This is a genomic window from Nonomuraea phyllanthi (assembly GCF_006334985.2).
GTDB lineage: Bacteria > Actinomycetota > Actinomycetes > Streptosporangiales > Streptosporangiaceae > Nonomuraea > Nonomuraea phyllanthi.
Genome location: NZ_VDLX02000030.1, coordinates 1 through 57671, shown reverse-complemented (window position 1 = coordinate 57671; position 57671 = coordinate 1). Strand labels below are relative to the sequence as shown.

Annotated in this window: 47 protein-coding genes and 1 pseudogene (1 of these 48 running past the window's edge); 21 read left to right on the top strand and 27 right to left on the bottom strand. The window is 71.4% G+C overall.

Annotated elements, in window-relative coordinates:
• Window positions 1-444 carry the 5' portion of a class I SAM-dependent methyltransferase gene (locus FH608_RS47405; RefSeq protein WP_139637782.1) on the bottom strand. It extends 324 nt beyond the left edge of the window, so only the first 444 of its 768 coding nucleotides appear in the window; it begins with the start codon at window positions 442-444; the stop codon falls past the left edge of the window.
• A 139-nt stretch (window positions 445-583) separates the two neighbouring features.
• Here FH608_RS47405 and FH608_RS47400 point away from each other — a divergent pair, with 139 nt between their 5' ends.
• Window positions 584-3655 (top strand): DEAD/DEAH box helicase, encoded by a 3072-nt coding sequence (locus tag FH608_RS47400; RefSeq protein WP_139637781.1) that lies wholly within the window; start codon window positions 584-586, stop codon window positions 3653-3655.
• Complete coding sequence (locus FH608_RS47395) at window positions 3655-4416, top strand: SWIM zinc finger family protein (RefSeq protein ID WP_139637780.1); 762 nt, start codon at window positions 3655-3657, stop codon at window positions 4414-4416. The genes FH608_RS47400 and FH608_RS47395 overlap by 1 nt, the downstream gene beginning before the upstream one ends.
• A 7-nt stretch (window positions 4417-4423) precedes the next feature.
• Here FH608_RS47395 and FH608_RS47390 read toward each other — a convergent pair whose 3' ends face one another.
• The 8 genes from FH608_RS47390 to ctaD form a co-directional block, all read right to left on the bottom strand.
• Window positions 4424-5362, bottom strand: coding sequence for a diacylglycerol/lipid kinase family protein (locus FH608_RS47390; protein ID WP_139637779.1), 939 nt, complete (start codon window positions 5360-5362; stop codon window positions 4424-4426).
• A 50-nt stretch (window positions 5363-5412) separates the two neighbouring features.
• Window positions 5413-8160, bottom strand: coding sequence for an immune inhibitor A domain-containing protein (locus FH608_RS47385; protein ID WP_226900524.1), 2748 nt, complete (start codon window positions 8158-8160; stop codon window positions 5413-5415).
• Window positions 8161-8306: 146 nt separating this feature from the next.
• Window positions 8307-8648 carry a fumarate reductase subunit FrdD gene (gene frdD, locus FH608_RS47380; protein ID WP_139637778.1) on the bottom strand — a complete coding sequence of 114 codons (342 nt, stop codon included), beginning with the start codon at window positions 8646-8648 and terminating at the stop codon, window positions 8307-8309.
• Window positions 8645-9034 carry a fumarate reductase subunit C gene (locus FH608_RS47375; RefSeq protein WP_139637777.1) on the bottom strand — a complete coding sequence of 130 codons (390 nt, stop codon included), beginning with the start codon at window positions 9032-9034 and terminating at the stop codon, window positions 8645-8647. Before FH608_RS47375 ends, frdD begins: the two co-directional genes overlap by 4 nt.
• On the bottom strand, window positions 9031-9777 hold the full coding sequence (gene sdhB / locus FH608_RS47370) for a succinate dehydrogenase iron-sulfur subunit (RefSeq protein WP_226900523.1): 747 nt from the start codon (window positions 9775-9777) through the stop codon (window positions 9031-9033). The genes FH608_RS47375 and sdhB overlap by 4 nt, the downstream gene beginning before the upstream one ends.
• The gene (frdA, locus tag FH608_RS47365; protein WP_226900522.1) at window positions 9770-11503 is read right to left on the bottom strand and encodes a fumarate reductase (quinol) flavoprotein subunit; all 1734 of its coding nucleotides are present in this window, start codon (window positions 11501-11503) and stop codon (window positions 9770-9772) included. Before frdA ends, sdhB begins: the two co-directional genes overlap by 8 nt.
• Before the next feature lie 5 nt (window positions 11504-11508).
• The gene (locus FH608_RS47360; protein WP_139637775.1) at window positions 11509-11742 is read right to left on the bottom strand and encodes a hypothetical protein; all 234 of its coding nucleotides are present in this window, start codon (window positions 11740-11742) and stop codon (window positions 11509-11511) included.
• A 33-nt stretch (window positions 11743-11775) separates the two neighbouring features.
• On the bottom strand, window positions 11776-13458 hold the full coding sequence (gene ctaD, locus FH608_RS47355) for an aa3-type cytochrome oxidase subunit I (RefSeq protein ID WP_139637774.1): 1683 nt from the start codon (window positions 13456-13458) through the stop codon (window positions 11776-11778).
• Window positions 13459-13642: 184 nt separating this feature from the next.
• On the opposite strand from ctaD, the gene FH608_RS47350 reads away from it, so the two are divergent.
• Window positions 13643-14848: an aminotransferase class I/II-fold pyridoxal phosphate-dependent enzyme gene (locus tag FH608_RS47350; protein WP_139637773.1), complete on the top strand. Its 1206-nt coding sequence runs from the start codon at window positions 13643-13645 to the stop codon at window positions 14846-14848.
• A gap of 32 nt (window positions 14849-14880) precedes the next feature.
• Here FH608_RS47350 and FH608_RS47345 read toward each other — a convergent pair whose 3' ends face one another.
• Window positions 14881-15435 (bottom strand): hypothetical protein, encoded by a 555-nt coding sequence (locus FH608_RS47345; RefSeq protein ID WP_139637772.1) that lies wholly within the window; start codon window positions 15433-15435, stop codon window positions 14881-14883.
• Window positions 15436-15532: 97 nt separating this feature from the next.
• Here FH608_RS47345 and FH608_RS47340 point away from each other — a divergent pair, with 97 nt between their 5' ends.
• From FH608_RS47340 to FH608_RS47320, 5 genes are all read left to right on the top strand, one after another.
• Window positions 15533-16894 (top strand): FAD-binding oxidoreductase, encoded by a 1362-nt coding sequence (locus FH608_RS47340; protein ID WP_226900521.1) that lies wholly within the window; start codon window positions 15533-15535, stop codon window positions 16892-16894.
• A 303-nt stretch (window positions 16895-17197) separates the two neighbouring features.
• Window positions 17198-19606 (top strand): serine/threonine protein kinase, encoded by a 2409-nt coding sequence (locus FH608_RS54060; protein ID WP_264372956.1) that lies wholly within the window; start codon window positions 17198-17200, stop codon window positions 19604-19606.
• A gap of 118 nt (window positions 19607-19724) precedes the next feature.
• Window positions 19725-20501 carry an enoyl-CoA hydratase-related protein gene (locus FH608_RS47330; RefSeq protein WP_139637813.1) on the top strand — a complete coding sequence of 259 codons (777 nt, stop codon included), beginning with the start codon at window positions 19725-19727 and terminating at the stop codon, window positions 20499-20501.
• 220 nt (window positions 20502-20721) lie between these two features.
• Window positions 20722-21225, top strand: a complete 504-nt coding sequence (locus tag FH608_RS47325) for an RNA polymerase sigma factor (protein ID WP_139637771.1) — start codon at window positions 20722-20724, stop codon at window positions 21223-21225.
• On the top strand, window positions 21222-21896 hold the full coding sequence (locus tag FH608_RS47320) for a permease-like cell division protein FtsX (RefSeq protein ID WP_139637770.1): 675 nt from the start codon (window positions 21222-21224) through the stop codon (window positions 21894-21896). The genes FH608_RS47325 and FH608_RS47320 overlap by 4 nt, the downstream gene beginning before the upstream one ends.
• Before the next feature lie 31 nt (window positions 21897-21927).
• On the opposite strand, the gene FH608_RS54615 is transcribed toward FH608_RS47320, so the two are convergent.
• Together FH608_RS54615 and FH608_RS47310 are read right to left on the bottom strand one after the other, a co-directional pair.
• The gene (locus FH608_RS54615) at window positions 21928-22281 is read right to left on the bottom strand and encodes a transposase (RefSeq protein ID WP_226900530.1); all 354 of its coding nucleotides are present in this window, start codon (window positions 22279-22281) and stop codon (window positions 21928-21930) included.
• 139 nt (window positions 22282-22420) lie between these two features.
• Window positions 22421-23034, bottom strand: a pseudogene (locus FH608_RS47310) (transposase); the annotation flags it as partial.
• Window positions 23035-23170: 136 nt separating this feature from the next.
• Between FH608_RS47310 and FH608_RS47305 the strand changes: the two are divergent.
• The 4 genes from FH608_RS47305 to FH608_RS47290 all read left to right on the top strand — a co-directional run bounded on the left by FH608_RS47305 (window position 23171) and on the right by FH608_RS47290 (window position 25772).
• A complete protein-coding gene (locus tag FH608_RS47305) occupies window positions 23171-24184 on the top strand; it encodes a phosphotransferase family protein (RefSeq protein ID WP_139637768.1) in 1014 nt (337 codons plus the stop codon).
• An 82-nt stretch (window positions 24185-24266) separates the two neighbouring features.
• On the top strand, window positions 24267-24527 hold the full coding sequence (locus FH608_RS47300) for a hypothetical protein (RefSeq protein WP_139637767.1): 261 nt from the start codon (window positions 24267-24269) through the stop codon (window positions 24525-24527).
• A gap of 57 nt (window positions 24528-24584) precedes the next feature.
• Entirely contained in the window at window positions 24585-25436 is an 852-nt protein-coding gene (locus tag FH608_RS47295; RefSeq protein WP_139637766.1) for a helix-turn-helix domain-containing protein, read from the top strand.
• Window positions 25437-25505: 69 nt separating this feature from the next.
• Window positions 25506-25772, top strand: coding sequence for a hypothetical protein (locus FH608_RS47290; RefSeq protein ID WP_139637765.1), 267 nt, complete (start codon window positions 25506-25508; stop codon window positions 25770-25772).
• 14 nt (window positions 25773-25786) lie between these two features.
• Here FH608_RS47290 and FH608_RS47285 read toward each other — a convergent pair whose 3' ends face one another.
• The 4 genes from FH608_RS47285 to FH608_RS47270 form a co-directional block, all read right to left on the bottom strand.
• Window positions 25787-26176, bottom strand: coding sequence for a substrate-binding domain-containing protein (locus tag FH608_RS47285; RefSeq protein ID WP_139637764.1), 390 nt, complete (start codon window positions 26174-26176; stop codon window positions 25787-25789).
• Between the two features lie 236 nt (window positions 26177-26412).
• Window positions 26413-27765, bottom strand: a complete 1353-nt coding sequence (locus FH608_RS47280) for a sensor histidine kinase (protein ID WP_139637763.1) — start codon at window positions 27763-27765, stop codon at window positions 26413-26415.
• Window positions 27762-28460 carry a response regulator transcription factor gene (locus FH608_RS47275; protein ID WP_139637762.1) on the bottom strand — a complete coding sequence of 233 codons (699 nt, stop codon included), beginning with the start codon at window positions 28458-28460 and terminating at the stop codon, window positions 27762-27764. Before FH608_RS47275 ends, FH608_RS47280 begins: the two co-directional genes overlap by 4 nt.
• Window positions 28461-28523: 63 nt before the next feature.
• Entirely contained in the window at window positions 28524-29726 is a 1203-nt protein-coding gene (locus FH608_RS47270; protein ID WP_139637761.1) for a cytochrome P450, read from the bottom strand.
• Between the two features lie 86 nt (window positions 29727-29812).
• Here FH608_RS47270 and FH608_RS47265 point away from each other — a divergent pair, with 86 nt between their 5' ends.
• Complete coding sequence (locus FH608_RS47265) at window positions 29813-30370, top strand: TetR/AcrR family transcriptional regulator (protein ID WP_139637760.1); 558 nt, start codon at window positions 29813-29815, stop codon at window positions 30368-30370.
• Here the strand turns inward: FH608_RS47265 and FH608_RS47260 are convergent.
• The gene (locus FH608_RS47260) at window positions 30367-31875 is read right to left on the bottom strand and encodes a phytoene desaturase family protein (RefSeq protein ID WP_139637759.1); all 1509 of its coding nucleotides are present in this window, start codon (window positions 31873-31875) and stop codon (window positions 30367-30369) included. The genes FH608_RS47265 and FH608_RS47260 overlap by 4 nt on opposite strands.
• 256 nt (window positions 31876-32131) lie before the next feature.
• Here FH608_RS47260 and FH608_RS47255 point away from each other — a divergent pair, with 256 nt between their 5' ends.
• The 3 genes from FH608_RS47255 (at window position 32132) to FH608_RS47245 (ending at window position 36622) form a co-directional block, all read left to right on the top strand.
• A complete protein-coding gene (locus FH608_RS47255) occupies window positions 32132-33058 on the top strand; it encodes a pseudouridine-5'-phosphate glycosidase (RefSeq protein WP_139637758.1) in 927 nt (308 codons plus the stop codon).
• Entirely contained in the window at window positions 33055-33984 is a 930-nt protein-coding gene (locus tag FH608_RS47250; RefSeq protein WP_139637757.1) for a carbohydrate kinase family protein, read from the top strand. The genes FH608_RS47255 and FH608_RS47250 overlap by 4 nt, the downstream gene beginning before the upstream one ends.
• A gap of 82 nt (window positions 33985-34066) precedes the next feature.
• Window positions 34067-36622, top strand: a complete 2556-nt coding sequence (locus FH608_RS47245; protein WP_139637756.1) for a hypothetical protein — start codon at window positions 34067-34069, stop codon at window positions 36620-36622.
• A gap of 381 nt (window positions 36623-37003) precedes the next feature.
• Here FH608_RS47245 and FH608_RS47235 read toward each other — a convergent pair whose 3' ends face one another.
• The 6 genes from FH608_RS47235 to FH608_RS47210 all read right to left on the bottom strand — a co-directional run bounded on the left by FH608_RS47235 (window position 37004) and on the right by FH608_RS47210 (window position 46368).
• Window positions 37004-40189 (bottom strand): AAA family ATPase, encoded by a 3186-nt coding sequence (locus FH608_RS47235; protein ID WP_226900520.1) that lies wholly within the window; start codon window positions 40187-40189, stop codon window positions 37004-37006.
• 78 nt (window positions 40190-40267) lie between these two features.
• A complete protein-coding gene (locus FH608_RS47230) occupies window positions 40268-40711 on the bottom strand; it encodes a GNAT family N-acetyltransferase (protein ID WP_139637755.1) in 444 nt (147 codons plus the stop codon).
• Window positions 40712-40772: 61 nt separating this feature from the next.
• Window positions 40773-41909: an acyl-CoA dehydrogenase family protein gene (locus tag FH608_RS47225; protein WP_139637754.1), complete on the bottom strand. Its 1137-nt coding sequence runs from the start codon at window positions 41907-41909 to the stop codon at window positions 40773-40775.
• A 2-nt stretch (window positions 41910-41911) separates the two neighbouring features.
• Window positions 41912-42817: a hydroxymethylglutaryl-CoA lyase gene (locus tag FH608_RS47220; protein WP_139637753.1), complete on the bottom strand. Its 906-nt coding sequence runs from the start codon at window positions 42815-42817 to the stop codon at window positions 41912-41914.
• Entirely contained in the window at window positions 42817-44796 is a 1980-nt protein-coding gene (locus FH608_RS47215; RefSeq protein WP_139637752.1) for an acetyl/propionyl/methylcrotonyl-CoA carboxylase subunit alpha, read from the bottom strand. Before FH608_RS47215 ends, FH608_RS47220 begins: the two co-directional genes overlap by 1 nt.
• A 3-nt stretch (window positions 44797-44799) precedes the next feature.
• Window positions 44800-46368: a carboxyl transferase domain-containing protein gene (locus tag FH608_RS47210; protein ID WP_139637751.1), complete on the bottom strand. Its 1569-nt coding sequence runs from the start codon at window positions 46366-46368 to the stop codon at window positions 44800-44802.
• Between the two features lie 62 nt (window positions 46369-46430).
• Here FH608_RS47210 and FH608_RS47205 point away from each other — a divergent pair, with 62 nt between their 5' ends.
• Window positions 46431-47027 (top strand): SACE_7040 family transcriptional regulator, encoded by a 597-nt coding sequence (locus FH608_RS47205; RefSeq protein WP_449866996.1) that lies wholly within the window; start codon window positions 46431-46433, stop codon window positions 47025-47027.
• Window positions 47028-47090: 63 nt separating this feature from the next.
• Here FH608_RS47205 and FH608_RS47200 read toward each other — a convergent pair whose 3' ends face one another.
• Window positions 47091-48443, bottom strand: a complete 1353-nt coding sequence (locus FH608_RS47200; protein WP_139637750.1) for a hypothetical protein — start codon at window positions 48441-48443, stop codon at window positions 47091-47093.
• 200 nt (window positions 48444-48643) lie between these two features.
• Here FH608_RS47200 and FH608_RS47195 point away from each other — a divergent pair, with 200 nt between their 5' ends.
• On the top strand, window positions 48644-50863 hold the full coding sequence (locus FH608_RS47195; RefSeq protein ID WP_139637749.1) for a thiamine pyrophosphate-dependent enzyme: 2220 nt from the start codon (window positions 48644-48646) through the stop codon (window positions 50861-50863).
• Here the strand turns inward: FH608_RS47195 and FH608_RS47190 are convergent.
• Window positions 50852-52594 (bottom strand): serine/threonine-protein kinase, encoded by a 1743-nt coding sequence (locus FH608_RS47190; protein ID WP_193319036.1) that lies wholly within the window; start codon window positions 52592-52594, stop codon window positions 50852-50854. The two genes, FH608_RS47195 and FH608_RS47190, sit on opposite strands and share 12 nt — an antisense overlap.
• Window positions 52595-52611: 17 nt before the next feature.
• Complete coding sequence (locus FH608_RS47185) at window positions 52612-53310, bottom strand: M50 family metallopeptidase (RefSeq protein ID WP_139637747.1); 699 nt, start codon at window positions 53308-53310, stop codon at window positions 52612-52614.
• Between the two features lie 250 nt (window positions 53311-53560).
• Here FH608_RS47185 and FH608_RS47180 point away from each other — a divergent pair, with 250 nt between their 5' ends.
• Both FH608_RS47180 and FH608_RS47175 read left to right on the top strand, forming a co-directional pair.
• The gene (locus FH608_RS47180) at window positions 53561-54028 is read left to right on the top strand and encodes a nuclear transport factor 2 family protein (RefSeq protein ID WP_139637746.1); all 468 of its coding nucleotides are present in this window, start codon (window positions 53561-53563) and stop codon (window positions 54026-54028) included.
• An 18-nt stretch (window positions 54029-54046) separates the two neighbouring features.
• On the top strand, window positions 54047-55165 hold the full coding sequence (locus FH608_RS47175; RefSeq protein ID WP_139637745.1) for a magnesium and cobalt transport protein CorA: 1119 nt from the start codon (window positions 54047-54049) through the stop codon (window positions 55163-55165).
• A 12-nt stretch (window positions 55166-55177) separates the two neighbouring features.
• Here the strand turns inward: FH608_RS47175 and FH608_RS47170 are convergent, their stop codons facing one another.
• On the bottom strand, window positions 55178-56227 hold the full coding sequence (locus FH608_RS47170; RefSeq protein WP_193319035.1) for a methyltransferase domain-containing protein: 1050 nt from the start codon (window positions 56225-56227) through the stop codon (window positions 55178-55180).
• 355 nt (window positions 56228-56582) lie between these two features.
• Here FH608_RS47170 and FH608_RS47165 point away from each other — a divergent pair, with 355 nt between their 5' ends.
• Complete coding sequence (locus FH608_RS47165) at window positions 56583-57311, top strand: neutral zinc metallopeptidase (protein WP_139637743.1); 729 nt, start codon at window positions 56583-56585, stop codon at window positions 57309-57311.
• The last annotated feature ends 360 nt before the right edge of the window (window positions 57312-57671 follow it).

The following is a 57671-nucleotide window of genomic DNA, read 5'->3' as shown; positions in this document are numbered from 1 at the left end:
CATGGCCAGGGCGTCGCCGTTGCGCACGAGCAGGGACAGGACGCCACCGGGGGCCAGCAGCCGGGCGAGGTCGGTGAGGAGCGGGCCGGGGTCGTCGGCGTACATCAGCACGCCGTGGCAGAGCACGACGTCGAACCTGCCCGGCTCGAACAGCTCCCCCAGCCGCTCGGCCCGGGCCAGGATCGTGCGCACCGTCATGCCCGGCTGGATCCCGGCCTCCAGGAGGCGGAGCAGGTCGCGGGAGGCGTCGAGCGCGGTGACGTGATGGCCCCTGGCGGCCAGCCTGAGCGCCTGGGTTCCCTGGCCGGCGCCGACGTCGAGGACGTGGCGGCGGGTGGCGGGGAGGTGTTCGGCGAGCTGGCGGGTGACGAGGTCCTGCCGGACGACCTCACGCAAGGTGCCCAGGCGCTCGCGCCACCTGTCCTCCGCCTCCGAGAAGCGCATGCCATGATCCTAAACGTCCCCGATTTCCCACCCACCACGGGCACCCGGTACCGGCCGCACCCGCCCCAGGGCGGCCGCGCGCGGGTGGGTGCCGTCGGGGGCGGGACCGATCTTCGGGACGCGGCGGTAATCTGCCGGGGTGCTGGTACATGGGGTCTGGTCGGCCGAAGGGCTCGCCTTCTGGGCGGAGAGTGCCGACGCCGTGTCCCCGGCGGGCCGGCGACGGTCCGGCGACGGGCAGGTGCACCCGTTCGCCGCGCCGGCGGGCGACATCGCGGCCGTGCTGGGCCTCGACGAGCCGCCGTCCCGCACCTTGGAGCTGCTCCTGCCCGGCTCGGCCAAGGAGCCGCTGCCCTCGCCGGAGACCGGGCGGCTGCCTGAGACGGCGCGCCCCCGGCTGCGGCTGTGGCGGGTCCCCGCCGTCGTGCCGTCCGCCGCGCAGGCGCTGCAGGTGCCGGCCGGGCACGGGAGCACCGCGACCATGCGCCACTGGGCCGCCGTCGCCGACTTCGCCCGCGACCTGGTACGCCGGGGCCGCGTCGTCCCCCACCTCGTCCCCGGCGCACCGCACACCGCCGCCTCAGACCCCGGCGCGCCGCACACCACTCCCTCTCACCTCGGCGCGCCGCGCACCGCCGCTTCGGGCGGAGGGGTCGCGGGTGCGCCGCTCGCCACCGGCCCGCACCCCGCCCAGGAGGGCGAGGCCGGGGACGTCATGGCGATGTGGGCGGTGCCGGTCGCCGATGCGCGGGCCGTGTGGCGGCCGGTCGTCACCGGGGCCGACGCCGCCTACTTCCGGGAGCTGGCGCTGGCCATGCCGCCCGCGTGCCGGACCTCGCGTACCGAGCGGCCCTCCGCGCGCGTCCTCCAGGAGGCGCTGGAGGCGTTCACCGACGCGCTCGTCCGGCAGGCGCTCACCGAGCCGCTGGTCGCACGGGCGAGGACCCCCCACGAGCGGTGGCTGGCCGCCCTGACCGGTGACGCGAACGCGTGTCCCGACGTGCCCGAGCTGCGCCAAGAACTGGAGAGGTGGCACAGGAGCGTCGCGGCGGCCGAGGGGGCGACGCGGGTGTGCTTCCGGTTGCTGGAGCCCGCCGCCGACGACGAGTGGCGGGTGGAGCTGGCGCTGCAGGCGGCCGACGACCCCAGCCTGTACGTCCCGGCCGCCCGGGTCTGGGACGGGGAGCCGGTGACCGGGCTGCCGGGCCGGCCCGAGCGGGAGCTGCTGGCCGGGCTGGGCCGCGCCGTCAGGCTCTATCCGGAGCTGGATCAGGCCCTGCGCGGCCCCAGGCCGAGCGAGCTGGCCCTGGACACGCACGGCGCGTTCGGGTTCCTGCGGCAGGCGGCGCCGTTGTTGCAGGCGGCCGGGTTCGGGGTGCAGCTGCCGCGCTGGGCCGGCCGCTCGAAGCTGGGGTTGAAGCTGACCACCAGGACGAAGGCGCAGTCGGCGGCCACGGGCCAGGGGCTCGGGATGCGGGAGCTGGTCGACTTCCGGGTGGACCTGGCGGTGGGCGGCGAGACGATCAGCGAGGCGGAGCTGGCCGAGCTGGCCAGGCTGAAGGTGCCGCTGGTCAGGGTGCGCGGCCAGTGGGTGGAGCTCGACGACCGGCAGCTGAAGGCCGCGCTGAGGGCCGTGGAGGGCGCCCGTACGGGCGAGGCGAGCGCCGAGGACATCCTGCGTCACGTCATCCAGGGCGACGACGAGCTGCCGCTGGTGGCGGTGGACGCCGACGGCGTGCTGGGCGACCTGCTGTCCGGGCAGGCCGAGCGGCGGCTCGTGCCGATCGGGACGCCGGCGGGCCTGGACGCCACGCTCCGGCCGTACCAGGAGCGGGGGCTGGCCTGGCTGAGCTTCCTGTCCGGGCTCGGCCTGGGCGGGGTGCTGGCCGACGACATGGGGCTGGGCAAGACCATCACCACGCTGGCGCTGCTCGTCCACGAGCGCGCCGCCGTGCCCACGCTGCTGGTCTGCCCGATGTCGCTCGTGGGCAACTGGCAGCGGGAGGCGGCGCGCTTCGCGCCGGGGCTGCGGGTGTACGTGCACCACGGCAGCGGGCGCGACGCCGCCAGGATCCCGGAGGCCGACCTGGTGATCACCACGTACGGCACCGCCCAGCGCGACCTGGAGACCCTGCGGGAGCACGAGTGGCGCAGGGTCGTGTGCGACGAGGCCCAGGCGATCAAGAACAGCGGCACGCTGCAGGCCAGGGCCGTGCGCTCGATTCCCACCGGCACGCGCCTCGCCCTGACCGGCACCCCGGTCGAGAACCACCTGGCCGAGCTCTGGTCGATCATGGAGTTCGCGAACCCGGGGCTGCTGGGGCCGCGTTCCCGGTTCAGGACGCGGTTCCAGGAGCCGATCGAGGCCCGCCAGGACGAGCAGGCGGCGCAGGCGCTGAAGCGGGCGACCGGGCCGTTCATCCTCCGGCGCGTCAAGACCGACAAATCCATTATTTCGGATCTGCCGGAGAAGCTGGAGGTCAAGGAGTGGTGCCCGCTCACCACGGAGCAGGCCACGCTCTACCAGGCGGTCGTGGACGACATGCTGGACAAGATCGACGGCAGCGAGGGCATCGAGCGGCGCGGCCTGGTGCTCGCCACGATGGCCAAGCTCAAGCAGGTCTGCAACCACCCGGCCCACCTGCTCAAAGACGGCTCCCGCCTATCCGGAAGGTCCGGCAAACTCACCCGCTTGGAGCAATTGTCCGAAGAAATCCTCGCAGAAGGTGAAAAAGCTCTACTTTTCACGCAATATGCGGAATTCGGGACGATGCTCCAGCCGTACCTCGCCCAACGGCTCGGCACCACCGTGCTCTGGCTGCACGGCGGCCTGCCCAAGAAGACCCGCGACCGCCTCGTCGAGCGCTTCCAGCAGGACGACGAGCCGATGCTGTTCGTGCTCTCGCTCAAGGCGGCCGGCGTCGGGCTCAACCTGACGGCCGCCAACCACGTCGTCCACGTCGACCGCTGGTGGAACCCGGCCGTCGAGGACCAGGCCACCGACCGGGCGTTCCGCATCGGGCAGCGCAAGAACGTGCAGGTGCGCAAGCTCATCTGCGCCGGCACCCTCGAGGAGCGCGTCGACCGGCTGATCGAGCGCAAGAAGGCGCTGGCCGAACGCGTGGTCGGCACCGGCGAGGACTGGCTGACGGACCTGTCGACCGAGGAGCTGCGCGAGGTGTTCCAGCTGACGGCCGAGGGGGTGGGCTGATGGCCTGGTTCGAGGCGGGGAGGCCGATCAGGGTCGAGGGCGGCATCAAGGCCCGCACGCAGCGCGGCAGCATCGGCTCGACCTGGTGGTCGCGGCGCTTCATCGACATCCTGGAGCGCGTCTGCGACAAGGGCCGTCTCTCCCGTGGCCGCGCGTACGCCCGCCAGGGCCAGGTGCTGTCCATCGAGCTGTCCCCCGGCGAGGTCACGGCGGCCGTCCAGGGCTCGCGGCACGACCCGTACGAGGTCGTGATCAGGATCGAGGCGTACGGCGAGCGCCGCTGGGCCGCGGTCGAGGAGTCGATCGCCGAGCAGGCCGTGCACCGGGCCAAGCTGCTGGCCGGCGAGATGCCCCCGGAGATCGAGGAGGTGTTCGCCGCGCTGGGGATCGACCTGTTCCCGCGCGAGCTCGACATGGACTGCTCGTGCCCCGACTGGGGGTTCCCGTGCAAGCACCTGTCGGCGGTGCTCTACCTGCTGGCCGAGTCGTTCGACGACGACCCGTTCCTGGTGCTGGCCTGGCGCGGGCGCACCCGCGAGCAGCTGCTCGGCTCGCTGGCGGAGGACGCGCCGGGCCTCGAGGTGGCGGACGTGCCGTTCGCCGACCGGCTGGCCGACTTCTACGCGCCGGGCGCGACGGCGCACCGGCCGGAGCGCCGTCCCACGGCCGCCGCCCCCGACCTGCTTTTGCGCGTCTTCCCGCCGCCCGCCGGGCTGGCCCGCCCGCTCGCCCCCGCCTACCGGGCGCTCGGGGATCTCTGAGGCGTGGTCAGCGGTCCTCGAACGAGTCGGGGACCATGACCCGCACGCCGTTGGGCACGACGCGCAGCCGGATGGGAGTGCGCAGGCGCACCTCGCCGTCCACGTCGGCGGCCATCGGCGGGTCGGTCTCCAGCAGCATCTCGCGCCCGACCACGAACGGCCCGCCGGCCAGGCTGCGCCAGCGCCCGGTGGTCGCCCTGATGAGGGTCTCGCCGAGCAGCCGCAGCCGCTTGCCGGAGCCGAGCTGGTAGGCGACCAGCATGCCGTTGTCGATGCTGATGTCCTTGGCGACCTGCCAGCCGCCGTGGAAGCGGCCGTTGGCGATGTTGAGCTGGTGGGTGAGCAGCTCGTGGCGCCTGCCCTCCACGGTGATGTACGCGCGGAACGGGGTGTGCCCGGGCAGGATGGTCAGGGCCGTCATCGGGTAGGCGGGCCGCCCGACGATGCGCTTGAGCCACGGCTTGACCTTGCCCGCCACCTCGACGGAGACGCCGAAGCTGGCCAGGTTGGCGAACGGCCGGTCGCCGGCCATGCCGAGGTCGATGTCGGCGACCTTGCCGGTGTCGAACACCTTGATCGCCCCGGCCAGGTCGAGCGGGAGGCCGAGGCTCCTGGCGAAGTTGTTGGTGGTGCCGAGGGGCAGCACGCCGAGCGCCACGTCGCGGTGTGCCACGTGGCGCACGGCGGAGGAGAGCGTGCCGTCGCCGCCGCCCACGACGAGCAGGTCGGGGTCGGTGGCGAGGGCCGTGTCGAGCAGCTCGCGCAGCCGCTTGGGGTTGTAGACCGACAGCTCCACCAGCGGCTCGAACCCGAGGTTGTGGATCTGCTCGATGACCTCGAAGTAGTGGCGGCGACCGCGGCGCGAGCGAGTGTTCACCACCACCGCCACCTTGCGATCGCGGCGGATCGCCTCGGTGTGCTCGTCCTTGGTGCGCAGTTCGCTCATGCTCACCAATGGTAGGGCCGCCAGGGAGGTCCTGGCGGCCCTGTTGATCACTACTTCTTGGGCGGGACGACCTGGACGAGAGCGCCCAGGTTGCCCGGCAGCGGGGCGAGCAGCTTGAACTGCACGCCGAGCGCCTTGCCCTCGTCACCGGGGTTGCCGGTGCCGAGCACCGAGCCGGCGGCCACCTGGCCGTACAGCTCCGTGGCGGGGGTGCCGTCCTGGTGCACCACGCGGGTGCTGTACGTCTGGTCACCCTTCGACGGCACGACCACCGAGGCGTCGAAGTCGCGGTAGTACAGGCCGCCGTCGATCAGTTCGAGGCCCGGGTACCAGGTCTTCGCGTCGGTGAAGGTGCGCACGCCCTTGAGCGCGGGCAGCTCCGTGCAGTACTCGCTGTACGGCTCGTTCGCGTCCTCGATGCACTCCGTGAACGGGTACGTCTTGCGGAACCCGAACGCGGCGTTGGACGACTGGACGCGGCCCTGCAGGTTCTTCTGCAGCGTCGGGTCCTTCTCGGCCGCGGTGCCGGAGCGGCGCAGCGGGTCGTAGTGCGAGTCCACGACCAGCAGGCTGCCCTTGGAGCCGATGCTCGGCGGGAGCTGCAGGGTGCTGCCCAGGTTGTTGTTGACGAACGTCGAGTCGCGGTACCACACCAGCAGGCCCGGCGCGTTGTACTTCACCTTGTGCACCTTCCACGCCCCGTCGCGGAGGTAGTCGGTGTCGTAGGTGTACCCGAGGCCCTTGTCGAAGCCGTCGAGGTTGCGCCACTCGGCCAGGTAGAACCGGGAGATCTCGCGCTCGCCGTTGTTGCGGGTCCAGCCCTGGCCGCTGGTGTTGGTGAACGTGCCGCCAACGGGCTTCCAGCCGTTGTCGCCGTTCTCGACGTCGTCGCTCCACACGGCCGTGCCGCCGTTGGTGAGCTCGAAGTCGTCGGCGAACCAGCCGCGCTCCTGGAAGGCCGCGTCGGAGTTGAACGTCAGCCGCAGCTTGATCGTCTGCCCGGCGAACGGCGTCAGGTTGGCGTAGTCGTGCCGCCAGCCGCCGCTGCTGCCCGTGAGGCCGTACTTCTTGTTGCCGAACGTCTTGAGGTTCTTGTTCGGGTCCGGGTAGTCGTCAGGCGTGGTGACCTCGTTGCCGGCCTCGTCGAACAGCTTCTGCTGGCTCCACGTCTGGCCGCCGTCGGTCGAGACCTCGACGAAGCCGAAGTCCCAGTCCTGCTCGATCACGTAGTTGTTCCACATCCAGAACCGGACGTCGGTCCCGGCGGGAACCTCCACGTCGCGGGTCAGGGTGAGGTTGGCCCAGTCCTGGTCCAGGCCGTTCCACCAGGCGTTCGAGCCGCTGTGCACGTCGATCATCTTGAGCGGCGTGGACGGCAGGTTCACCCGGATGCCGTCCTCGGTGAACTTCGGCGTGCGGGAGGACTGCCCGACCGTGACGATCCTGGAGCGGTCGCCGGGGTCGAACGTCTTCGGGTTCGCCCAGCCGAGCACCCACTTGTCCCACAGACCCATGTGGGACGGCATCGACTGGTAGACGGGGCCGGAGTGGGAGCCGCTGGACATCAGGTCCCAGAAGTCCACGGCCGAGCTGGCCTGGCCCGAGGTGTCGTACAGGTCGGGCAGGCCGAGGTCGTGGCCGTACTCGTGGGCGAAGACGCCGACGCCGGAGTCCTCGGGCTGCACGATGTAGTTGGAGATCTTCTTGTCGGTGCCGGGCACCTGGTAGCCGCCCGCGACCGCGCTGGAGTGCGCCCAGATCGCGTACGTGCCCTCGGCGCCGCCGTCGGAGGACTTGTCCTTGCCGGCGTGCACCAGCACCAGGTGGTCGATCACGCCGTCGGGCTCGTTGAAGTCGCCGTCGCCGTCGGCGTCGGAGACGTCCTCGACGTCGTAGTCGGCCCACGGGAAGTCGGGCTGCGCCTTGACGAGGGACTCGACCACGTCGATGGGCAGCTGCTGGGCGCCGAGCGGGTTGTCCGGGTGGCCGGACATGTCCTGCGGCGCGCCACCGCAGGCGGCGGCGCCGTACCAGGCCTCGGAGTGCGGGACCTTGATCCAGCCGACCGCCGAGCCGGTGACGGAGTAGGCGCCCTTGGACATCTCCTCGTACATCTTCTTCATCGTGAAGCCGGAGATGTCGATGCCCGCCTTGCCGTCGCGCGGGTCCTTCAGGTCAGGACGGACGCGCTCGGTGATGCCCTTGTCCGTGTAGAGCATCTTGTTGAAGTGCTCGGGGCTGAAGTCCTTGACCCAGAAGGAGTTGTTGTCCTTGTGCGGCAGCGTGGCCGGGTCGGGGATGTTGTTGTGCAGGGGGCCGTTCATGAGCGTGCCGGCCGGCTCGACCACGCAGTCGTCGGGGCCGCTGTTGACGCTCCGCAGGCGGTTGAAGCCCGAGAAGTCGTCGTTGGCCTGCTCGTTGAACTCGACGAGGATCGTCAGGAGCTTGGCCGTGCGGGTCTGCTTGGTCTTCTTGAACAGCCATTCGGCGGGGTTGCGGCCGGTCCTGATGGCCTCGTCCTCGCGCTTGGCGAGGACCCGGCCGGCCGCCGGATTTCCACTCGTGAACTTTCTGTCGATCTTCTCGGCCGGGGTCAGCGAGCGCCGGTTCCCCTGGTTGACAGAAGGCTCCTTCGGGTCCTTCCCGACCGCGGGAGGAGCGTAGTTGATGTAGTAATCGGCGGCCGTGGGCTCGTACGACGCGACGGACGACGCCTGAGCCGTGGGCGCGGACAGGGCGGCGCCCAGGAGGGCGACCGCCGGGAAGGCTGCTGCTAATAAGCGCTTCGTGCTGGGCACCAGGAACCCTCTCTGCCCGGGGTCTCCGGGCGCATGGCCATAGGGTGTGCAATGCCGGACGCTAGAGGGTAGGTCAACGAATCGTAAAGTACGTTGTTGAAACGTGATCAAAGGGGGACATTTGACCCATCGTTTAGGTGCGGCGCCTAGAACAGAATGAACCCGGCCGCAATCCCGCCCACGACCGCGCCCCCGTAACAGACCACCGCCACGAGCACGTCGTACCTGGCGATGCCGAGCAGCTCCTCGCTGGTGAACCTGACGCGGTGCGCGGCGTGGAAGAGACACAGCACGGCCACCACCAGCAGGGCCAGCCGCACCAGGACGCTTCCCGTCAGCGCGCTCAGGTGCCCGGCCGCGGGCCAGTCGACCACGCCGAGCGGCATGAGCACCCCGAACAGCAGCACGAGCACCGGCAGCACGAGCGCCGCCACCACTCCCCCGCCGCTGAACAGCAGCCACAGGTACGGCTCCAGCCTGCGTCTCATGGCGACCTCAGGACGAAGTAGGCGATCAGCACGGAGATCACCATCCAGGCCGAGTGGTTGCCGCCCTGGATCATCCAGGCGGGCACCCGCCAGCCGTCCAGGCGGACGACGGTGGCCTTGGGGGCGAGGTTGAGGAACGTGACCGCGTGGTAGACGGTCGCGGCCAGCGCGAGCACGTTGAGCGCGATCATCCACGGCCGCGCGGCCAGCGCGGCGAACTCCTGGAACGCGCCGCCGCGCAGCGCGTCCACGAGCATGCCGAGGAAGACGACCGACCAGGCCACCAGGACGCTGGTCAGCTCGCGCAGCACGAAGAGGGCGTAGCGGCGGCTGCGGGCGAACCACAGGCGGTCGCGCGGCGCCCGGTAGGCGCTCACCCCGGTCATCGCCTGCTCCACGGCAGGACGGAGCGCAGGGCCGCGGTCAGCTTGTAGCGCTGGATGGCCTCGGCCGGGTCCACGTGCTTGGGGCAGGCGCGCGTGCACTCGCCGACGAACGTGCACCCCCACACGGCGTCCTCCTGGTTGAGCACGTCGAACCGGTCGTCCATGTCGCGCGAGTCCAGGCCGTAACGCTGGGCGAGCGCGATGGCGGCCGGGCCGAGGAAGTCGGGGTCGAGCACGTAGACCGGGCAGGCCGAGTAGCACAGCAGGCAGTTGATGCACATGCTGTACTGCTTGTACGCCTCCAGCTGCTCCGGCGTCTGGGCGTACTCCGTCGTGAGGGGCGGCTCCTCGCCCTCCCTGACCAGCCAGGGCCGCACGGACGACAGCTTGGCCAGGAACCCGTCGATGTCCACGACCAGGTCCCTGATCACCGGGAAGCCCTTCAGCGGCTCGATCCTGATCGGGCCGTCGCCGTACTCGGTGAGGAAGGTGCCGCAGGTCAGCCGGGGCTCGCCGTTGACGGTCATGCCGCACGAGCCGCACACGCCCATCCGGCACGACCAGCGGTACGACAGGCTGCCGTCGAGCTGGTCCTTGATGTGGTTGAGCCCGTCGAGCACCGCCCAGTCGGGTTTGAGCGGCACGTCGTACCCCTGGACGACGGGTTCGTCGTCCTCGCCCGGCCGGTAGCGCGCGACCTCCATCCTGATCGTGCGCGTCCCGGCCTCGGTGGTGTCACTCACGGCCGTACACCCTTTCTCCCGGGGGCCAGCGGGTGATCGTCACGGGCAGCAGCCCGACCGACGGCGTGCCGTCGGGGGCGCGGTGCACCAGCGAGTGCGCGAGGTAGGCGGCGTCGTCCCTGGCGGTGAAGTCGGTGCGCTGGTGCGCGCCGCGCGACTCCTGCCGGTTGAGCGCGCAGGCCACGATCGTCCGCGCCACCTCCAGCATCGTGTGCAGCTCCAGCAGGTTGATCAGCTCGGTGTTGAAGGTGGCGCTCGCGTCGTCGACGCGGGCCTCCGCGGCGCGCTCGCCCAGCTCGGCGAGCGTGTCGACGGCCTTGGCGAGCGCGTCGCCCGTGCGGTAGATGCCGGCCGCGCCCTCCAGCGTGTGCTGCATCTCCTCGCGCAGGCCGGCGATGCGCTCGCCGGTCCCGCCGCCCTCGCGCGCGCGTTCCAGCCGCCGCCGCTCGTCGCCGCCCTGGCTGCGCACGGCGGGCGCCTCGCCGTCCCGGTGCGAGCGGGCGAACCCGGCCGCCGCGAGCCCCGCCCGGCGGCCGAAGACCAGGCACTCGGGCAGTGAGTTGGAGCCGAGCCGGTTGGCGCCGTTGATGCTCACGCAGGCCGTCTCCCCGGCCGCGAACAGCCCGGCGATCGGGGTGGCGCCGTCGAGGTCGGTGTGGACGCCGCCCATCATGTAGTGCACGACCGGGCGTACCGGGATGAGTTCGGTGGCGGGGTCGAGGTTCTGGTAGCTCCGGCACAGCTCGCGCACGAACGGGATGCGGGTGTCGATCTTCTCCTCGCCGAGGTGGCGCAGGTCCAGGTAGACGACCGGCCCGTACGGGGTGTCCACGGTGCGCCCCTTGTGCTGCTCGTGCACGAACGCCTGCGAGAGCCGGTCGCGCGGGCCCAGCTCCATGCTGCGCAGCCGCGGCGTGGGCGTGGGCCGGCCGAGGTCGTAGTCCTGAAGGTAGCGGTAGCCGTCCTTGTTGATCAGCCAGCCGCCCTCCGCCCTGGCCGCCTCGGTGATGAGGATGCCGGTGAACGGCAGGCCGGTCGGGTGGTACTGGACGAACTCCATGTCCTTCAGCGGCGCGCCCGCGCGGTAGGCGAGGGCCATGCCGTCGCCGGTCTTGATGGCGGCGTTGGTGGTGAAGGGGAAGACCCGGCCGCAGCCGCCGGTGGCCAGGATGACCGACCGGGCGGCGATGGTCTCGATCCGGCCGGTCCTGAGCTCGACGGCCACGACGCCGTGGACGCGGCCGTCGTCGACGACGAGCTTGGTGACGTACCACTCGTCATAGCGGATGAGGTCCTGATATTTCAGGCTTGTTTGGAACAGGGTGTGCAGGAGGTGGAAGCCCGTCTTGTCGGCGGCGTACCAGGTGCGCATCTTCTTCATGCCGCCGAACGGGCGGACCGCGACCCGGCCGTCGCCTTCCCTGCTCCACGGACAGCCCCAGTGTTCGAGCTGGATCAGCTCCTTCGGCGCCTCGGCCACGAACGCCTCGACCGCGTCCTGGTCGCAGAGCCAGTCACCGCCGGAGATCGTGTCGTAGCAGTGCTCGTCGAGCGTGTCGCCGACGCCGATCACCGCGGCGGCGCCGCCCTCGGCGGAGACGGTGTGGCTGCGCATCGGGTAGACCTTCGAGACGACCGCCACCTTCAGCTCCGGGTCGGCCTCGGCGACCGCGATGGCCGCCCGCAGGCCCGCCCCTCCCCCTCCGACGATGAGCACGTCGATCATCTGGGTCACTTCCCGTGGTCGGGTTGTATCGGGTCCTTCACGCGCTTGCCGTCGTGCCGGATGGCGGACAGGTTGATGCTGCCGTCGTGGTACTCGTGGCGGATGCTGCGGCAGCCGCAGTCGTAGAGCCGGTCGTGGATCACCAGGCCGTAGCCGTCGTCGTCGACGAGGCGCTCACCGCCGCACGTCTTCCCGCAGGGGGCCGTCTCGGGGGTGAAGGGGATTCGCGTGCCTGTCATCGCCGATCTCCCTAGATAGGCGAAATTTCATGATCAGTCGGGGTTCTCCGCGTGCGGGCGGCTCTCATCGGCGGGGCGGTTCGCCCGCTCGCGGGGATAGTGCAGATCGAAGGCCGGCCGCTCGGAGCGGATCGGAGGCATGCTGGTGAAGTTGTGGCGCGGGGGCGGGCAGGAGGTCGCCCATTCGAGGGAGTTGCCGTAGCCCCACGGGTCGTCGAGCGTGACCTTCGGCGCGCGCCTGGCCGTCCTCCAGACGTTGTAGAGGAACGGCAGGGTCGAGATCCCGAGCAGGAACGCCCCGGCGGAGGAGATCTCGTTGAGCGCCGTGAAGCCGTCGCCCGGGCTGTAGTCGGCGTAGCGCCGGGGCATGCCCAGCTGGCCGAGCCAGTGCTGCACCAGGAACGTCGTGTGGAACCCGATGAACAGCGTCCAGAAGTGCACCTTGCCCAGGCGGTCGTCGAGCATCCTGCCGGTCATCTTCGGCCACCAGAAGTAGAAGCCGGAGAACATGGCGAACACGACCGTGCCGAAGACGACGTAGTGGAAGTGGGCGACCACGAAGTACGTGTCGCTGATGTGGAAGTCGAGCGGGGGCGAGGCCAGGATGATGCCGGTGAGCCCGCCGAGCAGGAACGTCACCAGGAAGCCGACGGAGAAGAGCATCGGCGTCTCGAAGCTCAGATGGCCCCGCCACATGGTGCCGATCCAGTTGAAGAACTTCACCCCCGTCGGCACCGCGATGAGGAACGTCATGAACGAGAAGAACGGCAGCAGCACCTGGCCCGTGGCGAACATGTGGTGCGCCCACACGGTCATCGACAGGCCGGCGATGGCGATGGTCGCGCCGACCAGCCCCAGGTAGCCGAAGATCGGCTTGCGGCTGAAGACCGGGATCACCTCGGTCACGATCCCGAAGAACGGCAGCGCGATGATGTAGACCTCGGGATGGCCGAAGAACCAGAACAGGTGCTGCCAGAGCATCGGGCCGCCGTTCTCGGAGCTGAAGACCTGGGTGCCCAGCTTGCGGTCCGACTCCAGCACGAGCAGCGCGGCGGCCAGCACCGGGAACGCGAGCAGCACGAGCATGCTGGTCAGCAGCACGTTCCAGGTGAACAGCGGCATCCTGAACATCGTCATGCCGGGCGCCCGCATGCCGATGATCGTGGTGATGAAGTTGACCGCGCCGAGGATGGTGCCGAGCCCCGACAGGGCCAGACCCATGATCCACAGATCGGCGCCGATCTGCGGCGTGTGGGTCCCCGACGACAGCGGCGTGTACGCGAACCAGCCGAAGTCGGCCGCCCCGCCCGGCGTGAAGAAGCCCGAGATCACCATGAGCCCGCCGAACAGGAACAGCCAGTACGCCACCGCGTTCAGCCGGGGGAAGGCGACGTCGGGCGCGCCGATCTGCAGCGGCATGACCACGTTCGCGAACCCGGCGAACAGCGGCGTCGCGAACAGCAGCAGCATCACCGTGCCGTGGATGGTGAACAGCTGGTTGTACTGCTGCTGGGTGACCAGCTGCATGCCCGGCGAGGCGAGCTCGGCCCTGATGACCATGGCCATGACGCCCGCCACCAGGAAGAACCCGAACGAGGTGATCAGGTAGAGGTAGCCGATGACCTTGTGGTCGGTCGTCGACATCCAGGACGCGATGACGGTCCCGGTGCGGCGGCGTCTGACCTGCTCGATCGTGGTCTCTCGAACGGTCGTCACGGCTGCTCCCTCCTGGGCCGGCCCGATCTCTCCATTGCACGCCAAGGAGCGCCGCTCGGGAAGGGCCTGCGGGCAGGCATTCGGCCGGGAGCCCCGTCGCCGCCGTCCCAGATGGCGGATATCGACCGGCTCACCTGGCGGCGTCTTCTATCCTTCTAGCCGGACCGAATTCGGAGGAGATCTCGTGACCGCACAGGCTGACTACGCCGCCCTCGTCCAGCGAGGGCTCTCGCTCGACCTCACCAGGGGCAAGCCGTCGCCGCGCCAGCTCGACCTCTCCGACGACCTGCTCAGGCTGCCGAGCTCCTACCGCGCGGCCGACGGCACCGACGGCCGCAACTACGGCAACCTGCAAGGCCTCGCCGAGCTGCGCGAGCTGTTCGCGCCGCTGGTGCAGGTGCCCGCCGGGCAGCTGGTCGTCGGCGGCAACTCCAGCCTGGCCATGATGCACGACACGATCGTGCACGCGCTGCTCGACCCGGTGCCGGGCGCGGCGCGGCGGTGGGTGGAGGAGCCCGAGATCACGTTCCTGTGCCCGGTGCCCGGCTACGACCGGCACTTCACGATCACCGAGCGCTTCGGGGTCACGATGGTGCCCGTCCCGATGACCGCCGACGGCCCCGACATGGACGTGGTCGAGCGCCTGGTCGCCGCCGACCCGAAGGTCAAGGGCATGTGGTGCGTGCCGAAGTACAGCAACCCGTCCGGCGTCACCTACAGCGACGAGACGGTGCGCCGGCTGGCCGCCATGCCGGCGGCGGCGCCCGACTTCCGCATCTTCTGGGACAACGCGTACGCGGTGCACCACCTCACCGACACCCCCGACGAGCTGACCGACCTGCTCGCCCTGGCCGCCGAGCACGGCAACGCCGACCGCGTGTTCGTCTACGCCTCCACCTCCAAGGTGACGCTGGCGGGCTCCGGCGTGTCGTTCTTCGGCTCCTCCCCGGCGAACGTCGCGTGGTTCCTGCGCAACACCGCCAAGCAGTCCATCGGGCCCGACAAGATCAACCAGCTGCGGCACGTGGAGTTCCTGCGTGACCCGGCGGGCGTGGCCGCCCACATGCGGCGGCACGCGGAGCTGATCGGGCCGAAGTTCGAGATGGTCGACAAGGTGCTGACCGAGCGGCTGGGCGACCTCGCCACCTGGACGAGCCCCCGGGGCGGCTACTTCATCAGCCTGGAGGTGCCGCACGCCGCCGAGGTGGTGGCCAGGGCCAAGGCCGCGGGCATCGCGCTCACGCCCGCCGGCGCGACCCACCCGTACGGCAAGGACCCCGACGACCGCACGATCAGGATCGCCCCCACCTACCCCGAGCTGGACGAGCTGGAGCAGGCCATCGAGGGCCTGGCGATCTGCGTGCGCCTGGTGGCGGAGGAGCGGGGCTGAGCCCGAGGCCGTCGCCGCGGCCGCGGCGACGGCTAGCGGCCGTTGCCGCGGAAGCCGAAGATGTACTCGCGCGTCTCGCTCGGATGGAACGAGACGCCGACCCCCGGCTCGAACACGACGTTGTCGCGGGCGCAGTAACAGAGGCTCTCCCAGACGGCCAGGGCCTTCTCCCTGGCCGGCGCCTCGGCGGTGTCGCGCTTGCGGGCGCCGTACGAGCCGAGCACGTTGAGCAGCCCGAGCCCCCAGAACAAGCCGGTCAGGCAGAACGGCGCGAGCAGCACCTCGCCCCACCGGGCGTCCTGGCCCATCGCGATGACCAGCGACACCACCAGGTGCACCAGGGCCGCCACGCCGAGCAGGATGTAGCCCTGGTTCCTGGCCCACGGCGTGTAGTGGCGGCTGGGGAAGGAGAGCCAGACGGCGAGCTGCGTGCGGCTCATGACGTGCTTCGACACGCCCAGGGCCGCCCTGGAGGGCAGGTCGGCGACCTCGCGCTCGCCGGGTAACCGCACTCTGCCGATCTTGTACGTGGTCCCGGCGGCGACCGCGCCCGGGACCGCGACAATCTGGTCAGCCTCCGAACACACCGGGCACCTGACTTTCACCCGGGCAGTTTGGCCTTAAGTAACGACCTGCGCAAACCGCAGACCAAGCTGCGGGCGGTATGCGCCTAAGGTGCATATTGTGAGACCGATTGATGCCTTGGTTAACGCGCTGTCCGAAGCCCGCGTCGTGACCGACCCTGACGTGATCGACTCCTACGCCCGCGACCGCACGTTCGTGGAGCCCGGCAAGCCGCTCGGCGTCGTCCTCGCCGCCTCCCGCGAGGACGTGGTGACCACGATGAAGTGGGCCACGGAGCACCGGGTGCCGGTGGTGCCGCGCGGCGCGGGCACCGGGCTCGCGGGCGCCTCCGTCGCCGGCGACGGCTCGCTCATCCTGTCGCTGGCGAAGATGACCGCGATCAGGGAGCTCGCCCCCGCCGACGAGATCGCCGTCGTCGAGCCGGGCGTCATCACCGCCGACCTCGACAGGGCCGCCAGGGAGCACGGGCTCATGTACGCGCCCGATCCGTCGTCGTACGAGATCTCCACCATCGGCGGCAACCTCGCCACCAACGCGGGCGGGCTGCGGTGCGTGAAGTACGGCGTGACCAGGGACTCGGCGCTCGGCCTCGAGGTCGTGCTGGCCGACGGCCGCGTGCTCAACACCGGGCGGCGCACGATGAAGGGCGTCACCGGCTACGACCTGACCGGGCTCTTCGTCGGCTCCGAGGGCACGCTGGGCGTCATCACGGCCGCCACCGTGCGGCTGCGCCGCGCGCCCGCCGCGCCGCCGGCCACGTTCGCCGCCGAGTTCGGCTCGCTCAGGGACGCGGGCGCGGCCGTCTCGGCGATCATGGCGGCCGGCTGCCAGCCGTCGCTCATGGAGCTGCTGGACCGGGCCACCCTGCAGGCCATCGACGACTGGCGCAACATCGGCCTGGAGGCTTCCACGCAGGCCATGCTGATCGGCCAGTCCGACGCGGCCGACGGCCAGGACGTGGTGGCGCGCATGGAGCGGTTGTGCATGGACAACGGGGCGTCGTTCGTGGCCGTGGCCTCCAGCCCGCAGGAGGCCGAGGAGCTCGTCGGCGTGCGCCGGATGGCGTACCAGGCCAAGGAGCGGCTCGGGGCGTGCCTGGTGGAGGACGTGTGCGTGCCGCGCTCCGTCCTGGCCGAGATGATCACCGCCATCGAGGCGGCGGGCACCCGGCACGGCGTGCGGATCTGCACGGCCGCGCACGCCGGGGACGGCAACCTGCACCCCGTCTTCATCTTCGACCACGGCACGGTGGAGCCGCCGGCGGAGGTGTGGGCGGCGGCGGACGAGATCTTCACGCGCGCGCTGGAGCTCGGGGGCACGCTGACCGGGGAGCACGGGGTGGGGGTGCTGAAGCGGCGCTGGCTGGCGCTGGAGTCGGGGCCGGTGGTCACGGAGGTCCAGCAGGGCATCAAGGCGGTCTTCGACCCGCTGGGCATCCTGAACCCGGGCAAGGCGATCTGACGGGACCCCGCCCGGCCGTCTGCACACGTTCCCTGGCGTCCACCCGTAAGACGGACACTGACCAGGTGTTGGACACGTTCCAGACACCGGACATTTCTCACATGCCGGACATCTAGCACGTGCCCGGCACCTTGACCAAGCCGTGACATTGCCCCTGCGTAGCCGCACGACCTGGGACGAAGGACCGCTCCACACCTGACATCCATCGTCAGAACATGAAACTTCTGGCAGGTCCGGCAGACGTCCCAAGCATCCCGCTGGTAGCGTTTTGCCTCATCTATTAGGTTGTTATGGGGGTCCGACGTGAATCAGTCCCAGCCGCTGGCGGCGGACGATCCGCGGCGGCTGGGGACGTATGACATCGTCGCCCGGCTCGGCGAGGGCGGCCAGGGCGTCGTGTACTTGGGCAGGAGCGACTCCGGGGAACAGGTCGCGGTCAAGCTGCTGCACAACGCCCTGGTGGCCGATTCCGACGCGCGGACGCGGTTCCTGCGCGAGGTGGCGGTGGCGCAGCGGGTGGCCAGGTTCTGCACCGCGCCCGTGCTCCACGCCGACCTGGACGGCAGCCGGCCGTACATCGTGAGCGAGTACGTCCCGGGGCCGTCGCTCCGGGAGCTGGTCATCAACGAGGGGCCGCGACGGGGAGCGGCGCTCGAACGGCTCGCGATCAGCACGGCCACGGCGCTGGCGGCCATCCACCGCGCAGGGATCCTGCACCGGGACTTCAAGCCCGCCAACGTGCTCATGGGGCCCGAGGGTCCCGTCGTGATCGACTTCGGCATCGCCCGCGCCCTCGACTCCCCCGGCGCGACCGCCACGGGGATGGCCATGGGCACGCCCTCGTACCTGGCACCCGAGCAGCTGACCGGGGCTGCGGTGTCGGAGGCGGCCGACGTGTTCGCGTGGGGCGTCACGATGGTGTACGCGGCGACGGGCAAGCCCGCCTTCGGCGCCGACTCCATCCCCGTGGTGATGAACCGGATCCTGAACGAGGAGCCGGAGCTCGGGGGCATGGACGGCGGCAGCGTGCTGGCCGAGCTGGTGGCCGCGTGCCTGTCCAAGGACCCGGCGCACCGGCCCGGCGCGAGCGAGATCATCGTCCGCCTCACCGGCCAGCCCGCCCCGAACGCGGCCGTCGAGCCGGTGACGGGCCAGCACCTCACCTCTCACCTCTCCCCCGGTCAGCCCTCACCCGGCGCCGGCGTCCCGGGCCGGTCCCCGCAGCCGGGGACGGCCGGGCCGGAGGGCGGCACCGCCGCCGGCCCGGACGTCTACCCGGGCCCGTGGACCCAGCCCACCCCCGTGGGCTCCCCGGCCCAGACGGGCCCCCAGGGCACGCGCCCGCCCGAGACGGGCGCGTACGGCCGCCCGGCCGCGGCCTCCTCCCAGAGCGACCCCCTCCAGCACGGTCTCATCCAGCCCGGCCCCATGCAGCCCGGCCAGGTCCAGCCCGGCCAGGTCCAGCCCGGCCAGGTCCAGACCGGTCCCGGGCAGACGGGCCCGGTGCAGGGCGGCCAGTTCCCTGGCGCGCACGGACCCGCCGCCCAGGGCGGGCCCGGCCAGGCGGCGGCCATGGGAGGCGCGGCGTCCGGAAACCCGCAGATCACGGGGAGCGGGCCGCAGGCGGGCATGCCCGGCGGCGGCGCCCATCCCTCCATGCCTGGCGGCGCCCATCCCGGCATGCCCGGCAACGACCCTCGATCCGCCATGCCGCCCGTGGGCGGCCCCGGGTCGCCGTACGGTCCCCAGCCGGGCGGGACGCCCCCTGGCGCTCCCAGCGGCGGCCACCTGGGCGCGGTGGCCGGCATGCCGCCTCACGGCCAGGGCATGCCGCCCTACCAGGGAACCCCGAACGGGCCGGGCGGCCCGGGAACGGGTGCCCCCGGGGCCGGCGACCCGTCGGGCGCCGGGGACGGCCGGAACGGCAAGCAGCGCCGCACCCTGACGCTCGCCCTGTCCGGCGCCGCGGCCGCCACCCTGCTCGTGGTGGCCGGCGCCATGGTGGTCCAGGCGAACAGCAAGGAGGTGCCGGTGGTGTCCGTGGGCAACACCACCACCAGCACCAACGGCGACGGAGCGGGCGCGGGCCAGAACCCGCCGTCCGTGCAGCAGACCCCGCCCCCCTCGATCACGGTCCCCACCCTCGACCCCCCGAGGACCAGGAAGCCGAAGAAGACCACCAAGCCCACCCGCGTCCCGAACCAGGTCACGACCTACCCGCAGCCCCAGGCGACGACGGCCCGGCCCGAGCCGACCAGGAAGAAGCGGAGGTCGAACATGATCGCCCCGGAGGAGGAGCCGACCTCCAGGCCGTCCGAGGGGCCGACGAGGACGCTTCCCGTCCCGACCACGAAGTCGAACAAGAAGCCCCCGCCCGCGCCGAAGCCGAACCCGTACAAGGCGACGTCGGTGTGCGGCTCCGGCTACAAGGTCGTGGACTCGCACGCGCTGGGCTCGAGCGCCACCGTCTACCTGCTCTACAGCTCCGGCACGGGCAAGAACTGCGTGCTCACGATGTCGCGCCTGGTGTGGCCCGGCAAGGTCTCGATGAACGCGATCCTGCAGGTCAAGGGCGGCTCCAAGGGGAGCGACCCCGGCAAGTTCAGCGCCTACGCCGGCCCGGTGCGCCTGCCGGCCAAGAAGAAGTGCGTGATCTGGGGCGGCACGTTCGGCTCGCAGAGCTGGAAGTCCGGCTGGAGCCACTGCTCCTGACATCCTCGCGCGCGAGGCCGTGCCGGTTCGACGCGGCACGGCCTCGTGGTGCCGTCCGGCGGGGTGGCGGCGTCCGGCGTACATTCGACACGTGCCGGCGATCATCGGGGAGGACTTCATGACGAGCCTGGTCCACAAGGAGCTGGCGGGGGGCGTCGCGACCGTCACGCTCGACTCGCCGCCCAACCGCAACGCGCTGTCCGTACGGCTCCTCGCCGACCTGGCGGACCGGCTGCGCTGGGCGCTGGCCGAGCCGGAGGCCAGGGTGATCGTGCTGACCGGCACCGGCACGGTGTTCTGCTCCGGTGCCGATCTCAAGGAGCAGCGGTCCTCCGGGGGCGTGGGCGACGCGCCGGTGACGGCGTCGCTGCCGGAGATCCTCTCGATGCTCTGGGAGAGCCCGAAGCCGGTCATCTGCCGGCTCAACGGCACGGCGCGGGCGGGCGGGCTCGGCCTGGTGACGGCGTGCGACTTCGCGATCGCGCCGCTGTCGGCGTCGTTCGCGTTCTCCGAGGTACGGCTCGGCGTCGTCCCGGCCATGATCTCGGTGCCGGTGCTGCGCAGGGTGGAGCCGCGGGCGGCGGCCGAGTACTTCCTGACCGGCGAGGTGTTCGGCGCGGCCCGCGCGGCGGAGATCGGGCTGGTGTCGCGGGCGGTGCCGGAGGAGGAGCTGGACGCGACGGTGGCGCGCTTCGCCGACCTGCTCATCAAGGGCGCTCCCGAGGCGCTGGCCATCACGAAGCGGCTGGTGCGGGAGGTGCCCGGGATGCCGTTCGAGGAGGGGCTGCGGCGGATGAGCGAGCTGTCCGCGGAGCGCTTCACCTCGGAGGAGGGGCGGGAGGGCATCGCCGCGTTCATGGAGAAGCGACCTCCCAGGTGGGCAACCGGTCGATGACGCCCCCGGCTCTCCGTCACGGACCCTGTTGGCGAAGTAGATAAGACGGAAGCGGCCCCGTGATCACCGCTGTGACCACGGGGCGTATCACGTGTTGGGGACGTGTGCCTGGCCCGGTTTCACCGCTGAGCTCACACATACCAAGAACGTCGGGAGGGGATCCTAGAGATCATTTCTCCCCGGACAGGTAATCAAGGGGCTGTTGAGGTCATTACCAGGCGTGGACGATTCACAAGCGCGACTCACCGCGCTGTATGAGGAGCACTACCGCAGCGTGCTCAGCTACGTGCTGCTGCGAGCCGATCAGGAGACGGCCGAGGACATCGCCAGCGAGACCTTTGTGATCGCGTGGCGAAAACTCGGCCGCCTACCAGAGCCACCGCTGCCGTGGTTGCTCGGCGTGGCTCGCAACTTGGTACGGACGCAACGCCGCACCACTGCGCGCAGGCACAACCTGGTCGTACGGCTCGCCGAACTTGCCCCTGCCGACGACGTGGCCGAGCAGGTGGCCGCGCGCCAGGCGGCGCTGACAGCGCTCGCGGAGCTATCCGAGCTCGATGCCGAGGCCGTGCTGCTGGCCAGCTGGTACGGCCTCACCCCGGCCGAGGCCGCGAAGATCGCCGGTTGCTCGGCTCGCACCTTCAACGTACGACTGCACCGCGCCCGTCGCCGTCTCACCGAAGCGCTCAACCTCACCCAGCCCACGTTCCTGGAGCAGTCATGAACGACCTCAACGGCCTGATCACCTCCTTGCGCCCCAACACCGAGGACGCCTACCAGCGCCGCCGCGAAGCCGACCTCGCGCGCGCCTTCGCCACCCGTGGCCGTCGCGGCTTCTCCCTCCGGTTGCGGCTTGTGGCCGTGGCCACACCTGTCGCCCTCGCCGGCATCGTGGCCGCGGTCGCACTGGCACCCAGCGGTACCCCCTCACCGGATCACAGTGCCGCAACGGATCACGACGTCAGGGCGGCGAGCCTGCACCAGTTCGTGCTGATGAGCTCGAAAGAGCCGGGAATCAGGGTCTTTCTGTGCAAGCAGGACTCACCATGGCCCGCGTGCGGAGGCATCATGGCCGACCCGCCGGGCAGGGGTACAGCGATCACCGAACAGCAAAAGGCGGACGTCGAGCGAACGCTGGGCAAACTACCAGGGGTCGCGAGCGTCACCTTCGAGGACCAGGCCGCCGCACTCGCCAGATTCCGCAAATTCGCTCCTCAGATGACGGACGTAGGGATCAAAGACATGAACGAGTCGTTTCTCCTCACCATGGAGCCCGGCGCGGACTACGGTCCAGTGATCAGAAAGGCGAAAAGCATGCCCGGGGTCTCGAACGCCTTCGAACAGGTTCCTGCTCCGCAGACGCCACCGCTATCCACAAGCCGGCCTGCAGAGTGAAGCCGTCCTCACTGCGCTTGCCGTGCGGCCTTCACTTCCCGGGAGCAGACAAGACGAAACGCCTACGCATCATGCTGCGGTAGCGGGACCGCCGCAGGCCGAAGCCTTTGACACCTTGGGCGATGGTGCCCTCGATGCCTGCCCGGTGAGCGTAGCGTTGCTGCCATTCGTCGGTGCTTTGTCTCCGCCGGGCACGTTGCAGAGCTTCATGCTCCTCTCGCGGGCGCAGGGTGATAGGTCGGCCTTTGGTCCCACGGGTGCAAAGGTCCCGGCTGGGACAGTTCCTGCAGTCACGCATCGAAAAGCGCACACGAATGACCGGAGTCCCGCCTTGATCGATCTCGCTGGCCCAGGGCAAGCTGGTGGCTCCGGTCGGACAGGTCATGACACGGTTGTCCCAATCGATGGTGAAGTCACTGACGGCGAAGCCGTTGCCCTCGGCACTTTGCCAGGCATTGTCGGGCATCATCGGTCCCAGCAGCTCGATGCCGCGGCGATCGGCGCGTGCGAGGTTGTGCGCGGTTCTCGGGTAGTCGACAGTCCTCAACGCGGACCTCGTAGCGCTCGAACCATCCGGGTTCGGCCTGGGCCGGCAGCCAGCCGGGGGCTGCGGCGGCCAGCGCGTTGAGCGCGGCGCGCACCGTTTCATGCACCTGCTCCAGCCGATTCATCGTGCGCATGGCCATGAGCACGTGGGTGGAGTCGGTCCGCTGCCGACCGCCGGCGCGAAGCATCCCGGCAGTTACCGCGCGCTCCAGGATCGTGTCGAGCAGGCTTTGTTCAAGCGATCCTACGACCAGGCGATCCCGGAACTCGCTGAGCACCGAGTAGTCAAAGCCCGCGTCGGTCAGCTCCAGCCCGAGCGCGTACTTCCAATCGATTCGCGCTCGCACGGCCTCCGCCGTCTGCCGGTCGGACAGCTCTTCACCGAACCGCAGGATCGACACCAACGCCAGCCGGGCAGGTGACAGCGCCGGACGACCACGAGTGGAGAAGGCTACGGCGAAGTCCTCGTCCTGGAACAGGACACCCAACGCATCTCGGATGCGGATCGCCAGGCTTCCTTCGGGAAGGCTGCCCGCGCTACCGCCAGGGTGGCTGCCGGGATCTGATCTGACCCAGTCGAACGTAGCGACACCCAAGACTCCATCCGCTTCTGTTTGATCTATTTCGCCACGGTGTCTCCCTCACGACGGCGGGGGCCATTGACCGTGGTGGCGGCGCTCTCGTAGGTTCGGTCCGACCGAACATCATTCTGCCGGGAGGGCCGGGGCATGACCTCCACGCACATCGACGTCAGCGCCATCGACTTCGCCGACCTCGGCGCGTGGATGGACGCCCAGGGCCTGCCCGCCGGCCCGATCGAGGGCGTCGCGCCGGTCCCGGGCGGCACGCAGAACGTCATGGTGCGCTTCGAGCGCGGCGGCGTCCCGTACGTCCTGCGCCGGCCTCCCCTGCACGCCCGGCGCGGGAGCGACGAGGTGCTGCGCCGCGAGGCGCGCGTGCTGGCGGCGCTGCGGGACACGCCCGTCCCCGTACCCAGGCTGGTGGCCGCGCAGACCGCGCGCGAGCCGGTGTTCTACCTGATGGTGCCGGTCGCGGGGTTCAACCCTTCGCTCGGGCTGCCGGAGCCGCACGCCTCCGACCCGGCGATCAGGCACCGCATGGGGCTGGAGGCCGCCGCCGCGCTGGCCGAGCTGGGGCGGGTCGATCCCGGGGTGCTGCCGGGCTTCGGCCGGCCCGAGGGGTTCCTGGAGCGGCAGGTGCCGCGCTGGCTCAAGGAGCTCGACTCGTACGGCGAGCTCGACGGCTACCCCGGCCCCGACATCCCCGGGCTGGCCGAGACGGCCGGCTGGCTCACCCGGCACCTGCCTCCGGCGTTCACGCCGGGGATCATGCACGGCGACTACCACTTCGCGAACCTGATGTTCGCCCCCGACGGCCCACGCGTCGCCGCGATCGTGGACTGGGAGATGTGCACGATCGGCGATCCGCTGGTGGACCTCGGCTGGCTGCTGGCGACGTGGCCGATCAACGGCGGCCACGTCCCCGGGCTGCCGGAGCCGCGCGAGCTGATCGCGTACTACGCGGCGCTGTCGGAGCGGGACATGTCGGCCGTCGGGTGGTACGCGGTCATGGCCTGCTTCAAGCTCGGCATCGTGCTCGAGGGCACGCACGCGCGAGCCTTCGCGGGGAAGGCCCCCAAGGACATAGGGGACGCTCTCCACGCAACCACCCTGGAGTTGTTCAAACGGGCACAGGAGTTTATGGAAGGGATTCTCATCTAATTTCCGGAGAAACGATCACATGCCGCTCCCCCGAGCCATACAATTGCGCGCAATTGCATCTGTTTATCGGGGAAGGATCCTCATGCGCATGCGGTTCCTCGGCTCAACGTCGGAGGCGGGCGCCTGTCCCACCCTGTACGAGACCGACCGTGGCACCATCGTCGTGCAAGGCCTGCAAGTCACCGACGCGGAGGCGCTGGCCGACCTCCGTGACGTGCTCGACGGCGAGACAGCCGTCGAGGTCCCCCGCGAGCTCATCACCGAAATCGCCCGCCGGGTGGTGACCGACCGCCCAGCAAACGCTTTCCCGACCAGCGGAGCGACACCCTCGGCCACCGCTTGATCACATTTGCGGCCGGCACTGGCATGATCGGCGCAAGCGGGTCTAGCCTCTTGCGGCGTGACGTCCTTTCAGCAGGCGCGCATCGACCTCGGCAGCCAGTTACGCCAGCTGCGCGAGGCCGCACATCTGTCGGGCAAGGAGCTGGCCGAGCGGCTGCGCTGGCAGCCGTCCAAGGTCTCCCGCCTGGAGAACGCCCGCCAGACCGCCACCGAGGATGACGTGGTCGTGTGGGCGCAGGCCGTACGCGCCTCGCCCGACACGACGGACGAGCTGATCCGGCAGGCCATCGCGCTGCTGGAGCGGCACGACGACTGGAAACAGCGCCACCGCAGCGGCCTGGCCGCCCTCCAGGAGGACATCCGCGACCTGGAGGCGCGCACGAAGCTGTTCAGGGTGTTCGAGCCCGGCATCATCGTGGGCCTGCTGCAGACGTCCGAGTACGCCAGGCACGTCTTCCGCAAGGTCAAGCGGCTCTACAGCGCGGCCGACCAGATCGACGCCGCGGTGCGCGTGCGGATGCAGCGCCAGGAGATCCTCTACGACCGGACGCGGACGTTCAGGTTCGTGGTGACGGAGGCGGCGCTGCGCACGGCGCTCGCGCCGCCGGAGGTGATGCGCGGCCAGCTCGACCGGCTGCTGGCCGTCAGCACGCTGCCGAACGTGGAGTTCGGCGTGATCCCGTTCGTCTCCGAGCTGCCGTCCAGCCCGGTCAACGGCTTCTGGATCTACAACGAGGCCATGGTCTCGGTGGCCACGATGACCAAGGACCTGATCCTCCGCGACCCGGACGACATCGCCTTCTACGTGCGGGCCTTCGACGATTACGCGAAGGTGGCCGAGGTCGAGGAATCAGGCCGGGACATCATCCTCAGAATCCTTCACGAATACCGCAAACAAGGAACACATTAACCGCCGCAATTGCTTGCCTCCCCACCCAAGATCGTGCAATTCTGTCGCGAGACGTTGCGGAGGTGACGCATGATGCTCGATACCGCGCTGTGCCTCGAGCGGTTCGCCTGGCACGCGGGTCGCCACGCCGACCTGATGGTGCAGAGCCTCGCCCTGTCGAGCGACCCGGCGTACGTGTCGGTCCGCAACCGCTTCTCGGCCACCCTCGCGGAGACCGTGACGTGCTCCGACGAGGGCGCGTACATCACCTCGTGGGGCTACCGCCTCGGCACGGCGGAGGACGTCGAGTCCGCCGCCGCCCGCCTGGCCTTCCTCCTCGCCGCGCTGCCCGCCTGACCTCGTCCCTCCCGCTAGCAGCCGGCCTTGTAGAGCACCTTCTGGATCTCCGGCCGGTCCACGTTCTCCGCGGTGATGATGGTGGCGTCCGTGGGCAGCGACGGCGTGACCTGCTGCCCCTTGACCGCGGCGACCGCCTGCTCCACGCCCTTGGCGCCGATGTCGGCGGGCAATTGCGCGATGAGCGCCTGGACCACGCCGTCCTTCAGCTGCTTCACCTGGGCGGGCCCGGCGTCGAAGCCGACCATCTTGACCTGGCCCAGCTTGCCGGCCTGCTGGAGGGCGGAGCCCGCGCCGGTGGCCGAGTTGAGGTTCGCGGCGAAGACGCCCGCCAGATCCGGGTCCTTGGCCAGGAATCGGGAGCGGGAGGGCCGCCAAGGCCCAAGCGAGTCCCGACCTGTCACGTCCGCGCATCACCGATGTTTGTCGGTGCCTGTCGGTAACGTGACCCCCGCACTACTGTTCGTGAACGGTTCAGGCATCTTGCTTTCCCGGAACCACCGGTATGCGGTCTGCGGATGAACACCCTGCGACCGCGCCCACTCAGCGAGCTTTACCGACTAATTCAAACACACGTTCGCACACGTTCGCTGACACATCTTTGAACTGTTCCCTAGCCCCCAGCTCAGGAGGCGGAGATTTATACCGACTTATCCGTTTCTGAGCGGCGCATGAGAGTTCCCGGCAGCCGTATCGTCGCGATGGCGCCGCCGCCGGGGGCGTTCGCCAGGCGTACCTCTCCCCCGGCCTCGGCGACGGCCTGCGCCACGATCGCCAGGCCCAGCCCGGACCCCGGCAGGCCGCGGGCGGACGGGGAGCGCCAGAACCGCTCGAAGACGTGCGGCAGCTCCTCCTCCGGCAGCCCTGGTCCGTGGTCGCGCACGGTCAGCCGGCCGCCGTCCAGCCGCACCTCCACCTCGCCGCCGGGGCTGAACTTGGCGGCGTTGTCGATGAGGTTGAGCACGGCACGTTCCAGCGAGGCGGCGCCGCCCACGACGTACCAGGGGCTGAGCTCGGTGACCACCTCGGCGCCGCGCAGCCTGGCCCGCTCCACGGCCGCCGTCACCACCTCGTGGAAGGGCAGCTCGACGTGCGGCTCGTGGTCGGTGTCGCCGCGCGCCAGCTGGAGCAGGTCGGCGACGAGCGTGGTCAGCTCGGCGAACTGCGCCTTCACGTTGACCAGCAGGCGCTCCTTGGCCTGGGGGTCGAGGCTGCGCCCGGTCTGCTCGCTGCGCAGCAGCAGGTCGATGTTGGTGCGCAGGGTGGTCAGGGGCGTGCGCAGCTCGTGGCCGGCGTCGGCGACGAGCTGTTTCTGGCGCTCGCGGGACCCGGCCAGGGCGGTGGTCATGGCGTTGAAGGAGGAGGACAGGCGGGCGATCTCGTCGTCGCCGGTGACGGGGATGCGGGTGTCGAGGTCCTCGGTCTTGGCGATGTGCTCGACCGCCTTGGTGAGCCGGCCGACGGGGCGCAGAGCGGTCCTGGCGATGAGCAGGCCCGCGATCGCGGCGCCGAGCACGCCCACGGCGGCGACGGCGGCCAGCAGAATCGCCGTGTTCCGCAGCGTGATCCGGATGTGGTACAGCGGCCTGGCCTCCAGCACCGCGACGCCCGGCCCGAAGTTCAGCGTCACCACCCGGACCGCCTCGCCGTCCCGCGTCACGCCGTTGCGGAAGATCGGCTCGCCGCCGGAACCCTCGCACGCGCCCCGGTCCTCCTCGGTGGGCACGATCGGCGAGCCGAGCGAGCACGTGCTGCCGTCGGCACGCAGCAGCGTCGCCATGTCGTGGTAGTCGGGCGAGCCGTCGGACGTGCAGTGCTCGAGGAGGAACTTCTGATCGCCCTTGCCCTCCGGCTCCAGGATGCTCTGGTCGAGCTGCCTGATCAGCTGATTCTCGACGATGAACCACGACAGCGCGGCACAGGCCGCGATGGCGAGCGCCACGGCCACCGTGACCAGGAGGATCAGCCGCGACCGCAGGCTGCGTCGTCTCACGGCGCGGCCCGCAGGACATAGCCGACCCCGCGCACCGTGTGAATCACCCGGGGCTCGCCCCCGGCCTCGGTCTTGCGCCGCAGGTACATCACGTACACGTCGAGCGAGTTGGACGTCGGCTCGAAGTCGAAGCCCCACACCTCGCTGAGGATCTGGTCGCGGGTCAGCACCTGGCGCGGGTGCGCCAGGAACAGCTCCATCAGCAGGTATTCGGTCCTCGTCAGGTCGAGCCGGCGCTCGCCCCGCGTGACCTCCCGGGTCGCCGGGTCCATGCGCAGGTCCCCGTACGACAGCGTGTCCCCCTCGGGGGTGGCCGCGCTCAGGGCGCCGCGCCGCAGCAGTGCGCGGACCCGCGCCAGCAGCTCGTCCAGCTCGAACGGCTTGACCAGGTAGTCGTCGGCCCCGGCGTCGAGGCCCGACACCCGGTCGCCCACCGCGTCGCGGGCGGTGAGCATGAGGACCGGGATGTGGTTGCCGGACGCCCTCAGCCGGCGGCACGCGGTGAGCCCGTCGAGCCTCGGCATCATGACGTCGAGCAGCACCGCGTCGTACGGCTCCCGCGACAGCGCGTCGAGCGCCGCCTGCCCGTCGTTGGCTGTGACGACCTTGTACCCCTCGAACTCCAGGCTCGACTGCAGCGCCTCGCGCAAGGCGGGCTCGTCGTCCACCACCAGCAACCGTGCGGGCTCACTCATGCGACAAACGCTAGAGGCTCATCATGAAAACCTGATAAACGCCCTCAGCCACATTTCATGAGATCACCAGGTGACGGGCAGCGCGGTGAGGCCGAAGATGGGGGCCGTGCGCTTGATCGGCAGTTCCTCGTCCGGCACCGTGACCCGCAGGCCGGGAAGGCGCTCGAACAGCGTGCGCAGCGCGATCTCCATCTCGGCCCTGGCGAGGTTCTGACCCAGGCACTGGTGCACGCCGTAGCCGAACGCCACGTGGTTGCGGGCGCCGCGTGCGGCGTCGAACTCGTCGGGCCGCTCGAACGCCCGCTCGTCCCTGTTGGCCGAGGCGCCGAGCACGAAGATGCCCTCGCCCTTCCTGACGAGTTGCCCGCCGATCTCCTGGTCCTCGACGGCCACCCGGTCGAACGCCACCCAGTCCACGATCGACAGGTAGCGCAGCAGTTCGTCGACCGCCATGGGCCACCCGTCGGGGTCGGCGCGCAGGGCGGCGAGCTGGCCGGGGTGGCGCAGGAGGGTGAGCACGGAGAGGGGGATCATGTTGGCGGTGGTCTCGTGGCCCGCGACGAGCAGCAGGAAGGTCACGCCCACCAGCTCTCCGTGGGTGAGCTGCCCGCTTTCGATCACCCGTCCGATGAGGTCGTCCCTCGGGTCGGCCTCCGCCTTGGTGACCAGGTCGTCGAGGTACTCCCTGATCTCCATCATCGCCCTGCGGCTGGCGTCGCGGTCGTTGAGGTCGGCGAACGCCTCGCGGGTGCGCGACTGGAAGAACTCGTGGTCCTCGTACGGAACCCCGAGCAGCTGGCAGATGACCAGCGACGGCAGCGCCAGCCCGAACGCCTCGACGAGTTCCGCCTCCCCGCCCTTGGCCAGCATGTCGTCGATGAGGTCGTCGACCAGGCGCTGGATGCCGGGCCGCAGCTCCTTGATCCGCCTGACGGTGAACTCGGGGATGAGCAGCCGCCGGAACCGGTTGTGCTCCGGCGGGTCGAGGTCGATGAAGTGGCCGACCGCGAACGCTCGCATCGCGGCCCGCTCCTCCGGGCCGGGCTGCTCGGCCCTGAACGCCCAGTTGGGGTGGCCGGGGCTCTCCGGGCTGGTGCTGATGCCCGTGCCGGACAGGACCTGCTTGGCCTCCGCGTGCCGGGTGACGAGCCAGACGTCGCCGCCGGGGAGGGAGGCGCGTACGAGCGGGGCCTGCTCGCGCATCTCCTCGTACTCGGACGGGGGCGCGAACGGGCACGTGCGCTGGACGGGGAAGGTCTGCGTCATAGTCTTGCTCCCTACAAGCCGGATCGCATTGCTTACTTACGCGAAAGTAAGCAATGCGAGGGCCGGTCGTCAAGTGAGGGAGTGGAATGGCCGGGCGGCGGACGGACACCAGGAATCGGATCCAGCAGGTGGCGCTGGAGCTGTTCGCCGAGCGCGGATACGAACAGACCACGCTGCAGGAGGTGGCCGAGCGGCTGGAGATCACCAGGCCGGCGCTCTACTACCACTTCCGCACCAAGGAGGAGATCCTGGCGAGCGTCGGGGAGCGGCTGGTCGACTCGATCGACGAGCTCGTGGAATGGGGCCACGCGCAGCCCAAGACCCCGGAGTCCAGGCGGGAGATCCTCCTGCGGATCGGGGAGCTGCTGGAGGGGCAGTGGCGGCCGCTGTTCAAGTTCGCTCAGGTCAACCAGGGCGTGATGCAGGGCATGCGCACCGGCGAGCGGATGCAGCGCGGGATGATCAGGATGGTGTCCCTGCTGGAGGTGCCGGGGGCCGATCCGGTGCGCAGGTTCGAGGCGCGGCTGGCGGTGTTCGCGGTGATCCTGGGCAGCGTCCCGTTCCTCTTCGACATGGAGGTGCCGGAGTCGGAGCGGGCGTCCGTGGCCATGGAGGTGGCCACGAAGCTGCTCGGTGACGCCTAGCGGCCCAGGACGGCCATCGCCGCGTTGTGGCCGCCGATTCCGCTGACGCCGCCGCCCCTGCGGGCGCTCGCGCCGCACAGCAGGATGCGCTCGTGCTCGGTCTCCACGCCCCAGCGCCCGCCTTCTTCCGCGTACGGCCAGCTCAGGTCGGTGTGGAAGATGTGGCCGCCCGGCAGCCCGGCCTCGCGTTCGAGGTCGACGGGGGTCTTGGCCTCGGCGCACGGGGTGCCGTCGGGGGCCCTGAGCAGGCAGTCCTCGATGGGCTCCGCCAGGACGGTATTGATCGAGGCGTACGTGGCGGCCAGGGCCTCCTCCCTCGCCTTTTCCGGATTTTTCCGGAAAAGGCGGGCGGGCATGTGGAGGCCGAAGAGCGTCAGCGTCTCCGCCCTGCCCCTGAGCTCGGGGCCGAGGATGGACGGGTCGGTCAGCGAATGGCAGTAGACCTCGGCCGGGGGCAGCCCGGGGATCCGGCCCTCCGCCGCCTGCCGGTACGCCGCGTCGAGCTGGTCGCGTCCCTCGTTGATGTGGAACGTGCCGCTGAAGGCCGCCCGCGGGTCCACGGAGGCGTCCTTCAGTCTGGGCAGCCTCGTCAGCGCCATGTTGACCTTCAGCTGCGCGCCCTCGGGCACCGTCGCGGGGCGGCCGAGCGCCCGGTCGAGCACGGCGGGCGGCAGGTTGACCAGCACGTGCCCGCCGCGCACCGTGTGCTCACCGTCGGCGTCCGTGAAGGTGACCTCGCCCGACGGCGCGATCCCGACGATCTCGGCCCCGGTCCTGATCTCGGCGCCCGCGCGCCTGGCCGCCGTCTCGAGCGCCGCCGAGACGGCGCCCATGCCGCCGACGGGGACGTTCCACTCGCCGGTGCCGTCGCCGATCACGTGGTAGAGGAAGCACCGGTTGGCCGTGAGGTCGGCGGCGGTGTCGGCGAACGTGCCGATCAGCGCGTCGGTGAGCACGACCCCGCGTACGGTGTCGTCGCGGAACCGCTCGGCCACGGTCTGCCCGATCGGCCTGCCGAACAGGTCCCGCCAGGCCTCGGGGCCGACGAGGCGCTCGACCTCGGAAGCGGTGGGGAGGGGTTCGAGCAGCGTGGGCGCGAGCAGCCGCGCCACGCGGGCGGTCATGCCGTAGAAGTCCTGCCAGGCCTTGTGGTCGGCCTCGCCGCCGGTGACCCGGCCGAACGAGTCCGCCGTCGCCTGGGCGTCCTCGTTGTCCACGAGCAGCCCCGTGTCGCCCTTGGGGGTGTAGGAGGCGTAGCGGCGGCGGCGCAGCTCCAGGGCGAGGCCGAGGTCCCGCGCGATCGCGGTGGGGAGGAGGCTGACCAGGTACGAGTAGCGCGACAGCCGTACGTCGACTCCGGGGAAGGGTCGCGCGGAGATCGCCAGGCCGCCCACGTGGTCGTGCCGCTCCAGGACCAGCACCCTGCGCCCGGCTCCGGCCAGGTAGGCGGCGGCCACCAGCCCGTTGTGCCCGCCTCCGGCCACGACCACGTCGTACGAACTCATTCCCGCACCATACGACTCCCACCACACCACCCGTCAACGCCCACTCGAGGACATTTCTCCCGATCCCGCTCCCCGGGGTCCCGATCAACCCTTGTCCGGTTCGGGGGCGTGGTCAGGTGGGACGGTTGTCGTGGGACCCTTGGAGGGACGGCGGCTCGACCAGCGCCCGAGCCCTACTCGCATTCGGCACAAAAGGCCGTAAAATAGCCCGTTCCTCCCAACAGGCCAGGACCATCCAAGGAGCACAAAGCACACCATGCGCAGCACTCCCGACTCCGTTCTTCAGCCGTCCGACGAGGTCGCCGAGGCCCTGGCGAATGGCGCGCCCGTCGTGGCGCTGGAGTCCACGATCATCTCCCACGGGCTGCCGCAGCCGCGCAACCTGGAGGTCGCCCGTGAGCTGGAGGGAGTCGTGCGGGCCGCGGGCGCCGTGCCCGCCACGATCGCCGTGCTGGACGGCGTGCCCCGCATCGGGCTGAACGAGGTGGAGCTGGAGCGCGTCGCCACCGAGCCGGGGCTGCGCAAGCTGGGGCAGCGTGACCTGCCCGTGGCGGCGGCGCTGAAGGCGAGCGGCGCGACCACGGTCTCGGCCACGTCGTTCCTGGCCGCGCGGGCCGGCATCCGGGTCTTCGCCACCGGCGGGCTCGGCGGCGTGCATCGCGGGTGGACCGTCGACCAGGACGAGTCCGCCGACCTCGACACGCTGGCCCGCACCCGCATCACGGTGGTGTGCGCCGGCGTCAAGTCGATCCTCGACGTGCCCGCGACGCTCCAGCGGCTGGAGACGCGGGGCGTGAGCGTGGCGGGATACCGCACCGACACCTTCCCCGGCTTCTACCTGCACTCCTCCGGCCTGCCGATCGACTGGCGGATCGAGTCGCCCGACCAGGTGGCGGCGATCATGCGCGGCCAGGACGCGCTCGGCGGCCAGGAGACGGCGCTGATCATCGCCAACCCGGTCCCCGAGGACCAGCAGCTCGATCCGGAGCTGCACGACCGCGTGCTCGCCGACGCCCTGGCCGCCGCCGAGCGCGAGGGCGTCAAGGGCCAGGCGATCACGCCGTTCCTGCTCTCGTACCTGGTCGACGGCACCGTCGGCGCCTCCCTGGAGGCCAACCTGGCCGCCGTGCGCGGCAACACCGCCCTGGCCGCGCGCATCGCCGTCGCCTGGGCGCGGCCGTGACGGGCGACGCCCTCCTCGTCATCGGTGACGTGGTCACCGATGTGGTGGCGTTGCACGGTTCGCCGGTCATGTCCGGCACCGACACGGCCGCCGACATCGTCCTGCGACCGGGCGGCTCCGGCGCCAACACCGCCGCCTGGGCCGCCTGCCTGGGCGCCGACGTGCGCCTGCTGGCCAGGCTCGGCTACGACAGCAGCGAGTGGCACACCACCGAGCTGGCCAGGACGGGCGTGCGCACGCACCTGGCCGTCGACCCCGACCGCCCCACCGCGGTCGTGATCGCGATGGTCGACAAGAGCGGCGAGCGTACGATGCTCACCAACCGCGGCGCGGGCGGCCTGATCTCCGAGGCCGACTGGCACCCGGCCCTGCTCGACGGCGTCTCCCGGCTCCACCTGTCCGGCTACGTCATGTTCGCGGAGGGCGGCCTGCGGCTGGCCAGGCTCGCCATGGCCGAGGCGGCGGCCGCCGGCATCACGATCAGCATCGACCCGGCCTCCACGGGCCCGCTGCGCGACTTCGGCGTCGAACGTTTCATCCGCGAGTCCGCCCCCGCCGGCCTGATCCTGCCCAACCTCGACGAGGCCCTGCTGCTGAGCGGCGCCACGACCGCGGAGCGCGCCGCCGTGCTGTTGAGCGAGACGTACGGCACGGCCGTCGTGAAGCTCGGCGAGCGGGGCGCGCTGGCCGCCGTGGACGGCGAGATCGTCGCGACGGCGGCCGGGGTGGAGGCGGAGGTCGTGGACTCGACGGGGGCCGGCGACGCGTTCGCCGCCGGCTTCCTCACGGGCGTCCTGCGCGGCGCCGGTGAACAGGCCGCTCTGGAGGCGGGTTGCCGTGCTGGTGCCGAATGTGTGGCCCAGGTGGGCGGTCGGCCACGGTACGGTTTGGACTTGAACCGTCTTTACCCTATTCACACTGATTGATAGCTTGCCGCGTAAGCTGCACCATTAGCCACATGCGTAACGGCCGGCACACGCGGCTCACTGGGGAGGATAAGGTCCGCCGATGGAAGTCGAGTCATCGATCTGCCTGAGCGACCTAGTCCCTGCGCTGCGCTGGAGCCGCCCGCAGCAGGTGGCCGAGGCGTTGGCTGATCCGCGCCTGCCCGCGGGGTGGTGGTCCTCCCTCGCCCTGTCGAGGGCGCTCGGCACGACGGGGCTCGACTGGATCTGCGAGCGGCTGGCGCGGCTGGCGTCCTCCCGCTGGGACCACCTGCCGCTGTGCGACCTCCTGCCCGCGCTGACCGTGCACCACATCGACCCGGCGCTGCCGGGCTGGCCCGAGGCCACCCGTACGGCGATCACGGGCCTCGGCGGCTGGCAGCGGCTGCGCCGCCTGTCCCCCAGCGACCTCGGCACCCCGTCCGCCACGCCCGAAGTGGTGATCGGCTCCGTCTTCCGCGAGATCCTCGGCCGCATCCCCGCCCAGCGGGAGGCCCCGGCGGCCGGGCATCCCGAGGTCACCCGGCCGGTCAGCGTCTCGTCCCTGGGCACGGGCTCGTTCCCGGCGCAGGCGGACGTACCGCCGGAGACCGGCATGTTCGTGGCCCAGAGCGGCCGGGCCGCCGAGGGCGCCGGCGGGCCGTTCGCCGGCCAGGGCCAGGCCGCCTCCGCGTCCCCGGACGACGGCCGCCCACGCCAGACGGGCTCCTTCCCGGCGCCGGGAGCGTCCCAGACGGGCTCCTTCGCCGCCCAGCAACCGCCCGACGCCCAGCAACGCCAGACGGGCTCGTTTCCCGCACAACAGCCGGACCCGACCCAGCAACGCCAGACCGGCTCCTTCCCGGGCCAGTTCCAGGGCGGCCCTGGTCCGTCCCAAGGCGGTCCGGGCCAGGCCCAGGGCGCGCCAGGCCAGTCGCAGGGCGGTCCGGGCCAGTCGCAGGGCGCACCGGGTCAGGCCCAGGGCGGTCCGGGGCAGGCCCCCCAGATCGGCGGCCCGGGGCAGGCGCAAGGCGGCGGGCCGGGGCAGTCGCAGAGCGGCGGCCCGCGCCAGGGCTTCGCGGGCGAGGGCCTTCCGCAGCGCCCCTCTCCCGGCCAGCCCGACCGCCTCCCCCAACGCCCCGCCGGTCCCCAGTCCGGACCCCAACCCGCCCCCCACTCAGGCCCCCAGCCCGGCCCCCAGCCCGGTCGCCAGGACACCGGCTCGATGCCCGCGCTCCCCGGAACGGGAGCGACACCGCCCGGCGGACCGAGCACAGGTTCGATGCCGGCCATCCCCGGCTCGGGACCGGCACGCGGCGGAGCCGGCACCGGGCCTACCCCCGGCGGCCCCAGCACCGGCTCGATGCCGGCCATCCCCGGCGGTCCCAGCACCGGTTCCATGCCGGCCATCCCCGGCGCCGGACCGGAACACCCCGGCGCAGGGCCGCTCCCGGGCGGCCCCAGCACGGGGTCGATGCCCGCCGTCCCGGGCACGGGCGACCCCTCCAAGAGCAGCACCCCGTCCCGCTACCCCGCGCCGGCGGCGGCGTCGGCGTCGGCGTCCGGGGGTCCCGTGCCCTCCGACACCGACCACGCGATGGTCCGGGTCGTGGACAGCCTGTTCCGCAGCCTCGACAAGCTGGAGCTGGCGGTGGCCGTCCACCGGCTGTTCGCCGAGGACCCGGTCAGCCTGCGCACGCTCGCCCACAAGATGCTGGTCGAGAGGGACGCGCTCTCCCTGGCCCAGCGCACCGCCGAGGAGCGGGTGCTGGCGTGGCTGCGTTCCTCGGAGTCCGCGCCGGTCACGGGCCACATGTTCCGCCTCACCGAATGGCTCGGCGCGGCGGCCACCGAGGACCAGCTCATCGGCGCCGACCCGGCCCACCCGGTGATGGTGCCCTCGCTGCGCACCCCGCTCTGGCGCGTGCTGGTGACCCTCATGCCCGACCGCCGCCTCCAGGACGGCTGGCTGGTCGTGGGCGACATTCACGGGCTGCAGGCACGTACGAGGCAGCTGCTGGCCGCGAGCCCGCCGGACGCGGATCTCGTGGCACTGATGGGCGAGCTGGGCATCCGCGCCCACTCGGCCAAGGCCTGGCTCGACGCGCTGCCCCCGGAGAGCGCCCCGGAGCCGATCTCAGCGCAGTCACCCGCCCAGCCGCTGCCCCGCCGCACGCCCGGCGCCAACGGTCACCACCACCGGGGCGGACAGCCCATCCCGACGGCGTCGGGAGGCTCCATCGACCCGTCCGCCGCGCTGGCCACGCTGTCCGCGCTGTCGGGCGGCCGCTCGCCGATGCTCTCCGGCAACCTGGCGGGCACCCCATCGACGCCGCCCCCGCCGCTGCCGAGCCCCTCCTCGGACCCGCGCCGCTGGCAGCGCATCGAGGTCACGCCCGAACACCTCCGGGGCGGCCCCGTACCGGTGCCCGAGGGCTACGCGGCCCAGCTCGGCATGCGCCCCGGCACCCTCCTGTCGGTGACGGGCCCCGGCGACAACGCCATCGTCCTGGTCTGGCAGGGACACCAGCCGGTCTTCGACTCCCTGCAGCCGGTGCTGATGCGCCTGAACGCCCGCCCCGGGGACCAGGTGTACGTCACCGTGGACGGCTACCGCCTGGAGGCCCAGCTAACCGGCTGACCCACGCACCGCCCACGGACCCGGGCACGCAGGAGCCCCGCAGCAGGCAACCGCCACGGCGCAACAGCCCACCGCGTGAAGGAGCAGCCCGGCAGAAGCGGTCGCACGGGATGGGAGGGGCGACGCGCAGCCCGCGAGAAGCGGCCCACGCGCCGGGAAGCGCGGCGGCCAGACCACCAGAAGCAGGCCACGCCCCCGGAAAGGCGCCAACAGACCACCGGAAGCAGCCCACGCACCCAGAAAGGCGATCAGTAGACCCCGAGAAGCAGCCCCCGCACCCGGAAGGGCGACGAGCAGACCCCGAGGAGCGGCCTACGCGACGGGAGAAACGGCGGGCGGTCAAGCGCAGGCTGCGGGAAGGCAGCGCAAGGTTGCCGGAGGTCAGAGGGGAGCGTCGAAGAGGCGGAGGCGGTGGGCGGTGGCGGCGGCCTCGCCTCGGGTCGCGACGCCCAGCTTGGCCAGGATGTTGGACACGTGCACGCTCACCGTCTTGACCGAGATGAACAGCGCCTCAGCGATCTCCCGGTTGCTCCGTCCCTTCGTCACCTCGCACAGCACCTCCAGCTCCCGAGCCGTCAGCCCCAGCGGATGCCCGTCGGCCGTCTCCTCGGAGCCCCCGATCCTGGCCCGCCGTGCGAAGACGTCGAGCTGTTCCAGCAGCGGCGTCGCACCCAGGCGCGTGGCGAGCTCCCGCGCCCGGCCCAGCCGCGCGGCGGCCCCCTGCCGGTCGCCTGAGGCCAGCGCCGCGTGCGCCGCGCCCATCAGGCACCGCGCCTCGGCGTACGGCTGCCGCAGCGCCTCCCAGGCGCCCGCCGCCGCGTCCCAGGCTTCCAACTGCCGAACGGCCGGATCCACAGGGCCCGAACCGTCAGAGCTTGGACCCGCAGGGCCCGAACCGGCAGATCCCGAACCGGCAGATCCCGAACCGGCAGGGCCCGAACCGGCAGGGCCCGAACCGGCGGCGTCGTCACCTTCCGGCGTGGGCCCAGAATTCATCAGCGCCGTGAACGTGAGCCGGTACGCCCGCTGCAGATCACCATCGACCTCGAGCTCCCGCCCCAACGCCTGGACCCGGCCCAGGAGAGACGCGCCGAACCGCGCCAGCGCCTCCGCGCCCCCACCGGCGACGGCGTGACCGGACTCGCCAGACCTCCCGGGCGCGGCGGCCCACTCGGCGGCGCTGGACCGGGAGCCGGCAGTGGCCGGTGGGAGGGTGTCGCCTGGCGGGGCGGGGAACGCGGCTCGTCCGGGCCGGGGCGTCGCGCTGCTGAGCAGCGTCGCGATGGTCACCAGCACCGGCCAGGAGTAGCGGGGCGAGGCCGGCAGATCGCGCTCCTCCATCACCCGGGCGGCCCGCTCCACCGCGGCCTCCACCTGCCCGCGCGCCTGCAGCAGCTCGATCTCCCTGCACAGGTGCGGCAGGACCGTCTGGTCGCGGAAGGACCCGCGCGAAAGCACGCTGCGCGACGAGTCCAGCATCCGCTCCGCCCGGTCGAACTCCCCGCGCGCCAGCGCGATGTCCGTGATGAACCCCTGCAGGCTGGCGCGGTAGGGGGCGGGCGGCGCGAGGTCGAGGGCGTGCTCGATGACCTCCAGCGCCTCGTCCCACCGCCCGAGGGACACCAGCGGCTCGGCCAGGTTGATCGACAGGAACGTGCCGGACGTGCGCGCCAGGCCGTAGAGGCCCGCCTCCTCGACCCCGTCGCGGGCCACCTGCGCGGCCCGCTCGTGCCGCCCCGCGCCCTCCAGCGCGTCGGACTCGGAGATGGCGCAGCGCATCAGCGCGTTGAACGCCCCGTCGCGGTGCGCGATCCTGCGCGCCTCCGCGAACGACTCCATCTGGGCGTCGATGTCGGAGAAGCCGTGGTGCCCCCAGGCGAGGTTGATCAGCGCGTGGGCCTCCACCTTAGCGTCGCCCACCTCGTTGGCGATCTTCATCGCGAGCTGGGCCGTGGCGTGCCGCTCCGGCCGGTCCGCCCGCGCGTGCAGCATGCGGGACAGGGTCTCCAGGACCTGGCCGCGCAGCCTGCTGGGCCGGTCGGAGGGGACCAGGGCCGCCGCCTCGCGCAGGTCGTCGATGAAGCCGGGGCGGCCGAGGTCGTAGCGGGTCAGGCCGCGCTGGCGCAGCAGCTTGGCCGCCCTGATCGGGTCGGCGTCGCGGTCGACCTCGGCGAGAGCGGCTCCGGCCAGGGCGATCGCCCGTTCGTACTCCCCGGCGAGGTGCGCGACGGTGGCGGTCTGCCTGAGCAGGTCGAGCCGGTCGCAGCCGATGCGCTCGACGGCGTCGGGCACCTGGTCCCACAGCTCCAGCACCCTGGAGAGCATGCCGAGCTGCTCGTCGTACGCGGTGGACTTGCGGGCGGCGGCGGCCGCGTGCCAGGCGCTCACCAGCGCCCAGGTGGAGTCGTGGGCGGAGTGCCAGTGGTGGGCCAGCTCGATCGCGCCGCGCGGCGCGGGCAGGATCGACAGGTCGCGCTCCAGCGCCTCGGCGAAGCGGGTGTGCAGGCGGGTGTGCTCGCCCGGCAGCAGGTCGTCGTGGAGCGCCTCGCGGATCAGCGCGTGGCGGAAGCAGTAGCCCTCGCCGTCGACGGTGAGCACGTTGCCGGCCACGGCGGGCCGCAGCGCGCGGGAGAGCGCGCTCTCGTCGAGCCCGGCCACGGCGGACAGCAGGGCGTGCTCGATGCGCTGCCCGCCGGCGCTGGCCACCCGCAGCAGCTCCTGCGTCTCGTCGGGCAGCCGCTCGACGCTGGCCAGCAGCAGGTCGCGCAGCGACTCCGGCAGCGCCTCGCCCCCGCTCCCCTCGCTCAGCAACGCCTCCACGAACAGCGGGTTTCCCTCGCTGCGCGCGTAGATCAGGTCCATGGCGGCGGCGGACGGCTCGCGCTCCAGGATGCTCGCCGCCTGCGCGACGGCCTCCCTGCGGGTGAGCCTGCGCAGCTCGACCCTGCTGACCCACTCGATGCGGCCGAGCTCGGCGAGGAGCGGCCGCAGCGGGTGGGTGCGGTGCAGCTCGTCCGTGCGGTACGTCACCACGATCAGCAGCCGGGCCGCGGTGCGCTGATAGCGAACCAGGAACGACAGCAGGTCGCGGGTGGACCGGTCGGCCCAGTGGGCGTCCTCGACGATCAGCAGCACGGGACGCTCGTCCGCCAGTCGCTCCAGCAGCCCCAGCACCTGCTCGAACAGCCGCGCCCGCGCCTCGGGCCCCTCCCGGTCGGGCTCCCCGAACTCGGGCAGCAGCCGCGCGAGCCCCCGCGTGGTGCCGCCGGGCACGAGCGCCGCGACCCCGTCACGGCCGAGCTCGCGCACCAGGCCGCGCAGCACGGCGGTGAACGGCGCGAACGGCAGGCCCTCCGTGCCCAGCTCCAGGCAGCCGCCGACGAGCACGAGCGCGTCGTCGGCCCGCTCGCTGAACTCGTTGACCAGGCGCGTCTTGCCGACCCCTGCCTCGCCGCCGACGAGCACGGCGGACGACACCCCGGCACGCGCCCTGACCAGCGCGTCGCCGAGCGCGGCGAGCTCGCGGGCGCGCCCGATGAACCGGGGGCTGACGGCGTGGATACTCACGCCCTAAGGATGCCATCCGCGAACGACAAATCCGCCCGCCGCAGCCCGCCCCGTCAGCCGGCCCCGTCAGCCCGCCCCTCAGTACGGCTGGCGCAGGACCTTGCGGAAGAACGTGGCCGAGGCCTCGTAGCCCAGCGCGTGGTAGAACTCGGGCGCCCGCCGCGTGGCCATCGCCACGTATCCGGCCTCCCGCGACCGCGCCCAGCGCTCGAACTCCTCCAGCAGGGCCCGCCCGATCCCCTGGCGGCGCGACCCCGACTGCACCATGGCCTCCTCCACCCAGGCCACCGGCCCGTTGGCGAACAGCGTCAGGTGCACGAACCCCAGCAGGTAGCCCTGGACGCGCCCGCCCACGACGGCCGCGAGCAGCAGGGCGTCCTCGTTCGCCAGCAACTCGGGCAGGGCGGCGTCGAAGGCAGCGCGCTCGGGCCTGAACGTCAGCCCGAACTCGCGGGCCAGCGCGAAGACCGCGTCCGCGTCCGCCTTCTCAGCCCTCCTGATGACAAGATCGTCAGCCGTCATGACTGATGACACTAGATCGTCCGGTGTTCGCGGCGCAAACGCCACACCGGCGACGGCCTGGTCAGAGATTCGCCAGGCCGAGCTGCCGGGCGATCAGCATGCGCTGCACCTCGCTCGTGCCCTCCCCGATCTCCAGCACCTTGGCGTCCCGGTAGAAGCGCCCCACGGGGAACTCGTTCATGAACCCGTAGCCGCCGAACACCTGGGTGGCGTCGCGCGCGTTGTCCATCGCCGCGTTGGACGCGACCAGCTTGGCGATCGCGGCCTCCTTCTTGAACGGCACCCCGGCCAGCATCTTCTCGGCGGCGTGGTGGTAGGCCAGGCGGGCGGTGTGCGCGCGGGCCTCCATGTCGGCGATCTTGAACTGGATGGCCTGGTAGTGGCCGATGGGGTGGCCGAACGCCCTGCGGTCCCTGACGTACTTGACGGATTCGTCGACGCAGCCCTGCGCCAGCCCGACGCTCAGCGCGGCGAGGGCGACGCGGCCCTCGTCGAGCGTCTGCAGGAACTGGGCGTAGCCGCGCCCGCGCTCGCCCAGAAGGTTCGCGGCGGGGACGCGGCAGTCGGAGAAGGAGAGCTCGCGGGTGTCGGAGGCGTTCCAGCCGACCTTGGAGTACTTCTTCGACACCGTGAACCCCGGTGTGCCGCTCGGGACGAGGATCGTGGAGATCTCCCGTTCGCCGGTGATCGCGGCCACGCCGACGACGGCCGTGATGTCGGTGCCGGAGTTCGTGATGAACGCCTTGGTGCCGTTGATGACCCATTCGTCCCCGTCCAGCACGGCGGTGGTCCGCATCCCGCCCGGCACGTCGGACCCGCCGCCCGGCTCCGTCAGGCCGAACGCGCCCAGCGCCTCTCCCGTGGTCAGCCGGGGCAGCCAGTGCTCGCGCTGCTCGGGGGTGCCGAACCGGAAGATCGGCATCGCGCCCAGGGACACCGCGGCCTCCAGCGTGATGGCCACGCTGGAGTCGACGCGGGCCAGCTCCTCCAGCGCCACGCAGAGCGCGAAGTAGTCGCCGCCCATCCCGCCGTACTCCTCGGGGAAGGGCAGCCCGAACAGCCCCATCGCACCCATCTGCCGCACGATGTCGTACGGGAACTCCTCCCGCTCGTAGTAGTCGCCGATCACCGGGGCGACCACCTCCCGGGCGAACGACTCGACGGTCTTGCGCAGCTCTTCGTACTCGTCCTTGAGCATGATCAGCCTTTCGACAGCGCCTGCACGACGCGGGACGGGCTGGGCCGGCCGAGCAGCCCGGCCAGCCAGGTGCTGGTGGACACGAGCTTGCCCAGGTCGAGCCCGGTCTCGATGCCGAGCCCCCGCAGCATCCAGACGAGGTCCTCGGTGGCGAGGTTGCCGGTGGCGGACTCGGCGTAGGGGCAGCCCCCGATGCCGCCCGTGGAGGCGTCGACCGTGGTCACGCCCGCTCTGAGCGCGGCCAGGGTGTTGCCGAGCGCCTGGCCGTAGGTGTCGTGGAAGTGCACGGCGAGCCGCTCGGGCCGGCCGAACGCCTCGATGAGGGCGGTGACGTGGCCGGGGGTGCCGACGCCGATCGTGTCGCCGAGCGACAGCTCGTAGCAGCCGAGGCCGAGCAGCCGCTCCCCGACCGTGACGACCTGCGAGATCGGCGTGGGGCCCTCCCACGGGTCGCCGAAGCACATCGACACGTACGCGCGCACCCGCAGCCCGCTCTCCAGCGCCCTGGCCACGACCGGCTCGAACATCTCGAACTGGCTCTCCAGACTGCGGTTGAGGTTCTTGGCGGCGAACGTCTCCGTGGCGCTGGCGAAGATCGCGATCTCGTCCACGCCGCGTTCGAGCGCCCGGTCGAGGCCGCGCGGGTTGGGCACCAGCACCGGGTAGCGAACGCCCGGCCTCCTGGGCAGCCGGGCGAGCAGCTCGTCGGCGTCGGCCAGCTGGGGCACCCACTTCGGGTGCACGAAGCTGGTGGCCTCGATCACCTTGTGGCCCGCGTCCGCGAGCCGGTCGATGAACTCGGCCTTGACCTCGACGGGGATGACCGCCGACTCGTTCTGCAGCCCGTCGCGCGGCCCGACCTCGTAGATCGTCACCTGCCGCGGCAGCCCTTCCATGAGGTACGCCATCACAACTCCTCGGAGGAGATCACAGCGAGCACGGCGTCCATGTCGACCGGCTGGCCGGCCTGGACGGGCAGTTCGGCGACCAGGCCGTCGCAGGGCGCGGTGACCGTGTGCTCCATCTTCATGGCCTCCACGATGACCAGCGGCTGCCCCTCGCTCACCCGCTCGCCGGCCTGGGCCTTGACCAGGAGGACCGTGCCGGGCATGGGGCTCCTGACCACGCCGTCGCCCTGGGCCGCCGCACCTGGCCGGTCGCCCGGGTCGCCGATGAGGTGCCGGGTGAGCGCCCACGCCGCGCCGTCCCTGCCGAGCCAGAGCGTGTCGCCGTGGCGGGCGTGGAGGTAGCGGACGGTACGGGCGCCGATCGTGACGGACAGCTCCCCGTCGCCGCGCCGGATCCGGGCCGGCACGCTCTCGCCGTCGACCAGGATCTCCGCGGACGTCTCGGGCAGGCCGCGTACCTGGACCGCGTGCACGCCGTCCCGCGACTCCAGCCGCCATGTCGTCCAGGCGGGCCGCCCCATCCGCCAGCCGTCCGTGACCTCCCACGGGTCGTCGCCCTGGGGCTGGGCGTGGAAGGCGAGCGCCGCCGCGGCGAGCACCTCGCCGGGCACCTCGCCGGCCGCCGCCGCGGGCGGGACCAGCTCGGGCAGCACGCGCTCGACCAGCCCCGTGTCCAGTTCGCCCGCCCGTACGGCGGGATGGGCGACGAGCGCCCGCAGGAACGGCAGGTTGGTGACCAGGCCGAGCACGGCCGTACGGGCCAGCGCGCGGTCGAGCGTCCTGAACGCGGAGTCGCGATCCGGCGCCCAGGCGACGACCTTGGCGAGCATCGGATCGAACTCGCTGCCCACGACGCCGCCCTCGGCCAGCCCCGAGTCCACCCGCACCACGGCCGCGCGCCCGCCCGCCGCCGGGCCTGGCTCACCGGGCTCTCGCAGCAGCAGAACTCGCCCGCCGGTGGGCAGGAAGCCGCGGGCGGGGTCCTCGGCGTAGAGGCGGGCCTCGACGGCGTGCCCGTCGAGCCGCACGTCCTCCTGCCCGAACGCCAGCCGCTCCCCCGCCGCGACCCGCAGTTGCTGCTCCACCAGGTCGAGCCCGGTCACCAGCTCCGTGACCGGGTGCTCGACCTGCAGGCGCGTGTTCATCTCCATGAAGTGGTAGGAGTCGCTGCTCCCGTCGACGATGAACTCGACGGTCCCCGCGCCCACGTAGCCGACGGCACGGGCCGCCTCGACCGCCGCCGCGCCCATGCGGGCGCGCGTCCCGGGGCTCAGGAACGGGGACGGCGCCTCCTCGACGATCTTCTGGTGCCTGCGCTGGAGGCTGCACTCGCGCTCGCCCAGGTGGACGACGTGGCCGTGGGCGTCGGCCAGGACCTGGATCTCGATGTGGCGGGGGCTATGGACGTACCGCTCGATCAGCAGGGTCGCGTCGCCGAACGCCGCCCGTGCGGTGCGCCGGGCCGACTCCAGGGCGTCGGGCAGCTCGGCGGCCGAGCGTACGAGCACCATGCCCTTGCCGCCGCCGCCGGCGGAGGGCTTGATCAGCGCGGGGAAGTCGCGCCAGGACTCCAGGGCGTCGTCCGGCTCGGCGCCGCCCGGCACGACGGGGACGCCGGCCGCCGACACGGTGGCCTTGGCGCGGATCTTGTCGCCCATGGCCTCGATGGCCGCCGCGGGCGGGCCGGCGAACACCAGCCCGGCCTCCGCGCAGCGCCGCGCGAACGCGGCGTTCTCGGCGAGGAACCCGTACCCGGGGTGGACGGCCTGCGCGCCGGACTCCAGCGCCGCCCCGACAATCGCCTCAATATCCAGATAATTCGGCACCTGGAGGGCCAGGTCGGCCTCCAGCACGTGCCGCGCCCCGGCGTCCGACGGCGTGTGCACGGCCACCGAGGTGATGCCGAGCCGGCGCAGCGTGCGGGCGATCCGTACGGCGATCTCGCCCCTGTTGGCGATCAGAACACGGTCGAACAGCATGCGTCACATCCGGAAGACGCCGTAACCGGCGGGTTCGAGCGGGGCGTTGGCCGCCGCGGACAGCGCCAGGCCGAGGACGGTGCGGGTGTCGAGCGGGTCGATCACGCCGTCGTCCCACAACCTGGCCGTGGAGTAGTACGGGTTGCCCTGGCGCTCGTACTGGTCGCGGATCGCGTCGGCGTCGGCCGCGCCGACGGTGGTGAGCACGTTCGCGGCCTGCTCGCCGCCCATGACCGAGATGCGGGCGTTCGGCCACATCCACAGGAACCTGGGCGAGTACGCCCGGCCCGCCATCGCGTAGTTGCCGGCCCCGAAGGACCCCCCGATGACGACGGTGAACTTGGGCACCCTGGCGCACGAGACGGCGGTGACCATCTTGGCGCCGTGCTTGGCGATGCCGCCCGCCTCGTAGGCCTTGCCCACCATGAACCCGCTGATGTTCTGCAGGAAGACGAGGGGGACGCGCCGCTGGTCGCACAGCTCGATGAAGTGCGCGCCCTTCATGGCCGACTCGCTGAACAGGATGCCGTTGTTGGCCACGATCCCCACCGGGTGGCCGTGCAGGTGGGCGAACCCGGTCACGAGCGTCGGGCCGTAGTCGGCCTTGAACTCCAGGAACCGCGACCCGTCCACGAGCCTCGCGATCACCTCGCGCACGTCGTACGGCTGCCGCGTGTCGCCCGGCACGATCCCGTACAGGTCGCGCGGGTCGTGGACGGGCGGCGCCGGCGCGATCGTCTCCCAGGGGCGCGGCGGGCGCGGCGCGAGCGTGGCGACGATGTCGCGGACGATGGCCAGCGCGTGCGCGTCGTCCTCGGCGAGGTGGTCGGTGACACCGCTCACCCGCGCGTGCAGGTCGCCGCCGCCGAGCTCCTCGGCCGTGACCTCCTCGCCCGTGGCCGCCTTCACCAGGGGCGGGCCGCCCAGGAAGATCGTGCCCTGGCCGCGTACGATGACCGCCTCGTCGCTCATCGCCGGCACGTACGCGCCGCCCGCCGTGCAGGAGCCGAGCACGGCGGCGATCTGCGGGATGCCGCGGGCCGACATCGTGGCCTGGTTGTAGAAGATGCGCCCGAAGTGCTCGCGGTCGGGGAACACCTCGTCCTGCCTGGGGAGGAACGCGCCGCCCGAGTCGACGAGGTAGAGGCAGGGCAGGTGGTTGTGCAGGGCCACCTCCTGCGCGCGCAGGTGCTTCTTGACCGTGATCGGGTAGTACGTGCCGCCCTTCACGGTCGCGTCGTTGGCGACGACCACGCACTCGCGGCCGGAGACCCGGCCGACGCCGGTGATGATCCCGGCGGCCGGCGCCTGGTCGTCGTAGAGCCCGTTGGCGGCCAGCGGTGACAGCTCCAGGAAGCGGGAGCCGGGGTCGAGCAGGCCGTCGACGCGGTCGCGGGGCAGCAGCTTGCCGCGCCCGACGTGGCGAGCGCGCGAGCGCTCGGGGCCGCCCAGCGCCGCGGCGGCCAGGCGTTCGAGCAGCTCGGCGGCGAGCCGCTCGTTGAGCTCGGCGTTGCGTTTGTACGTCTCGCCGCCGGGATCGGCGGCCGACTTCAGCACCGGCCAGTCGCTCATGACTCCCCTCTCATGACACGAGATGTTAGTCATCACTAACGTAGTCGTCTAGCATGTGAGACGTGACCACTGCCTCCACACCTACCCGCAATCGAGGAACCAGGCGCAGGGAGATCATGGAAGCGGCGGCCCGGCTCTTCGCCGCGCGAGGCTTCCACGGGGTCTCGATCGAGGACATCGGCGGCGCGGTCGGCGTCTCGGGCCCCGCCCTCTACCGCCACTTCAGCGGCAAGGACGCGCTGCTGTCGGAGCTGCTGCTCGACGTCAGCTCGCGGCTGCGCGAGTCGGCCGTCGCGGTGGTCACCTCGTGCCCGGGGCCGCGCGAGTCGCTGGACGCGCTGCTCAACGTGCAGATCACGTTCGCGATCGAGCAGCCGGCGCTGATCACGGTGCACGACAGGGAACTGGGCAACGTGCCGGAGCCCGCGCGCAGGCAGATCAGGCGGCTGCAGCGGCTCTACGTCGAGGAGTGGGTGACCGTGCTGGCCGAGCTGCACCCCGAGTGCCCGGCCGCGCGGCTGCGGGCCGCCACGCACGCCGTCTTCGGGCTGCTCAACTCCACGCCGCACAGCGCGGGCGAGCTGCCCGCGCAGGAGATGCGGCCGCTGCTGCACGCGATGGCGCGGGCCGCGATCGACGCCTGCGTTAACCCTCATTAACTTCCTGGCATGAGAGGAGGCCCGGGGGTGACGGACCCCCGGGCCTCCTCCCTTCTCAGGCGCTCAGCGCTTCACGCGCACGTAGTCCGAGCGGCTGGTGTCGCCGTAGGCGTCCTCGTCACCCGTGAACACGAACCGCCACCGGCCCGAGTTCCACGCCTTGACCTTGGTGTAGAGACGGCCGCTGCCGTTCGACTTCGTGGTCTTCACGTAGTGCCACTTGTGCGAGCCGGAGGGCTTGAAGTACAGCCGCACCTTGCCGCGGTAGCCCTCCCAGGTGCCCTCGTCGTCGATCTGCAGCCTGCCGGTGAACCTGACGTACCTGCCGCGCTTGACCGGCTCGGGGTACGCGTTGAACTTGGTCAGCCGCGTGTCCGCCTTCTCCGGCGGCGGGGGCGGCACGTTGACCGTCACCCAGTCGGCGTAGCTGTCCGAGCCGCGCACGCCGCGGGCGCCCGCGTACTCGGCGCGCCACCAGCCCGAGGTCCGCGCGGTGGCGGAGTCCCAGAACCGGCCGTAGCGGTCGGTCACGTCGCTGGTGACGTAGCGCCACCGGGCCGAGTTCTCGGCCCTGAAGTAGATCGCCACGCGCTGGCCGGACACGCGGCCGTGGTCCTCGACCCGCAGCGTGCCGCTGAACGAGAGCCGGTCGCCCTGGTCCACCGGCTCGGGCCGGGCGTTGAAGCCGGAGATCCAGCTGCGGCGGTCATGGCGCCTGACGTCCACGCGGTCGCTGTCGCTGACCGAGCCCTTGGCGGCGCTCGTGGCCGCGAACTCGGCCCGCCACCAGCCGGTCTGCCAGGCCCGTACGGTGGCGCCGAACCGGCCGCTGTCGCGGGTCTTCACCGTGGCGACCGTGCGGTAGGAGCTGCTGCCTCGGGCGCGGAAGGTGATGGCGACGTTCTGGTCGCCGTACGCCTCGCCGCCGGCCAGCAGCCGGCCGTCGACCCTGATCCGCTCGCCTCTGTCGGCCCGGTCGGGACGGGCGTCGAAGTCGGGGATGCTGGTCTCGACCGGCTTCTTGACGACGACCTCGAACGTGCCGCCGCGCGAGGGGCTGCCGTCGCCGTGGGCGATGGCGAGCCAGCTCCACTTGCCGGCGTTGGAGGAGTCGAAGGACTTGGTGCCGCTCCAGCGCGTCCAGTCGCCGCGCTTGGTGGACGTCAGTGTGATCGGCGTTCCGACGGAGACGTCGCCCGGCGGCTTGAGCTGGAGCTCGGCCTTGTCCGCTCCCTTGGTGGAGAAGCTGAACGTGGCCTTGACCGCGCCGCCGGTGACGTCGATCGTCGAGCCGGGGCTGATCCCCACCCGGGTGAGGACCGGTGCTTGGGCCGCCGTCGCGGCGGTCGGAGCCAGGACCAGGGTCCCGGCGCCCACCACCAGGGCGAGGGCGGCGACACGAATGCGTTGTAACATACGGGTTCCTTTCTGGAGGTCCCTTCCGTTCAACGCGGCATTGAGGGTGCCACGTGTGTCCTCTCAGTAGACGTGCCCTCCCTCCCGAAGGTTGGGGAATCTGACAAACGGTTATATCCCGGTGTCAATCGGACCGGTCCACAAGATATGTGGGCGGCGTCCAGCAGACGTCGGCGCCGAACAACGACATAATCGGTGGTGTGGCGCGCGACACAGTTGAGACTCACTTCATCCAGGCGGTTGCGACGCTGGAAGCGGGCACTCCGCGAGATCCGGGGCTCCCGGTCCGCGAGGGCACGTCGCTGACCGGCGAGCAGTGCCTGCGGCTGTTCCAGCGTCAGGTCGACAGCCGCCTGCTGGACATCGCGGCCCGATGGCTGCGCGAGCAGGACGAGGGCCACTACACGATCGGCTCGGCCGGTCACGAGGGCAACGCGGCGGTCGCCGCCGCCCTGCGGCCCACCGACCCCGCCCTGCTCCACTACCGCTCGGGCGCGTTCTACCTGACCAGGTCCGAGCAGGCCGGCCGGCTGCCCGAGCAGGGCATCCGCGACGTGCTGATGGGCCTGGCCGCGTCGGCCGACGAGCCGATCGCGGGCGGCCGGCACAAGGTGTTCGGCCATCCCGAGCTGGCCGTCATCCCGCAGACCTCGACGATCGCCAGCCACCTGCCCAGGTCGGTGGGCGTGGCCTTCGCCATCGAGCGGGCCGCGGCGCTCGGCGTCCCGTCCGAGTGGCCGGCGAGCGCCGTCACCGTGTGCAGCTTCGGCGACGCCTCGATCAACCACGCCAGCGCGCTCAGCGGCCTCAACACCGCCTCCTACGCCACCCACCAGGGGCAGCCGCTGCCGATCCTGTTCGTGTGCGAGGACAACGGCATCGGCATCAGCGTCCGCACGCCCAAGGGCTGGGTCGAGGCGGCCGCGCGGCGCCCCGGCCTCGAATACTTCGCCGCCGACGGCTGCGACCTGGCGGAGTCGTACGACGTGGCCGTCCGCGCGGCCCGGCACGTACGCGAGCACCGCCGCCCCGCCTTCCTCCACCTGACCACCGTGCGGCTCATGGGGCACGCCGGGTCCGACGTCGAGCAGGCCTACCGCACGCAGCGCGAGATCCGCGCCGACCTGGAGCGCGACCCGCTCATCCGCACGGCGGCGCTCCTGGTCGAGGCCGGGCTGCGCACGCCCGAGGAGCTGCTCAAGGCGTACGAGTCGCAGCGCGAGCACGTGATGCGCACGGCGCTGGAGATCACCCGCAGCCCGCGGCTCGGCTCCGCCAAGGAGGTCATGGAGCCGCTCGCGCCCCGCAAGCCCGAGCTGATCGCCAAGATCAGCCCGATGGCGGCCACCGGCGCGGCCCGGGAGAAGGCGTTCGCCGGCTCTCTGCCCGAGAACGACAAGCCGATGACGCTCTCGCAGGCCGTCAACCGGACGCTCGCCGACGCGCTGACCGTCTATCCGGAGATGACCGTGTTCGGCGAGGACGTCGCCAAGAAGGGCGGCGTCTACGGCGTGACCAGGGGGCTGCAGAAGAGGTTCGGCGCCGGGCAGGTCTTCGACACCCTCCTCGACGAGCAGGCCATCCTGGGGCTGGCGCTCGGCGCGGGCGTGTCGGGGCTGCTGCCCGTGCCCGAGATCCAGTATCTCGCCTACCTGCACAACGCGCTCGACCAGATCCGCGGCGAGGCGGCCACGCTGTCGTTCTTCTCACGCGGCCGGTTCACCAACCCGATGGTGGTGCGGGTGGCCGCGTACGCCTACCAGAAGGGGTTCGGGGGCCACTTCCACAACGACAACGCCGTGGCCGCGCTGCGCGACATCCCCGGCCTCGTGATCGCCTCGCCCGCGCGTCCCGACGACGCCGCCGCCATGCTGCGCACCTGCCTGGCGGCGGCCCGCACGTGCGGCTCGGTCTGCGTGTTCCTGGAGCCGATCGCGCTCTACCACACGCGCGACCTGTTCCAGGAGGGCGACGGCGGCTGGCTGGCGCCGTACGCGCCGCCCTCTCGCTGGGCGGAGACGCACGTGCCCATCGGGCAGGCGCGCTCCTACGGCGACGGGCGCGACCTGACGATCGTGACGTTCGGCAACGGCGTGCGGATGAGCCTGCGGGCCGCGGTGAAGCTGACCCAGGAGAACGTCGGCTGCCGCGTGCTCGACCTGCGCTGGCTGGCGCCGCTGCCCAGGGAGGACCTCCTGCGGGCGGCCGAGCTGACCGGCAACGTGCTGATCGCCGACGAGACCCGGCACACCGGCAGCGTCTCGGAGGCGATCGTGGCCGAGCTGGTCGACGCCGGGTTCACCGGCAAGATCGGCCGGGTCACCTCGGCCGACAGCTTCATCCCGCTCGGCCGGGCGGCCGACCACGTGCTGCTGTCGGAGGACGAGATCGAGCAGGCGGCCCGCAAGCTACTGGGCTGAGCGGGCCACGGCTCCCCTGATGCACAGCGGCTTCGACCACGCGACCGTGGAGCTCTCCGAGATGCGCAGCGGCACGCCCACCAGGAAGCAGTAGCCGGTCTCCGGGTCCAGCCCCGCCACGCGGGTCGTGGTGGTGCCCTGGCCGAGCGCGGTGACCGGCTGGTCGCCCTTGCCGAGCGGGGAGCGCTGGAGCACGACGGGATAGCGGCGGGCGTCGGGCGGGAGCGTCCAGTGCAGCTCGACCAGGGCACCCTGGTCGGCCGTCACCTTAAGGCCGCGCGGGGCGAGCGCGGCCACGGACTTCCGGTCGATGGGGGCGGTGGTCTCCGCGGTGGCCGGAGGCTCCGGTGGCTCTGCCTCCGGCCGGGTGGCCGGGGGCTTAGGGGGCTGGTGGAGCGAGACGTAGATCGCGGCGCCGCTGCCGCCCACCACGACGGCCGCCACCGCCGCGCCGACCAGCAGCCGCCGCCGCGTCCCTCCGGCGAGCGCGCCCGTGGCCTCCTGGACGGCGGGGCGCGGCGGCCCGGCCGCGTGCAACCCCGGCGCGTGCGCGCTCGGCTGCCCGGCCGGCGCGGCATGACCGGCGCCGGGCAAGTAGTGATCCCCGGACGGCGGGTGATTTCCGGCGGGCAGGTGGTGACCGGCGACCGGCAGGTGGTGCCCCGTCGCCGGGAACTGGCCCGACGGCGGCCGGCCGGTGTGCGGGTCGACGGTGTGCGGGTCGACGGTGTGCGGGTTGGCGGTGTGCGGGCCCGGAGCCTGGGGAGCGGGAGCCTGGGGGGCGGGGGCCTGCGGGGCGCGCCCGGGGTGGCCGCCGGCCGTCGGGTCGTCGTGGCGGCGGCGGGGCACCGTGGACATGGTCGGGCCGGGGCCGGGATCCTGGCCCACCAGGTCCGTCACCGACAGGCCCAGCTCGGCCTGCACCTCCTGCAGCCGCCGGGCGAGCTCGCGCGCGGAGCCGTACCGCTGCTCCGGCTGCTTGGCCATCGCCCGCAGGATCGTCTCCAGGACGGGCGGCGGCACGTCGGAGCGCCTTATGGCGGGCGGCTCGATGGCCAGCACGCGGTACATGAGCGGCGCGATCGACGGGTCCGTCGGATTGTGGAAGGCGGGCTGGCCGGCCAGCAGGTGGTAGAGGGTGGAGCCGAGCGAGTAGATGTCGGTGGAGACCGAGTGGGGCTGCCCGGTGAGCACCTCGGGCGCGGCGTGCAGCGGGGTGAACGCCTGCGACGTGGCCGAGATCTCGGCCGAGTCGACCACCCTGGCCACGCCGAAGTCGGCGATGGCCGGCTCGCCGTAGCGGGAGATGAGGATGTTCTGCGGCTTGATGTCGCCGTGCAGCACCCCGGCCTCGTGGACGGCGGCCAGCGCCCCGGCCAGCTTCACCCCGGCCCGCAGCACCTCGGGCACCGGCAGCGGGCCCTCCTTGCGGACGCGGTCGCGCAGCGAGCCGTGCTCGAAGAAGTCCATCGCGATGTACGGCTTGCCGGAGCTGGTCACCCCGGTGTCGAAGACGGTCACGACGTTGGGATGGCCGGTGAGGCGGCCCGTCAGCTGCAGCTCGCGCTGGAACCTGCGCATCGTGCGCTGGTCGACCCGGTCGACGGACAGCACCTTGAGCGCCACGACCCGGTCGAGGCGCTCCTGGTAGGCGCGGTAGACGACGGCGAACCCGCCCTGGCCCGCCTGATCGAGCACGCGGTAGCCGGGCGCGTCCTCGGCTGGCAGCACGGCACTCCCTCCGGCGGTCAGAGCGGATTCATGAGGTACGCCCCGAAGGCCGCGGACACGATCGCCACCAGCAGGAAGAAGAACACGTAGAACCCGCCGGGCAGGAACGTCAGCCTGGCCAGCTGGTCGGCGTCGGAGTCTCTGGCCTGCCGCCTGCTCCGCTTGCGCTGTAACTCGATGATCGGCCTGATGCCGCCGAACAGCAGGAACCAGACCGCGACCAGGGCGACGACCTGCTGCGCGTCGGCCGGTGCGTACATGATCAGGGCGAAGACGGCGCCGCCGGTGGCCAGCAGGATCAGCGCGCCGTACAGGTTGCGGATGAGCAGCAGCATGCAGACCAGGAACAGCAGCACGCTCCAGATCAGCAGCGTGATGTGCCCCATCTCGGTCAGCCACGCGGCGGCCAGGCCGAGCAGCGGCGGCGCCATGTAGCCGGCCATCGCGGTCAGCACCATGCCGGGGCCGGTGGGCCTGCCCCTGGTCAGGGTCACGCCGGAGGTGTCGGAGTGGAGGCGGATGCCCTCGAGCTTGCGCCTGGTGACCAGCGCCATCAGCGCGTGGCCGCCCTCGTGGGCGATCGTGATCAGGCCTCTGGACACCTGCCAGGGCATGCGGAAGCCGACGAGCACGAGCGCGCCCAGCGCCGAGACCGCGACGACCCAGGACTCGGGGTCGGGCTGGGTGCTGATCAGGTGGGCCCAGAACTTCTCCATCGAGGAGAAACCCTATCCGGGCAAGGTCTCGCACGGGCCACAGAACATCATTCTGGCGCTCGGCGCGGGACCGCCGCGGCCGGCGTTGCCTGATCTGGAACTTTCCGGGAAGGTGGTCCTCGGCACCGGCGTTCTCCCCCGTCGGCACCCCGATCGCCGCCGACCGGACACCCCGCCCGGCTCGGCCCGGGCGATACCGGGTTGCGGACACTGTGCTGGGGCTACGGTGCCGCCGTGATCTGATAGAAGGGTGAACGATCGGCACGTGGCGCTCATCAGCGCTTTCTACGACGCTCTGGGCCGCGCTGACTACGCGGGCATGGAGCGCTGCTATCACCCCGAGGTCAGTTTCGGCGATCCGATATTCCAGGAGGTCGAAGGGCGCGACAGGGTGATGAGGATGTGGCGGTTGCAGCTCGGCGTACGCGACGGGCTGACCACGACCTATCGCGACGTGAATGCCGACGACTTCTCGGGGTCCGCACACTGGACGTCGCACTACACGTTCGCCAGCACGGGGCGCGAGGTCGTCAACGAGATCGACGCGCTCTTCAGGTTCGAGGACGATCTCATCGTCCGCCACCACGACGATTTCGACTTCAAGCGCTGGTCGAAGATGGCGCTCGGCAGGCCGCACGGGCTGGTGTTCGGGTGGACGCCGATGTGGCGCAAGACCATCCGAGACCGCGCCACGAAACAACTCGACGAGCTCGCGTAGCTTCGCAGGGAGCGGTTCATGGCCAGGGTGAAGGGGTTCAGGCGCGGCGGCGAGGCACGCGAGGAAGCGCCGGAACACTCGATGGACCCGCGCGCCGCGGAGGAGCCGCCCTACCGTCCCACCGTCATCGACAACGCGATCTACCGCGACGGCGAGCGCGTCGACAATCCCGGCTCGCTCGCCGACGCCTTCGAGCGCCTGAAGCAGATGCCCGACAGCCTCGCCTGGATCGGCCTCTACCGGCCCAAGGAGTGGGAGCTGGTCAAGCTCGGCGAGGAGTTCGAGCTGCACGAGTTGGCGCTGGAGGACGCGATCGTCGGCTCCCAGCGACCCAAGGCCGACCGCTACGGCGACACGCTCTTCGTGGTGCTGCGCGCCGCCCGCTACCTGGACGACGTGGAGGAGGTCGCCTTCGGGGAGCTGCACGTCTTCGTCGGCCCCAACTTCGTGATCACCGTACGCCACGCGGAGGCGCCCGACCTGCACGGCGTCCGCAAGCGCATGGAGTCGGACCCCGACCTGCTGCGCCAGGGCCCTCAGGCCGTCCTCTACGCCATCCTTGACGCCGTGGTCGACGGCTACGCACCGGTGGTGGCCGGGCTGCAGAAGGACATCGAGGAGATCGAGGTCCAGGTCTTCGGCGGCGACCCCTCGGTGTCGCGACGCGTCTACGAGCTGTCGGGCGAGGTGATCGAGTTCCAGCGGGCCACGGCGCCGCTGGTCGGCATGCTGCACGGGCTCATCGCGGGGGCGCCGAAGTACGGCTTGAACGACGAGCTGCAGAGCTACCTGCGCGACGTCGCCGACCACGCGATCACCGTGTCGGAGCGGATCGCGTCCTTCCGCGCGATGCTGCAGAACATCCTCGTCGTCAACTCGACGCTGGTGACGCAGGCGCAGAACGCGGAGATGGCGCGCATGACGGAGGCCAGCATCCAGCAGGGCGAGGAGGTCAAGAAGATCTCGGCCTGGGCCGCCATCCTCTTCGCCCCCACCCTGGTCGGGACCATCTACGGGATGAACTTCGACTTCATGCCCGAGACGCACTGGGCCTTCGGCTATCCGTTCGCGATCGTGTTGATGGCAGCCGTCTGCCTGACCCTCTACGTCATCTTCAAGAAGCGCGACTGGCTCTGACCGGCCGCCGGCTCAGATCACGCCGCCCGGATCATCCAGCCAGATCCGCTGCCCGTCGCGGGTGACCGTCATGCCGAACCTGTCGCGGGCAGGCTCCCCCCATTCCACCCACCGGAAGTACGCCTCGGTGATCTCGTCCCACAGCGGGCGCTCGCCGAGCTGGTACACCTCGTACTCCGTGAGGCCGGGCGCGTGGGCCACCAGCGTCCACACGCCGGGGTCGGCCTGGTCCATCACCCACAGGAACAGCCGGTCCCCCTGCTCCCGGAAGGTCACCTGCAAGCCCGTGAGCGCCGCCATCGCGAGCAACGCGCCCGCCGGAGCGTAGGCGACCACGCCGGGGTCGATCCTGGTGGTGAGATCGCGTCCGCCACCGTCGTCCGGCATGGCGTCGAGCGGGCGCTGGGACCGCATCATCATGTACGCCGCGAATCCGGGGAACCGGCCGTGGGCGACGCCGTCCGGCATCACCGTGAGCCTGAGCCCGTGCCCGTTGCCGAGCCCCGGGCAGTACGGCAGCACGATCACGCCGCCGGGCCTCGTTTGCTCGATCCAGGCGTAGGGCACGGTCCGCACCCCGCACGTCACATGAACCCGGTCGTATGACGCGCGCGCCGCACACCCGGCCGCGCCGTCGCCCACGATCAGGTGCGGCTGCACTCCCACGGCGGCCAGATTCTTGGCGGCCTGCTCGGCGACGGCCCTGTCGATCTCGATCGACGTCACCTCCCCCCGGCCACCCACGAGGTGGGACAGCAACGCGGCGGTCCAGCCGGTGCCGGTGCCGATCTCCAGCACGCGCTGCCCCGGCTGAGGATCCAGCCAGCCGAGCAGGTCCGCGATCGTGCTGGGCGAGGAGGACGAGGAGGTGGGGTCCCCCGCGCCCGGCGTGATCGCGCGGGCGCCGTCGGCGACCTGGGTGACGATGACGGAGTCGCTGTAGACGGCGTCCCACCACGTACCGGGATCGGCGTCACGGTCGATGATCTGCTCGATCTCCGCGGCACCGAGGAGCGCCTGCGCGTACGCGGGGATGAAGGGGTGACGGGGAACCGCCCGCAATGCGTCAAGGATGCGTGCGGTGCGTCGCGCCGCCGGCGGAATTTCCGCGACCATCCGCTCTATTCGCGCCTCGACATTCAGGGGCGTCATTTCTTACTGCCGCCGCTGCCGCCACTGCCCCCGCCATGCCGGCCGCCGGCCGGATTTTATCGCCTTGCTCAGGTCTGACCGGCTCCGGCTTGCAGGGTTTGTCCTTCTTCTTGTCACCTTCGTGCTTACCCACGTGGCCACTCTCCCGTCGACCCGGCGTGAACGCTCAACGTGATCGTCAGGCTACACATCGATCAGGACCATGGCAGGATGCCGACGGATTCGTTCAGTGGTGAGCAGCGAACCGGCTCTAGTATCTGGCCCTATGATCATTCGTACTTTAGCCGGGGCGGTCGCCGGCGTGGCGCTGTTCGCCGGCGCGGCACACGCGGAGCCGGTCAAGGGCGCCCCCGAGCTGACCCAGAACGCGCTCTACAAGGCGGCCAAACTCCCCAAGGTCTCCTGCAAGCTGAAAAAGGGCACCAGCAGCGCCTCGACCAAGAAATACATCACCAAACTCGTCGGCTGCCTCAACTCCGCGTGGAAGCCGGCCATCAAGGATTTCCAACCGGTGAAGGTGGCGTTCAAGGCATCCGACGAGAAAGAGTCGTGCTCCACCGGCCTCGACCTCTCCACCTCGTTCTCCGAGATCTGCGCGACGACCATCAGCGTGAAACTGGCCTCCGACTGGATCAGGGCGAAGAGCGATCTCAAGGTGTTCACGTCCATCACCAGGACGTGGAGCGGGGTCGTCACCGGGCAGACCGGCATCGGCCAGGCCTGGTGGGGGCTGGAGAACGGCGCCGACGAAGCCGTCATGAACGAGCAGAACCGCCGCTACTACCTGCAGATCGACTGCTTCGCAGGCGTGTCGGCGAAGAGCCTGGGACGGGTGGTCAAGGACTGGAAGCCCGTGATCAGGATTCCTGAGTTCTGGAAGAACCGGTACCACGGCAAGGCCGCCAACCGGCTCTACTGGACCGAGCGGGGATACACCTCCGGCAAGCCGGGCGCGTGCAACACCTGGTCGGCGAGCTCCGCCAAGGTGGCGTGACAGGCGGGTGACGGGCGCGGCGGCTCACCACGTCGCCGCGATCACCACGCAGGACGTGACCCAGAGCCGGCCCGCTCCTCCATGACGTACCACCCACCCGTACGTCTCCGGCGAGCCGGCCTGGCGGCGGACCTCCCCGGCTCCACGCACCCGCCAGGACGAACGCGGCACGCGGCGCGAGTCCCGCGGATCGGCCGGCGACTTCGGCGAACAGCGGTCACCATGCGTGTTCGCCATGTGACAATGAGCATCATGCCGTCCCCCCGACATGACACCCTCATCAAGCTGTTCAACGACCGTCCCTCACTCGTGGTGGAGATCCTGCGCGATCTCATGGACGTGAACCTGCCCGACACCCCC

Coding starts and splice junctions, on each gene's coding strand:
- FH608_RS47215 (WP_139637752.1), bottom strand. CDS start 44,796: ATGCTGTTCGACCGTGTTCTGATCGCCAACAGGGGCGAGATCGCCGTA.
- FH608_RS47300 (WP_139637767.1), top strand. CDS start 24,267: ATGCGCATGCGGTTCCTCGGCTCAACGTCGGAGGCGGGCGCCTGTCCC.
- FH608_RS47245 (WP_139637756.1), top strand. CDS start 34,067: ATGGAAGTCGAGTCATCGATCTGCCTGAGCGACCTAGTCCCTGCGCTG.
- FH608_RS47270 (WP_139637761.1), bottom strand. CDS start 29,726: ATGACGCAGACCTTCCCCGTCCAGCGCACGTGCCCGTTCGCGCCCCCG.
- FH608_RS47290 (WP_139637765.1), top strand. CDS start 25,506: ATGATGCTCGATACCGCGCTGTGCCTCGAGCGGTTCGCCTGGCACGCG.
- FH608_RS47255 (WP_139637758.1), top strand. CDS start 32,132: ATGCGCAGCACTCCCGACTCCGTTCTTCAGCCGTCCGACGAGGTCGCC.
- FH608_RS47305 (WP_139637768.1), top strand. CDS start 23,171: ATGACCTCCACGCACATCGACGTCAGCGCCATCGACTTCGCCGACCTC.
- FH608_RS47390 (WP_139637779.1), bottom strand. CDS start 5,362: ATGAGCGAACTGCGCACCAAGGACGAGCACACCGAGGCGATCCGCCGC.
- FH608_RS47200 (WP_139637750.1), bottom strand. CDS start 48,443: ATGTTACAACGCATTCGTGTCGCCGCCCTCGCCCTGGTGGTGGGCGCC.
- frdA (WP_226900522.1), bottom strand. CDS start 11,503: ATGATCGACGTGCTCATCGTCGGAGGGGGAGGGGCGGGCCTGCGGGCG.
- FH608_RS47320 (WP_139637770.1), top strand. CDS start 21,222: ATGAACGACCTCAACGGCCTGATCACCTCCTTGCGCCCCAACACCGAG.
- FH608_RS47275 (WP_139637762.1), bottom strand. CDS start 28,460: ATGAGTGAGCCCGCACGGTTGCTGGTGGTGGACGACGAGCCCGCCTTG.
- FH608_RS47185 (WP_139637747.1), bottom strand. CDS start 53,310: ATGGAGAAGTTCTGGGCCCACCTGATCAGCACCCAGCCCGACCCCGAG.
- frdD (WP_139637778.1), bottom strand. CDS start 8,648: ATGAGACGCAGGCTGGAGCCGTACCTGTGGCTGCTGTTCAGCGGCGGG.
- FH608_RS47175 (WP_139637745.1), top strand. CDS start 54,047: ATGGCCAGGGTGAAGGGGTTCAGGCGCGGCGGCGAGGCACGCGAGGAA.
- FH608_RS47395 (WP_139637780.1), top strand. CDS start 3,655: ATGGCCTGGTTCGAGGCGGGGAGGCCGATCAGGGTCGAGGGCGGCATC.
- FH608_RS47260 (WP_139637759.1), bottom strand. CDS start 31,875: ATGAGTTCGTACGACGTGGTCGTGGCCGGAGGCGGGCACAACGGGCTG.
- FH608_RS47225 (WP_139637754.1), bottom strand. CDS start 41,909: ATGCTCAAGGACGAGTACGAAGAGCTGCGCAAGACCGTCGAGTCGTTC.
- FH608_RS47375 (WP_139637777.1), bottom strand. CDS start 9,034: ATGACCGGGGTGAGCGCCTACCGGGCGCCGCGCGACCGCCTGTGGTTC.
- FH608_RS54615 (WP_226900530.1), bottom strand. CDS start 22,281: ATGACCTGTCCGACCGGAGCCACCAGCTTGCCCTGGGCCAGCGAGATC.
- FH608_RS47360 (WP_139637775.1), bottom strand. CDS start 11,742: ATGACAGGCACGCGAATCCCCTTCACCCCCGAGACGGCCCCCTGCGGG.
- FH608_RS47265 (WP_139637760.1), top strand. CDS start 29,813: ATGGCCGGGCGGCGGACGGACACCAGGAATCGGATCCAGCAGGTGGCG.
- FH608_RS47230 (WP_139637755.1), bottom strand. CDS start 40,711: ATGACGGCTGACGATCTTGTCATCAGGAGGGCTGAGAAGGCGGACGCG.
- FH608_RS47220 (WP_139637753.1), bottom strand. CDS start 42,817: ATGGCGTACCTCATGGAAGGGCTGCCGCGGCAGGTGACGATCTACGAG.
- FH608_RS47330 (WP_139637813.1), top strand. CDS start 19,725: ATGACGAGCCTGGTCCACAAGGAGCTGGCGGGGGGCGTCGCGACCGTC.
- FH608_RS47165 (WP_139637743.1), top strand. CDS start 56,583: ATGATCATTCGTACTTTAGCCGGGGCGGTCGCCGGCGTGGCGCTGTTC.
- FH608_RS47210 (WP_139637751.1), bottom strand. CDS start 46,368: ATGAGCGACTGGCCGGTGCTGAAGTCGGCCGCCGATCCCGGCGGCGAG.